General features: G+C 69.9%; 54 protein-coding genes and 7 pseudogenes (2 of these 61 only partly in view). 38 read left to right on the top strand and 23 right to left on the bottom strand.

Going from position 1 to position 55,189, the window contains the following annotated elements:
- On the top strand, positions 1-2,108 hold the 3' portion of the coding sequence (locus ACHMXE_RS03410) for a DNA polymerase II (protein ID WP_395346851.1). Its footprint begins 274 nt before the window's first position; 2,108 of the gene's 2,382 nt are visible here — the last part of the coding sequence; the start codon falls outside the window, past its left edge; the stop codon is at positions 2,106-2,108.
- Here the strand turns inward: ACHMXE_RS03410 and ACHMXE_RS03415 are convergent, their stop codons facing one another.
- Positions 2,109-2,924 (bottom strand): crotonase/enoyl-CoA hydratase family protein, encoded by an 816-nt coding sequence (locus ACHMXE_RS03415; RefSeq protein ID WP_395346852.1) that lies wholly within the window; start codon positions 2,922-2,924, stop codon positions 2,109-2,111.
- A gap of 69 nt (positions 2,925-2,993) precedes the next feature.
- On the opposite strand from ACHMXE_RS03415, the gene ACHMXE_RS03420 reads away from it, so the two are divergent.
- Positions 2,994-3,701, top strand: a complete 708-nt coding sequence (locus ACHMXE_RS03420; protein WP_395346853.1) for a Crp/Fnr family transcriptional regulator — start codon at positions 2,994-2,996, stop codon at positions 3,699-3,701.
- A 24-nt stretch (positions 3,702-3,725) separates the two neighbouring features.
- Here ACHMXE_RS03420 and ACHMXE_RS03425 read toward each other — a convergent pair whose 3' ends face one another.
- The 4 genes from ACHMXE_RS03425 to ACHMXE_RS03440 all read right to left on the bottom strand — a co-directional run bounded on the left by ACHMXE_RS03425 (position 3,726) and on the right by ACHMXE_RS03440 (position 8,167).
- Positions 3,726-4,814, bottom strand: coding sequence for a M14 family metallopeptidase (locus ACHMXE_RS03425; RefSeq protein WP_395346855.1), 1,089 nt, complete (start codon positions 4,812-4,814; stop codon positions 3,726-3,728).
- On the bottom strand, positions 4,811-6,118 hold the full coding sequence (locus tag ACHMXE_RS03430; RefSeq protein ID WP_395346856.1) for an MFS transporter: 1,308 nt from the start codon (positions 6,116-6,118) through the stop codon (positions 4,811-4,813). The genes ACHMXE_RS03425 and ACHMXE_RS03430 overlap by 4 nt, the downstream gene beginning before the upstream one ends.
- Positions 6,119-6,247: 129 nt before the next feature.
- A complete protein-coding gene (locus tag ACHMXE_RS03435) occupies positions 6,248-7,156 on the bottom strand; it encodes a LysR family transcriptional regulator (RefSeq protein WP_209540011.1) in 909 nt (302 codons plus the stop codon).
- Positions 7,157-7,213: 57 nt separating this feature from the next.
- Complete coding sequence (locus ACHMXE_RS03440) at positions 7,214-8,167, bottom strand: LysR family transcriptional regulator (RefSeq protein WP_203206741.1); 954 nt, start codon at positions 8,165-8,167, stop codon at positions 7,214-7,216.
- A 185-nt stretch (positions 8,168-8,352) separates the two neighbouring features.
- Between ACHMXE_RS03440 and ACHMXE_RS03445 the strand changes: the two genes are divergently transcribed.
- The 6 genes and pseudogenes from ACHMXE_RS03445 to ACHMXE_RS03470 all read left to right on the top strand — a co-directional run bounded on the left by ACHMXE_RS03445 (position 8,353) and on the right by ACHMXE_RS03470 (position 13,526).
- The gene (locus tag ACHMXE_RS03445) at positions 8,353-9,096 is read left to right on the top strand and encodes an enoyl-CoA hydratase-related protein (RefSeq protein ID WP_395347413.1); all 744 of its coding nucleotides are present in this window, start codon (positions 8,353-8,355) and stop codon (positions 9,094-9,096) included.
- 4 nt (positions 9,097-9,100) lie between these two features.
- The gene (locus tag ACHMXE_RS03450; protein WP_395346860.1) at positions 9,101-10,237 is read left to right on the top strand and encodes an acyl-CoA dehydrogenase family protein; all 1,137 of its coding nucleotides are present in this window, start codon (positions 9,101-9,103) and stop codon (positions 10,235-10,237) included.
- Entirely contained in the window at positions 10,234-11,274 is a 1,041-nt protein-coding gene (locus ACHMXE_RS03455) for an acyl-CoA dehydrogenase family protein (RefSeq protein ID WP_395346861.1), read from the top strand. The genes ACHMXE_RS03450 and ACHMXE_RS03455 overlap by 4 nt, the downstream gene beginning before the upstream one ends.
- 35 nt (positions 11,275-11,309) lie before the next feature.
- Positions 11,310-11,714: pseudogene (locus ACHMXE_RS03460) on the top strand (Bug family tripartite tricarboxylate transporter substrate binding protein); the annotation flags it as partial.
- Positions 11,715-11,796: 82 nt separating this feature from the next.
- Positions 11,797-12,306 (top strand): tripartite tricarboxylate transporter substrate-binding protein, encoded by a 510-nt coding sequence (locus ACHMXE_RS03465; RefSeq protein ID WP_395347415.1) that lies wholly within the window; start codon positions 11,797-11,799, stop codon positions 12,304-12,306.
- A complete protein-coding gene (locus ACHMXE_RS03470) occupies positions 12,303-13,526 on the top strand; it encodes a CaiB/BaiF CoA transferase family protein (protein ID WP_395347417.1) in 1,224 nt (407 codons plus the stop codon). The genes ACHMXE_RS03465 and ACHMXE_RS03470 overlap by 4 nt, the downstream gene beginning before the upstream one ends.
- A gap of 53 nt (positions 13,527-13,579) precedes the next feature.
- On the opposite strand, the gene ACHMXE_RS03475 is transcribed toward ACHMXE_RS03470, so the two are convergent.
- Both ACHMXE_RS03475 and ACHMXE_RS03480 read right to left on the bottom strand, forming a co-directional pair.
- The gene (locus ACHMXE_RS03475) at positions 13,580-14,380 is read right to left on the bottom strand and encodes an ATP-binding protein (RefSeq protein ID WP_395346863.1); all 801 of its coding nucleotides are present in this window, start codon (positions 14,378-14,380) and stop codon (positions 13,580-13,582) included.
- Positions 14,381-14,570: 190 nt separating this feature from the next.
- A pseudogene (locus tag ACHMXE_RS03480) lies at positions 14,571-15,587 on the bottom strand (GAF domain-containing protein); the annotation flags it as partial.
- A 225-nt stretch (positions 15,588-15,812) separates the two neighbouring features.
- Between ACHMXE_RS03480 and hisD the strand changes: the two are divergent.
- From hisD to ACHMXE_RS03545, 13 genes and pseudogenes are all read left to right on the top strand, one after another.
- Complete coding sequence (gene hisD, locus ACHMXE_RS03485; RefSeq protein WP_395346864.1) at positions 15,813-17,132, top strand: histidinol dehydrogenase; 1,320 nt, start codon at positions 15,813-15,815, stop codon at positions 17,130-17,132.
- Positions 17,129-17,899, top strand: a complete 771-nt coding sequence (locus ACHMXE_RS03490) for an SDR family NAD(P)-dependent oxidoreductase (protein ID WP_395346865.1) — start codon at positions 17,129-17,131, stop codon at positions 17,897-17,899. Before hisD ends, ACHMXE_RS03490 begins: the two co-directional genes overlap by 4 nt.
- Positions 17,896-17,976 (top strand): annotated as a pseudogene (locus ACHMXE_RS03495) (hypothetical protein); the annotation flags it as partial. The gene ACHMXE_RS03490 and the pseudogene ACHMXE_RS03495, both read left to right, overlap by 4 nt.
- A gap of 76 nt (positions 17,977-18,052) precedes the next feature.
- Entirely contained in the window at positions 18,053-18,946 is an 894-nt protein-coding gene (locus ACHMXE_RS03500) for a substrate-binding domain-containing protein (RefSeq protein ID WP_395346866.1), read from the top strand.
- A 43-nt stretch (positions 18,947-18,989) separates the two neighbouring features.
- The gene (locus tag ACHMXE_RS03505) at positions 18,990-19,967 is read left to right on the top strand and encodes a Bug family tripartite tricarboxylate transporter substrate binding protein (RefSeq protein WP_395346868.1); all 978 of its coding nucleotides are present in this window, start codon (positions 18,990-18,992) and stop codon (positions 19,965-19,967) included.
- Positions 19,968-19,977: 10 nt separating this feature from the next.
- Positions 19,978-20,994: a Bug family tripartite tricarboxylate transporter substrate binding protein gene (locus tag ACHMXE_RS03510; RefSeq protein ID WP_395346869.1), complete on the top strand. Its 1,017-nt coding sequence runs from the start codon at positions 19,978-19,980 to the stop codon at positions 20,992-20,994.
- The gene (locus tag ACHMXE_RS03515) at positions 20,991-21,701 is read left to right on the top strand and encodes an RraA family protein (protein WP_395346871.1); all 711 of its coding nucleotides are present in this window, start codon (positions 20,991-20,993) and stop codon (positions 21,699-21,701) included. Before ACHMXE_RS03510 ends, ACHMXE_RS03515 begins: the two co-directional genes overlap by 4 nt.
- 135 nt (positions 21,702-21,836) lie before the next feature.
- Positions 21,837-22,526: an HpcH/HpaI aldolase/citrate lyase family protein gene (locus tag ACHMXE_RS03520; RefSeq protein ID WP_395346872.1), complete on the top strand. Its 690-nt coding sequence runs from the start codon at positions 21,837-21,839 to the stop codon at positions 22,524-22,526.
- Positions 22,526-23,450, top strand: a pseudogene (locus ACHMXE_RS03525) (SMP-30/gluconolactonase/LRE family protein). Before ACHMXE_RS03520 ends, ACHMXE_RS03525 begins: the two are co-directional and overlap by 1 nt.
- Before the next feature lie 8 nt (positions 23,451-23,458).
- The gene (locus ACHMXE_RS03530) at positions 23,459-24,280 is read left to right on the top strand and encodes an N-acyl homoserine lactonase family protein (RefSeq protein ID WP_395346873.1); all 822 of its coding nucleotides are present in this window, start codon (positions 23,459-23,461) and stop codon (positions 24,278-24,280) included.
- A 119-nt stretch (positions 24,281-24,399) separates the two neighbouring features.
- Positions 24,400-25,377: a tripartite tricarboxylate transporter substrate binding protein gene (locus ACHMXE_RS03535; RefSeq protein WP_209540025.1), complete on the top strand. Its 978-nt coding sequence runs from the start codon at positions 24,400-24,402 to the stop codon at positions 25,375-25,377.
- Between the two features lie 67 nt (positions 25,378-25,444).
- On the top strand, positions 25,445-26,335 hold the full coding sequence (locus ACHMXE_RS03540) for a helix-turn-helix transcriptional regulator (RefSeq protein WP_395346874.1): 891 nt from the start codon (positions 25,445-25,447) through the stop codon (positions 26,333-26,335).
- Positions 26,336-26,364: 29 nt separating this feature from the next.
- The gene (locus ACHMXE_RS03545; protein ID WP_395346875.1) at positions 26,365-27,006 is read left to right on the top strand and encodes a glutathione S-transferase family protein; all 642 of its coding nucleotides are present in this window, start codon (positions 26,365-26,367) and stop codon (positions 27,004-27,006) included.
- A gap of 69 nt (positions 27,007-27,075) precedes the next feature.
- On the opposite strand, the gene ACHMXE_RS03550 is transcribed toward ACHMXE_RS03545, so the two are convergent.
- Positions 27,076-27,762 carry a protein kinase gene (locus tag ACHMXE_RS03550; protein ID WP_395346876.1) on the bottom strand — a complete coding sequence of 229 codons (687 nt, stop codon included), beginning with the start codon at positions 27,760-27,762 and terminating at the stop codon, positions 27,076-27,078.
- A gap of 21 nt (positions 27,763-27,783) precedes the next feature.
- Positions 27,784-28,344, bottom strand: a complete 561-nt coding sequence (locus tag ACHMXE_RS03555) for a hypothetical protein (protein WP_395346878.1) — start codon at positions 28,342-28,344, stop codon at positions 27,784-27,786.
- 247 nt (positions 28,345-28,591) lie between these two features.
- Here ACHMXE_RS03555 and ACHMXE_RS03560 point away from each other — a divergent pair, with 247 nt between their 5' ends.
- The 5 genes from ACHMXE_RS03560 to ACHMXE_RS03580 all read left to right on the top strand — a co-directional run bounded on the left by ACHMXE_RS03560 (position 28,592) and on the right by ACHMXE_RS03580 (position 32,516).
- Positions 28,592-28,993, top strand: coding sequence for a cupin domain-containing protein (locus ACHMXE_RS03560; RefSeq protein ID WP_203206721.1), 402 nt, complete (start codon positions 28,592-28,594; stop codon positions 28,991-28,993).
- Between the two features lie 16 nt (positions 28,994-29,009).
- The gene (locus tag ACHMXE_RS03565; RefSeq protein WP_203206720.1) at positions 29,010-29,333 is read left to right on the top strand and encodes a ferredoxin family protein; all 324 of its coding nucleotides are present in this window, start codon (positions 29,010-29,012) and stop codon (positions 29,331-29,333) included.
- A gap of 126 nt (positions 29,334-29,459) precedes the next feature.
- Positions 29,460-29,885 (top strand): CopG family transcriptional regulator, encoded by a 426-nt coding sequence (locus ACHMXE_RS03570; protein WP_395346879.1) that lies wholly within the window; start codon positions 29,460-29,462, stop codon positions 29,883-29,885.
- Between the two features lie 32 nt (positions 29,886-29,917).
- Positions 29,918-31,009: an alpha/beta hydrolase family esterase gene (locus ACHMXE_RS03575; protein WP_395346880.1), complete on the top strand. Its 1,092-nt coding sequence runs from the start codon at positions 29,918-29,920 to the stop codon at positions 31,007-31,009.
- Positions 31,010-31,301: 292 nt separating this feature from the next.
- Positions 31,302-32,516 (top strand): HAMP domain-containing sensor histidine kinase, encoded by a 1,215-nt coding sequence (locus tag ACHMXE_RS03580; protein ID WP_209540031.1) that lies wholly within the window; start codon positions 31,302-31,304, stop codon positions 32,514-32,516.
- On the opposite strand, the gene ACHMXE_RS03585 is transcribed toward ACHMXE_RS03580, so the two are convergent.
- Complete coding sequence (locus ACHMXE_RS03585) at positions 32,513-33,220, bottom strand: GntR family transcriptional regulator (protein ID WP_203206717.1); 708 nt, start codon at positions 33,218-33,220, stop codon at positions 32,513-32,515. The two genes, ACHMXE_RS03580 and ACHMXE_RS03585, sit on opposite strands and share 4 nt — an antisense overlap.
- Before the next feature lie 353 nt (positions 33,221-33,573).
- On the opposite strand from ACHMXE_RS03585, the pseudogene hydA reads away from it, so the two are divergent.
- From hydA to ACHMXE_RS03635, 10 genes and pseudogenes are all read left to right on the top strand, one after another.
- Positions 33,574-35,006: pseudogene (hydA, locus tag ACHMXE_RS03590) on the top strand (dihydropyrimidinase).
- Between the two features lie 61 nt (positions 35,007-35,067).
- Complete coding sequence (locus ACHMXE_RS03595; RefSeq protein WP_395346882.1) at positions 35,068-36,684, top strand: ABC transporter substrate-binding protein; 1,617 nt, start codon at positions 35,068-35,070, stop codon at positions 36,682-36,684.
- A 163-nt stretch (positions 36,685-36,847) separates the two neighbouring features.
- The gene (locus ACHMXE_RS03600) at positions 36,848-37,798 is read left to right on the top strand and encodes an ABC transporter permease (protein ID WP_395346883.1); all 951 of its coding nucleotides are present in this window, start codon (positions 36,848-36,850) and stop codon (positions 37,796-37,798) included.
- Entirely contained in the window at positions 37,795-38,640 is an 846-nt protein-coding gene (locus ACHMXE_RS03605; RefSeq protein ID WP_208510769.1) for an ABC transporter permease, read from the top strand. The genes ACHMXE_RS03600 and ACHMXE_RS03605 overlap by 4 nt, the downstream gene beginning before the upstream one ends.
- Positions 38,637-40,106, top strand: coding sequence for an ATP-binding cassette domain-containing protein (locus ACHMXE_RS03610; RefSeq protein WP_395346884.1), 1,470 nt, complete (start codon positions 38,637-38,639; stop codon positions 40,104-40,106). The genes ACHMXE_RS03605 and ACHMXE_RS03610 overlap by 4 nt, the downstream gene beginning before the upstream one ends.
- Positions 40,054-40,302 carry a hypothetical protein gene (locus ACHMXE_RS03615; RefSeq protein WP_395346885.1) on the top strand — a complete coding sequence of 83 codons (249 nt, stop codon included), beginning with the start codon at positions 40,054-40,056 and terminating at the stop codon, positions 40,300-40,302. Before ACHMXE_RS03610 ends, ACHMXE_RS03615 begins: the two co-directional genes overlap by 53 nt.
- Positions 40,303-40,328: 26 nt before the next feature.
- Positions 40,329-41,240: an NAD-dependent epimerase/dehydratase family protein gene (locus ACHMXE_RS03620; protein ID WP_395346886.1), complete on the top strand. Its 912-nt coding sequence runs from the start codon at positions 40,329-40,331 to the stop codon at positions 41,238-41,240.
- The gene (locus tag ACHMXE_RS03625) at positions 41,237-41,728 is read left to right on the top strand and encodes an ureidoglycolate lyase (RefSeq protein WP_395346887.1); all 492 of its coding nucleotides are present in this window, start codon (positions 41,237-41,239) and stop codon (positions 41,726-41,728) included. Before ACHMXE_RS03620 ends, ACHMXE_RS03625 begins: the two co-directional genes overlap by 4 nt.
- Before the next feature lie 2 nt (positions 41,729-41,730).
- Entirely contained in the window at positions 41,731-42,651 is a 921-nt protein-coding gene (locus ACHMXE_RS03630) for an allantoinase PuuE (RefSeq protein WP_395346888.1), read from the top strand.
- Positions 42,652-42,727: 76 nt separating this feature from the next.
- The gene (locus ACHMXE_RS03635) at positions 42,728-43,408 is read left to right on the top strand and encodes an SDR family NAD(P)-dependent oxidoreductase (protein WP_395347419.1); all 681 of its coding nucleotides are present in this window, start codon (positions 42,728-42,730) and stop codon (positions 43,406-43,408) included.
- Between the two features lie 16 nt (positions 43,409-43,424).
- Here ACHMXE_RS03635 and ACHMXE_RS03640 read toward each other — a convergent pair whose 3' ends face one another.
- The 3 genes and pseudogenes from ACHMXE_RS03640 to ACHMXE_RS03650 all read right to left on the bottom strand — a co-directional run bounded on the left by ACHMXE_RS03640 (position 43,425) and on the right by ACHMXE_RS03650 (position 44,902).
- Positions 43,425-43,730, bottom strand: coding sequence for a response regulator transcription factor (locus ACHMXE_RS03640; protein WP_395346889.1), 306 nt, complete (start codon positions 43,728-43,730; stop codon positions 43,425-43,427).
- Between the two features lie 82 nt (positions 43,731-43,812).
- Positions 43,813-44,154 (bottom strand): annotated as a pseudogene (locus ACHMXE_RS03645) (HD-GYP domain-containing protein); the annotation flags it as partial.
- Positions 44,075-44,902: a hypothetical protein gene (locus tag ACHMXE_RS03650; protein WP_395346891.1), complete on the bottom strand. Its 828-nt coding sequence runs from the start codon at positions 44,900-44,902 to the stop codon at positions 44,075-44,077. The gene ACHMXE_RS03650 and the pseudogene ACHMXE_RS03645, both read right to left, overlap by 80 nt.
- A 167-nt stretch (positions 44,903-45,069) precedes the next feature.
- Here ACHMXE_RS03650 and ACHMXE_RS03655 point away from each other — a divergent pair, with 167 nt between their 5' ends.
- Positions 45,070-45,585, top strand: a complete 516-nt coding sequence (locus ACHMXE_RS03655) for a DUF308 domain-containing protein (RefSeq protein ID WP_395346892.1) — start codon at positions 45,070-45,072, stop codon at positions 45,583-45,585.
- A 56-nt stretch (positions 45,586-45,641) separates the two neighbouring features.
- Here the strand turns inward: ACHMXE_RS03655 and ACHMXE_RS03660 are convergent, their stop codons facing one another.
- The 4 genes from ACHMXE_RS03660 to ACHMXE_RS03675 all read right to left on the bottom strand — a co-directional run bounded on the left by ACHMXE_RS03660 (position 45,642) and on the right by ACHMXE_RS03675 (position 48,859).
- Positions 45,642-45,959: a helix-turn-helix domain-containing protein gene (locus tag ACHMXE_RS03660; RefSeq protein WP_395346894.1), complete on the bottom strand. Its 318-nt coding sequence runs from the start codon at positions 45,957-45,959 to the stop codon at positions 45,642-45,644.
- Between the two features lie 100 nt (positions 45,960-46,059).
- A complete protein-coding gene (locus tag ACHMXE_RS03665; protein ID WP_395346896.1) occupies positions 46,060-46,596 on the bottom strand; it encodes a cupin domain-containing protein in 537 nt (178 codons plus the stop codon).
- Positions 46,593-47,336: an NAD-dependent epimerase/dehydratase family protein gene (locus tag ACHMXE_RS03670; RefSeq protein ID WP_395346898.1), complete on the bottom strand. Its 744-nt coding sequence runs from the start codon at positions 47,334-47,336 to the stop codon at positions 46,593-46,595. Before ACHMXE_RS03670 ends, ACHMXE_RS03665 begins: the two co-directional genes overlap by 4 nt.
- Positions 47,337-47,455: 119 nt before the next feature.
- Positions 47,456-48,859 (bottom strand): PLP-dependent aminotransferase family protein, encoded by a 1,404-nt coding sequence (locus ACHMXE_RS03675; RefSeq protein ID WP_395346899.1) that lies wholly within the window; start codon positions 48,857-48,859, stop codon positions 47,456-47,458.
- A gap of 72 nt (positions 48,860-48,931) precedes the next feature.
- On the opposite strand from ACHMXE_RS03675, the gene norR reads away from it, so the two are divergent.
- Positions 48,932-50,500 carry a nitric oxide reductase transcriptional regulator NorR gene (norR, locus tag ACHMXE_RS03680; RefSeq protein WP_395346900.1) on the top strand — a complete coding sequence of 523 codons (1,569 nt, stop codon included), beginning with the start codon at positions 48,932-48,934 and terminating at the stop codon, positions 50,498-50,500.
- Positions 50,501-50,512: 12 nt separating this feature from the next.
- On the opposite strand, the pseudogene hmpA reads toward norR, so the two are convergent.
- From hmpA to ACHMXE_RS03710, 6 genes and pseudogenes are all read right to left on the bottom strand, one after another.
- Positions 50,513-51,701 (bottom strand): annotated as a pseudogene (gene hmpA, locus ACHMXE_RS03685) (NO-inducible flavohemoprotein).
- Positions 51,702-51,884: 183 nt separating this feature from the next.
- A complete protein-coding gene (locus ACHMXE_RS03690) occupies positions 51,885-52,700 on the bottom strand; it encodes a GntR family transcriptional regulator (RefSeq protein WP_395346901.1) in 816 nt (271 codons plus the stop codon).
- A gap of 40 nt (positions 52,701-52,740) precedes the next feature.
- Positions 52,741-53,280, bottom strand: coding sequence for a nucleoside deaminase (locus ACHMXE_RS03695; RefSeq protein ID WP_395346902.1), 540 nt, complete (start codon positions 53,278-53,280; stop codon positions 52,741-52,743).
- Positions 53,281-53,304: 24 nt separating this feature from the next.
- Positions 53,305-54,405: an ABC transporter ATP-binding protein gene (locus ACHMXE_RS03700; RefSeq protein ID WP_395346903.1), complete on the bottom strand. Its 1,101-nt coding sequence runs from the start codon at positions 54,403-54,405 to the stop codon at positions 53,305-53,307.
- Positions 54,406-54,412: 7 nt separating this feature from the next.
- On the bottom strand, positions 54,413-54,718 hold the full coding sequence (locus ACHMXE_RS03705; RefSeq protein WP_395346904.1) for an ABC transporter permease: 306 nt from the start codon (positions 54,716-54,718) through the stop codon (positions 54,413-54,415).
- A 12-nt stretch (positions 54,719-54,730) separates the two neighbouring features.
- Positions 54,731-55,189 carry the 3' portion of an ABC transporter permease gene (locus ACHMXE_RS03710; RefSeq protein ID WP_395346905.1) on the bottom strand. It continues 54 nt past the right edge of the window, so only the last 459 of its 513 coding nucleotides appear in the window; the start codon falls outside the window, past its right edge; the stop codon is at positions 54,731-54,733.

Genomic DNA, 55,189 nt, shown 5'->3' on the forward strand with positions numbered 1-55,189 from the left:
TCAAGCGGCTGGTGCGGCTGCTCGAGGCGAAGGGCATTCCAGTGCTCGAGGCCGACATCCGGCCGCACGACCGCTACCTGATGGAGCGCTTCATCACGGCGGGCACGCTGGTGGAAGGCGGCCGGCCCGACGGCGCTGCCATCGTCGATCCGCGGCTCAAGCCCGCGCCCGCCTACCGGCCACGGCTCAAGGTGGTGTCGCTCGACATCGAGACCAGCCAGCACGAGGAGCTCTACTCGATCGCGCTCGACGGCACCGGCGAGCGCGTGGTCTACATGCTGGGCGAGGCGCCCGCGCAGGCGGCGAGCGAGCCGCTGGGCTTCTCGCTCGTCTACTGCGCCAGCCGCAAGGCGATGATCGAGCGCCTCAACGACTGGTTCGAACACAACGATCCCGACGTCATCGTCGGCTGGAGCGTGATCCAGTTCGACCTGCGCGTGCTGCAGAAGACGGCCGACACCGCCGGCGTGCCGCTGCTGCCGGGCCGCGAACGCCGGCCCTTCGAATGGCGCACGCATCCGGGCAGGCAGGGCTACCTGTTCGCGACCACCGCGGGCCGCGTGATCATCGACGGCATCGAGGCGCTGCGCTCCGGGATGTGGAGCTTTCCGTCCTTCAGCCTCGAGTCGGTGTCGCAGGCCTTGCTCGGCGAAGGCAAGGCCATCGGCGACGAGTACGACAAGATGGCCGAGATCGAGCGCCGCTACCAGCAGGACAAGCCGGCGCTCGCCACCTACAACATCCGCGACTGCGAGCTGGTGCTGCGCATCTTCGAGAAGACGAAGCTGCTGAGCTTCGTGCTGGAGCGCGCCCAGACCACGGGCCTGCAGGCCGACCACTTCGGCGGCTCCATCGCCGCGTTCAGCCACCACTACCTGCCGCGCATGCACCGGCTGGGCTACGTGGCGCCCAACGTCGGCGAGATCCTCAGCAAGGCCTATCCGGGCGGCTACGTGATGGACTCCAAGCCCGGCTTCTACGACTCGGTGGTGGTGCTCGACTACAAGAGCCTCTATCCATCGATCATCCGCACCTTCCTCGTCGACCCCGTGGGGCTGGTGGAAGGCACGCGCGCGCAAGACCCTGCCGCGGGCGTGAAGGGCCCGAACGGCACGCTGTTCTCGCGCGAGAAGCACTGCCTGCCCGAGATCGTCAGCACCTTCTGGCATGCGCGCGACGAGGCCAAGCGCGCGAAGAACGAACCGCTGTCGCAGGCGCTGAAGCTGCTCATGAACTCCTTCGCGGGCGTGCTGGGCGCGTCCGACTGCCGCTTCTTCAATCCCGACCTGGTGTCCGCCATCACGTTGCGCGGCCACGAGATGATGCGGCTCACGCGCGACTTCGTGGAGGAACGCGGCTACGAGGTCATCTACGGCGACACCGACTCGATCTTCATCTGGCTCAAGCGCGCGCATTCCAGCGAGGACGCGCATGCCATCGCCGCGGCGCTCACCACCGAGATCAACGCCTGGTGGACCCGCACCCTGCACGACGGGCAGGGACTGCGCAACTTCCTCGAGATCGAGTTCGACACCCACTACAAGAAGTTCTTCATGCCCACCATCCGCGGCTCGGAGATCGGCAGCAAGAAGCGCTATGCGGGCCTGAGCGTCGATGCCGGGGGCAAGGAGGAGATGGTCTATCGCGGCCTCGAGATGGCGCGCAGCGACTGGACGCCGCTGGCGCGCCAGTTCCAGGAAGGACTGCTGTCGCGCATCTTCCACGACGAGCCCTACCGCGACTTCGTCACCGACTACGCGCGCTCGATGCTGGCGGGCGCCAAGGACGAGCTGCTGATCTACCGCAAGCGCCTGCGCCATCGGCTCGACGACTACCAGGTCAACGTGCCGCCGCAGGTGCGCGCGGCGCGCATCGCCGACGCATTCAACGACCGGGCCCAGCGGCCGCGCCAATACCAGAACGGCGGCTGGATCCAGTACGTGATGACGCGCAACGGGCCCGAGCCGCTGGAAGCGCGGCAGTCGCGGATCGACTACGAGCACTACCTCGCGAAGCAGCTGCGGCCGATCGCGGACGCGATCCTGCAGCCGATGGGCGAGAGCTTCTCGGCGCTGACCTCGTCGCAGTCGCGCCTGTTCGAGGAATGATCAGATGCGGCCGAAGTCGCCGCCGCGCCCCAGTCCCGATGCAAAGCGGCCCGCGCCATCGGCGCCTTCCTGGTGATGCGCCTCCACGCCGTTGGCCCACTCCACGCGCATCGCATCGCGCAGCGGCAGCCCATGGCTTTCGTGGACCGTGCGGCGATCGGCCCGCACGGCGGCCTGCGGGAAGCGCGCGATCTCCCTGGCCATCGCCTCGGCCGCCTGCCGCGCCTCGCCATGCGGCACCAGCTGCTCGCACATGCCGATGCGCAGCGCCTCCTCGGCCGGCACCTTGCGGCCGGTGAGGATGATCTCCATCGCGCGGCCCTGCCCCACCAGCCGCGGCAGGCGCACCGCGCCGCCATCGAGCAGCGGGATGCCCCAGCGGCGGCAGTAGACGCCGAAGTAGGCGCTGTCGGCCATCACGCGGATGTCGCACCACAGCGCGAGTTCCATGCCGCCCGCCACCGCGGGGCCTTCCACCGCCGCGATCACGGGCTTCGACAGCTCCAGCCGCGTCGGCCCCAGCGGTCCCCGCGGTGCCGCGTTGGCGCCCATCGGAAACGCCAGGCCGCGCACGATGTCCTGGTCGAAGCGCTCGCGGTCCGCCAGCGTGCTCGCGTACTTGAGGTCCCAACCGGCGCAGAAGGCACCGCCCTCGCCCCACAGCACCGCGACGCGCGCCTGCGGATCGCGGTCGAAGGCCTGCAGCTGCTCGACCAGCGCGTCGGCGCTGTCGGGGTCCATCGCGTTGCGCGCTTCGTCGAAGCGGCTGTGGATCACGGTCCACACCGCACCATCCTTCTCGGTTCTCACGGTCATTGGCGTCTCCTGTTGAAGTGCTTACTATCGTGAAGACACGCGCATCGCGCTGTCGTTGCAACGACATCCATGAAGCCCGCCCCACCGACCACCTCCCTGCTCGACCGCACCGCCTGGTTCGCCACGCTGGAACCTGCGCAGCAGGCGCTGGTACGCGCCACCCTGGTCGAGAAGGATGCCGCGATCGGCGAATGCGTGGCCCGGGTGGGCGAGACCGCCGCGCACTGGATCGGCGTGGACAGCGGCTTCCTGCAGATGTCCGTGACCGCCGCCGATGGCAGCGAGACCACGCTGCATTTCCTGCGCGAGGGCGAATGGGGTGGCGAAGGCTCGATGCTCAAGCGCGAGCAGCGGCGCTACGACGTGATCGCGGTGCGCGCGAGCCGCGTCTGCCTGCTGCCCGCACCGACCTTCGAGCTGCTGCTCGCGCAGAGCGTGCCGTTCAACAACTTCCTGCTCAACAACCTCAACCAGCGCATGGGCACGGTCACGGCCCTGCTCGAAGCCTCGCGCATGCTGGCGCCCGACATGCGCGTCGCGCGCTGCCTGTCGCTGCTGGCCCAGGGCGACGATGGCGACACGCTGGCCCTGCCGCAGCACCAGCTCGCCAACCTGTGCGGGCTGTCGCGCCAGCGGACCAACATGGCGCTGCGCGCGCTGAGGGCCGACGGGCTGGTGCAGCTCGACGGACCCCGGATCAGGATCGTGGACTTCGCCGGGTTGGCGAGCCATGGCGCGAAGGCCGGCGGCCGCAGGAAAAGCGGGCGCGCCGCATAGCCATCCGCCGCGCCGCGCACGCGGTCACGCCGAAGCGCCGAGCCCGCACAAGGCCTGCACGACCGCCGTGCGCGCCTGGCCGAAGACCATGCCCTGCCAGTCGGCATCGTCGACGTAGAAGCAGGCCTTCAGTTCCTGCCCGGCCTCGGCCTGGAGCCGCGCCGCGACGGGCGGCTCGGCCCGCCAGCAGAAGTGGTCGGCGCGCAGCGCATCGATCATCCGCAGCAGCGGCACGGTGCCGAACTCGAGCGCGATCGTGGTGCCCAGTGCGTTGGGGCATTCCTCCGCGAGGATCGTCACCATCGGGCCGCTGATCTCGTACATCACCGAATCGTCGCGCTCGGTCGAGATGACATCCGCGCCCCACCAGGTCCGGGCCCGGTCGATCTCGCCGCGCCTGCCGATGAACACCTTCTCGCAGTGGCCGCGCGGGCCGAGCCCGGTGTGCAGATCGATCCAGCCCACCTGCTTCGCCGCGGCGCCCTCGTGCCGAAGAACCCGCCGGATCGTCCGGTTGCTCCAGGTCGCGCGGCTGCCGCCGTAGAACATGCCCGTGGGCGAGTCGTACTGGCCCTGAAACACCGACTGCCCGTAGGCCTCGACGCCATGCGCGCCGATCCAGGCATCGAGCCGCGCGGCCTCTTCGGGACCCGGAGGCCATGCGGGCGGAAGCAGCAGGGGCTCGAGCTCGGCATAGCCGTGGTTCGGCGAACGCGCCTCGTCGAAGCGCACGAAGTTGCGGTTCACGTCCACGTTGTCTTCGTTGACGCGGCGCAGGTGCGAGAAACCGAAGGGATTGACCGCGTGCACGAACAGCAGGCCGACGCCCATGCGCTCGGCCGTGGCCAGCAGCGGCTCGTCCACGAGCATCGCCGACTGGCAACCCGAGCCGCAGAAGCCCTCGACGCCATGGATCGCGGAGGTCAGGACCAGCAGCTTGTCGGCCTGCGGATCGCCGACCCGCACGACGTCCATCGCGAGTTCCTCGCCCTGCGCGCCGCGCACGCCGTCGATCGCATGCGAGGCGACCGCGAGCCCCGCCGCGTCCGCGCTCGCGAGAAAGCGCTCGCGTGCCGCGGCATAGGTCGCCGCGAAATGGCTCGTGGGTTTCACTTGAAGCTCCCCACCGGCATCGCGCCGCGAACACGGGGCGGCGCTTCCTTCGGGCTCTCCGCATCGAGGTCCTCGCCGGTGCGGTCCACGAGCCAGGGCATGACGAGGGTCGAGACCACGGTCACGGCCACCAGGTACCAGGCCGGCGCCAGCTTGTCGCCGGTCTCGTGCACCAGCCAGGTCAGCACGAAGGGCGAAAAACCGCTGAAGACCGCGACCACCACGCTGTAGACGGTCGAGAGCCCGCTGGCGCGCACATGCTTCGGGAAGATCTCGGTGAGCATCACCAGCAGCGCGGGGAACTGCGAGGTCAGGCACACGCTGAGCAGCCCGACGACCACGTACAGGCGCCCCGGCGAAGGCGCGGCGAGCAGCCAGTGGAAGCACGGGAACACCAGCAGCAGCAATACCACGCGCGACCAGAAGATCACCGGCTTGCGCCGCAGCCAGTCGGCCAGCAGGCCCGACAGCGGCGCGACGAGCAGGTTCACGATGCCGAACACCACGCCGGCCCAGATGCCGACCTGCACCGGCAGCCCGAGCTCCCGGGCCGCGTACGTCGGCATGTAGAACGCGACCACGTAGATGCCGACCGTGCACGAAAGGAACAGCAGGCTGGCCTGGATCAGTTGCTTCCAGTGGTGGCGCAGCAGCAGGCCGATCTTGCCGCCCGATTCGCTGGAGGTCGATGGCTTCGGCGCGTCGACATGGGTCTCGTGCAGGCGCGTGCGGATGTACATGCCCACCGGCGCGATCAGGATGCCGAGCACGAAGGGCAGCCGCCAGCCCCAGCTCTCGAGATCGGCCGGCGCCAGCACCGAGATCACGGTGCTCGAGACGAGCGCGCCGAACATCACGCCCATGCCCTGGCTCGCGACCTGCCAGCTGGCCATGAAGGCGCGTTCGTTGCGGCCCGCGTACTCGACCAGCATGGCCGTCGACGCACCGACCTCGCCGCCCGCCGAGAAGCCCTGGATCAGCCGTGCCAGCACGATGATCGCCGGCGCCGCCAGGCCGATCTGCGCGGGCGTGGGTGCCGCCGCGATCATGGCGCAGCCCAGCGCCATGAGGCCGATGGTCAGCCCCATCGCTTTCTTGCGGCCATGGCGGTCGGCATAGGCGCCGATCACCACGCCACCGAGCGGCCGCGCGAGGAAGCCGACGCCGAAGCTGGCCACCGCCAGCAGCAGCTGCGCGTAGGGACTCAGGGAGGGGAAGAAGATCCGCCCGATGATGCTCGTCATGAAGCCGTAGACGGTGAAGTCGTAGAACTCCAGCGCGTTGCCGACCGTGATCGCCGTCACCGCCTTCCGCTTCGATAGCGGTGGCGCGACGCCACTTGTCTGGGTACCCATTGCTGTCTCCTGGCCATGCCTTTTGTTGCGATGGCGGATGCTAGGAGCAGCGATCCGCGGCCGGAAGACAAGCACTCTTCAGGGGTGATAGGCGTTGCCTTTCATCGCCGCTTCATGGCGCAGGCAATCGAGGAAGTTCTGCGCCGCCGGGCTCAGCACCGAGCCGGGCCGCGAGATCACGCTGACGTCGAGCGCCGCGAGCGGGTCGCACAGGGGCACCTTCACCAGGCCGTAGTGCGGAAACTCCTCGCGGTTCATCGTGTCGACGAACACCCCGACCAGGTCGCTCTCGCCCACGAGCTTCAGGCCGATCGCCGTCGAGGTGCAGCGCACCACCTGCGTCGGCGGCGCGATGCGCTTCGGCGCGAACAGCTGGCGCACCAGCGCGGGCGCGCTCTCGTCGTCGTAGGGCAGCAGCCATTCCCACTCGGCGAATCGATCGGTGTCCGCCGCGTCCAGGATCGGATGGCCCTCGCGCGCCACCGCCACCATGGCGGTGCGGAACAGGCGCTTGACCTCCCAGTCGGCCAGCGAGCCGGGCAGCATGTGCGCGACCATGAAGTCCACCGTTCCGTCGAGGATGCGCGGCAGCGTGTGCGGGATCGAGGCTTCGTTGAAGCGGACCTCGACGTGCGGGAAGCGCGCACGGAACGCAGCGAAGGCCTTCGGCAGGATCTCGAAGGCGACGGCGGTGGAGATCGCGATCGAGATCAGGCCCGAGCTGCCGTCGCGGATCTCCTCGATCTCCGCCACCGCGCGCTCCATCTCGCGCTGGATCACGCTGGCGCGGCGCACCAGCGAGCGGCCATACACCGTGAGCTCGACACCGGCCGTGCCGCGCTGCAGCAGCGGTGCATCGACCGACAGCTCCAGCTCGCGCATGGCCTGGGTCACGGCCGGCTGCGACATGCCGAGCGCGCGCGCCGCGGCCCGGATGCTCCCATGCTCGGCGACGCTGAGGAACGAGCGGAGTTGACTCAGTTTCATGGCGGTCGGGCTGGGATGAAATCGAGGGGTACGCAGTGTACGGGGGCGTTGCGCGTGCTAGCGGCGCTTCGCGGGCGGCGGCGCGGACTGCACGGGCGTCAGCTCGAACAGGCGATCGCGCAGCCAGACAGCGAAGGCATCGGTGTGGGTGATGTTGTGCCAGTACAGGCGCAGGTCGAACTCGGGCGAGGGGAAACGCAGGCCGATCTCGCGCACCCGCTCGCCGAAGCTGGCCAGGCCGAGCAGCCGCCGCGGCACCATGGAAACGGCGTTCGTGCCCTGCAGCAGGTCCGGCAAGGCCATGTAGCTCGATGCGGTCATGACCACGTTCCTCTTCTGCCCGGCGTTCAGGGCCTGGCGCTCGAAGATGGCCGGCAGCAGGCCCAGGCCCGAGGGCGACACGTCGATGTGCGCGCAGCCGCAAAGCTGGGCCAGCGACAGCTGCCTGGGCGCCGCGGCGTTCTCGCGATGGGTGATGCAGGCGAGCTGCTCGCGCGCCAGCGGCTGCACGCGCAGGCCGCGCGCCTCGAGGTTCTCGGTGCCGATGCACAGGTCGAGCGCGCCTTCGGCCAGCAGCTGCGGGATGCCCTTGGCGATCGGGCGCATCACGAGCTGCACGCCGGGCGCGTGCTGCCGCAGCAGGCGCGCCAGCCGGACACCCAGCGTGGACTGGATGTAGTCGTTGGCGCCCAGCACCAGCACGCGCTCGACCTGCGCGAGTTCGAACGCGTCCTCGTCGAACAGCTGCCGGCACTGGGCGATGGCGCGGTCCACGGCGGGCCGCAACTGCCGGGCCCGGTCCGTGAGGAACATCTTGTTGGAGGAACGCACCAGGAGCTGGTCGCCGAGCTCCTCGCGCAGCGCCTGCAGCAGCTTGCTGACGGCCGAGGCGCTCGTTCCCAGCTGCTCGGCGGCCTGGCTCACGCTGCAGGTCTGCAGCAGCACGTGCAGCGGCACCAGCAGGTTGAGGTTGCGGGCGCGGAGCCGGTCGAGTGGATTGGCGGCGGCCATGACGGGGACTCGCTGTGCGTTTTCGGATTTCCATTTTAGGCAATCCGGATGTTCCGAACGGAGCGTTGCCTCCATGGCGGCCCGTTCGCAGAATGCCGCATCCCTCCACCGCACAGCCCGCAAGAAGGACCCGCCACTTGTCATTCATCCGCTACGAACGCCGCGACGGCATCGTCACGTTGACGATGTCGTCGCCGCGCACACGCAATGCCCTCTGCGCGCCCGCCATCGCGGACCTCGTGGCCGCCTGCCAGCGTGCCGATCTCGACGAGGCGGCCAGGGTGGTCGTGCTGACCGGCGAAGGCCCCGCGTTCTGCGGCGGTGGCGACGTGAAGGAGATGCTGGCCTCGCTGGACGATGGATTGCCGCCGCCCGAGCAGATCCGCGCGAGCTTCGACACGGGGATCCAGCGGCTGGCACGCACGCTCCATGGCCTGCGGCTTCCGGTCATCGCGGCGGTGAACGGGCCCGCGATCGGCGCCGGCCTCGACCTGGCCTGCATGTGCGACCTGCGGATCGCCTCGCGCCGCGCGGTCTTCGCCGAGAGTTTCGTCAAGCTCGGCCTGGTGCCGGGGGACGGGGGTGCCTGGCTCCTGACCCGCCTGCTCGGGCCGGCGAAGGCAGGCTACCTGGCCTTCACGGGCGAGACCATCGACGCGGCGCGCGCGCTCGAGCTGGGCCTCGTGAGCGCCGTGGTCGACGACGACCAGCTCCAGTCCCACGCACTGGCGCTCGCCGCCCGGATCGCCGCCCATTCGCGAACGGCGCTGCGGCTCACCAAGCAGCTGCTGCGCGCCTCCGCGACGCAGAGCTTCGACGAGGTGCTGCACCTGTCGGCCGAGGCCCAGGCGCAGGCCATCCATTCACCCGAGCACCGCGAGGCGGTGCGCGCGCTGGCGGATGCGCTGTCCACCGGCAACACACGCTAGAACCATGCAGGCAATCCACATCAGTTCCGCGGGCGCGATGCCCGAACTCGAGCCGCTGCGCGCCGACGTGCGGGCCTTCTTCCACGGCACTCGCGCGCACAGCTCGGCCACCGACCGCGCGAAGAACTGGCTGGCCGGCAGCCGGTCGCTGGCGCGCGAGCTCGGCCGGCGCGGCTGGATCGGCATGTCCTGGCCGAAGGCGTACGGCGGCCAGGAGCGCGGCAATCACGAACGCTACGTGGTCTGGGAAGAGAGCCTCGCCGCCGGCGCGCACATCTGCAGCTGCATGCCGATGGACCGGCAGACCGGCCCGCTGCTGCTCGAGTACGCGTCGGATCGCGTGAAGCGCGAACTGCTGCCGCGCATGGCGCGCGGCGAGATCAGCATCTGCGTGGGCATGAGCGAGCCCGACGCCGGCTCGGACCTCGCGAGCGTGCGCAGCGCGGCGCGCCGCACGGAAGACGGCTGGGTGCTCAATGGGCGCAAGGTCTGGACCTCGATGGCGCACGAGGCCGACTACATGATCGGGCTGTTTCGCAGCGGCAGCGGATCGAGCCGGCAGGAAGGCCTGTCGCAGTTCGTGATCGACATGCGCTCGCCGGGCATCGCCGTGCGGCCGATCCCCCACATGCAGGGCGAGAGCCACTTCAACGAATGCACCTTCGACGACGTGAAGCTGCCGGCCGATGCGCTCATCGGCCGCGAAGGGGAAGGCTGGAAGCAGGTAAACCGCGAACTGGCCTACGAGCGAAGCGGACCCGAGCGTTTCCTCAGCTCGTTCGAATTGCTGCGGCAGATGGTGGGAGCGGCCGACGCATGCAATCCGCAGCATGCGACCGAGCTCGGCCACCTGGTTGGCGAACTCGCGGCGCTGCGCGAGATGTCGCTGGGCATCTCGGCGATGCTCGCGCGCGGCGAATCGCCCGCGCTCGCGGCCGCCATCGTCAAGGACCGCGGCACGAGCTTCGAGCAGAAGGTGACCGAGGCCGCGCACCAGCTCTTCGACATCGACCTCTCGGACCCGCACAGCGAACTCGCGGCGGCCGCCGCATTCACGACGCAGGCGGCGCCGCAGTTCTCCATCCGCGGCGGCGCGCGCGAGATCCTGCGCGGCATCATCGCCAAGGGAGTGGGGCTGTGAGCGCGGGACTGGAGACGCTCATCGTCGACAGCTATGCGCGGCTGTGCGCGGCGCGCCTCGATCCACGCGCGCATGAGCAGGCCAGGCAAGACATGCAGGCGTTCTGGAACGAGGTCGAGGCCCTCGGATTGCCCGGCCTGCTGACCGACTACGACGGCGAGCTCGAACGGCCCGAGCCGACGGCGCTCGCGATCGCGCAGGCCACCGGCTACCACTGCGTTCCGCTGCCCGTGGTCGAGAACATGCTGGCCCGCGCGCTGCTGCGCAAGGCAGGGCTCGAGGCGCCCGCCGGCATGCTGGCGCTGGGGATCGTGCGCGATGCGGAACTCGTCGAGGCCACGGGTCAGGCGCCACTGCTGCAAGGGCATGCCACGGTGCCATGGGCCCGCCACGCGAGCCATCTGGTGCTGGCCGTCCAGGCCCGGCAGGGCGAGCATGTGCTGCTGCTCGCCGCGAACGCGCCAGGCCTGGCCATCGAGCACGGACACAACCTCGCGCACGAGCCGCGCGACCGGCTCCGGTTCGAGCGTGTGCAATGCCTGGCGCAGGCTGCGCTCGCGGACTGTGTCGAGGCGACGTCGCTCGAGACGGCGCGCTACCGCGCGGCACTCATGACCGGCGCGGCCGAGAGCGCGCTCGACATGACGGTCGCCTATGTCAACGCCCGCTCGCAGTTCGGCAAGCCGCTGGGCAAGTTCCAGGCCGTGCAGCAGAGCCTCGCGGTGTTCGCGGGCGAGGTGACGAGCGCGCTGTCGGCCTGCTCGCTCGCATTCGCGACCAGCGCTCCCGACTGGCGCACCATCGCCATCGCGAAGATGCGGGCCGACGTCGCGGCGTCGGTCGGATGCAATGCCGCCCACCAGGCCCACGGCGCGATCGGCGTCACCGCCGAGTACCCGTTGCACCTGCGGACCCGGCGCCTGTGGTCCTGGCGCACGGAGGATGGCTCGGGCGCCTCGTGGGCGCGCCGGCTGGGACGGGATTTCATCGCACGCGGCGCGGACGCGCTCTGGCCGGCGGTGACGGGCCTGCGCTGAATGGACCGAAGAACACGATGACAACGGAGACACGCATGACGATTCGATCGACCGCGGGCACGACACGCCGCACCTTCGCCGCGAGGGGCGCGGCGCTGGCCACGCTTGCATTCGCCGGCCGCGCCCTGGCGCAGGCGCCCTTTCCCTCCAAGCCCATCGAGCTGGTGGTGCCGTTCCCGCCGGGCAGCGGCTCCGACATCGGTGCCCGCTATTTCGCGGAGCAGCTGGGCCGGCTCAGCGGCCAGCCGGCCACGGTGCGCAACATCGCGGGCGGCAACGGGTTCATCGCGATCTCGAACGTGCTGCGCGCCGACCCTGGCGGGCACACCATCTTCATCGGCGCCAACTCGGCCTTCGTGGTGAATGCCGTGCAGTTCAGGAAACTGCCCTACGACCCGATCGGCGATTTCACGATGCTCGGCATGCTCAACCGCGCGCCCGCGCTGCTCGCGGTGCGCGGCGATTCGCCGGCCAGGGACCTGAAGTCCTTCGTCGACGCGCGCGCGCCTCGCGCCCGGCGAGGTGAACTCGGGCCACGGCGCCACCTCGTACCTGATGTTCGCGTCCCAGTTCTACAACCTGGCGGGCATCAAGGTGAACCACGTGCCGTACAAGGGCGCGAGCGACCTGGCGGCGGCCCTGGCATCGAACGTGGTCGACGCCGGCTTCATCGATCCCGGCTCGGGCCTGGCGCTCGCGCAGGCCGGCCGCATCCATGTGCTGGCGGTGGCGGGCGAGAAGCGCCTGCCCCAGCTGCCCGGCGTGCCCACCTTCCAGGAGGCGGGCTACCCCGACTTCACCGCCTACAACTGGGCCGCCGCCGCGGTCAGCGCGAAGACGCCCGCGCCCGTCGTGGCCCGCCTCGAAGCCTGGTTCTCCGCGATCGCCAGGGCCGACGCCACGCGGTCCTTCTTCGCGGCCACCGGCAACGAGGCCGTGCAGACCACGGGAGCCGAGCTGCGCCGCTTCCAGCTCGCGGAGATCCAGCGCTGGACCGACACCGCCAGGCTCGTGAACCTGGTGCAGGAATGAACCATACCGACCCAACGCCCCGGCAGGCGCGGCCACCGCTCGCCGGCATCCGCGTCCTCGACCTGACGACGGTGCTGCTCGGCCCCTATGCGGCCCAGATGCTGGGCGACCAGGGCGCGGACGTGATCAAGATCGAGGCCCCCGAGGGCGACGGCACGCGCACCACGGGGCCGGCGCGCGAGCCCGGCATGGCGTCCGCGTTCATCGGCGCCAACCGGAACAAGCGCAGCGTCGTCCTCGATCTGAAGCAGGGCGCGGCGCGCGAGGCCTTCCTGCACCTGGTCGACGGGGCCGATGTGCTGATCTGCAGCATCCGGGCCGCCAAGCTCGCCGCGCTCGGGCTGGATCCGGCGCGGCTGCGGGAGCGAAACCCGAGGCTGATCGTCGTGACGATCCAGGGGTTCGGCACGGACGGTCCGTACGCGGGGCGGCCTGCCTACGACGACATCGTCCAGGGCCTGTGCGGACTGGCCTCGCTCGGCGGCGGCGCGGACGGGGCGCCGCGCTATCTGCCGACGGTGATCGCCGACAAGACCTGCGCGCTGTTCGCGACGCAGGCGGTGCTGGCCGCGCTCGTCGCGCGCGCCACGAACGGTGCCGGCTCGCACGTCGACGTGCCGATGCTCGAGTGCATGGTCAGCTTCACGCTCGTGGAACACCTGTATGGCGCGCAGTTCAGCCCGCCGCTGGGCGAGCCCGGCTACAGCCGCCTGCTCACGAAGTGGCGCAAGCCCTACGCCACGCTGGACGGCCATGTCTGCGTGGTGCCGTACAACGACCTGCACTGGCGACGCTTCTTCGAGGAGACCGGCCGCCACGACCTGCTGCGCGACCCGCGCTTCGCCGACATGGCCGCGCGCACGCGCAACATCGATGCGCTGTACGCCGAGCTCGCGGCCTGCATCGCGCTGCGCACAAGCGGCGCGTGGCTCGAGGTCTGCGAACGCCTGGACATACCGGCCGCGCCCTTGCGCGGCCTCGCCGATCTCCAGTCCGACCCGCATCTGGTCGCCACCGGCTTCTTTCGCACGGTGGAGGACGCGCGGATGGGAGAGCTGGTGATGACGGCGCCGCCGCTGCGCTTCGCCGATGCGCCTTCGCCCGCCGTGCGCGTTCCGCCGCGGCTCGGGCAGCACACGCGGCAGGTACTGCGCGAGGCCGGACTCGACGCGTCGGCGGTGGATCGGTTGATCGGTCTCGGCGCGGCGGTCCAGGCCTGAGCGGTGCGGGCGCCGATCGCGGCGGGCCGCACGATCGTCGAGCAGGCCCGGGGTCAGCCAGCGCGCCTGCGCCGCACCTGCGCGAGCACCTCGTGCACGGTCCGCGCCAGCACGGCGGGCTCCACCGGCTTGACCAGGTGCTCGTCGAAGCCCGCCGCGCGCGTGCGCATCCGGTCGTGCGCCGCGCCCCAGCCCGTCAGGGCGACGATGCCGAGCTCCGCGCCGGCGAAGCGCTCGCGCAGCTTTCCCGCGACCTCGTAGCCATCGATGCCCGGCAGCCCCAGGTCGAGCAGCACGAGCTCGGGGTCGAGGCGCGCCGCCATGGCCAGGGCCTCGTGGCCGTCGCGCGCATCCTCCACCCGGTGGCCCATGCCGCGCAGCAGCTCGATGAGGGTCTGCCGCCCGTCGTCGTTGTCCTCGACGACGAGAATCCGCCTGCCGCCCTCGGCGTCGGCGGGAACCGGCGCAACCGGCTCGGGCGCCGGCAAGTCGGTGCGGACCGCGGAGGGCTCGCGCACGGGCAGCTCCACGGTGAAGGTGCTGCCCTCCCCGAGCCCGGGGCTGTCGACCTCGACGGTCCCGCCATGCAGCTCCACGAGCTTGCGGACCAGCGCGAGCCCCAGTCCCAGGCCGCCCTGCGCGTGGCGCCGGGTGTGCGGCAGTTGCGTGAACATCGCGAAGACCCGGCCATGGTCGGCGCTGGCCATGCCCAGGCCGTCGTCGCGCACGGCGAGGATGGCGCGTCCGTCTTCGATGCGGCCCGTGACCTCGATGTGGCCGCCCGGCGGCGTGTACTTCGCGGCGTTCGTCAGCAGGTTGCCGATCACCTGGACCAGGCGCGCGGGGATCGACATGCACCGGGATGCCCGCCGGCACGGCCACGGTCAGGCGATGCCGCTGGCTGTCGAGCAGCGCCTGGGTTCCCTCCACGGCGCGCACCACCAGTTCGTCCAGTTGCGCATCCTCGCGCCGCAGCTCGATCAGCCCGCGATTGATGCGCGACACGTCCAGCAGGTCGTCGATCAGCCGGGCCATCAGGCTGACCTGGCGGTCGATCACCGCGAACTTGCCGGCGATCACCTCGGGCAGGGGATGGCGCGCCGCGATCGCGACCGCGTACTTGATGGGGGCCAGCGGATTCCTCAGTTCGTGCGCCAGCGTGGCGATGAACTCGTCCTTGCGCACGTCCTGCTCCTTGAGCATCGCGGCGTCGCGCGCACGCTCGATGTGCGCCCAGCAGCGGTCGACCACCTCGGACACGAGCAGCAGCTCGTCCTTCGTCCAGCGCCGCGGCGCGGCCTGGTGCACGGCCATCATCGCCACCAGCCGCCCGTCCTTGACCAGGCCGGCGCAGATGATCGCCTGGATGCCGATCGCGTTGAACATCCGGCCCCCGCCTTCGTCGCCGAGCTCGGCGTCCACGTCGTGCACCACCAGGTGCCGGCCCTGGCGGAGGTTGGAGGTGGCCTGGGGACCGAAGAGATCGAGCGAATAGACGCCGGCACTGCTGGCGACGCCCTCGCGCGCCCAGTCGCTGCGGATCGTGAAGCGATCGCTGTCGCTGTCCACGTCGGCGTAGGCGCAGCGGGTCGCGCCCATCGCCTCGCCGAGCAGCCGGGCCGTGATCGCCATGATGCTGTCGGCCTCCTGCACGTGGCGCGTGGCCTGGCCGATCTGGTCGAGGATCTCCAGCCGCGTCTCGCCGCCGGTGGCGTGGTCCGGCTGGAGAAGTGGCTCCATCGCCGACGCGAACACCATCCATTGCCCGGGCACGGCTGCGTCGGCAAGAGGAGCCGCCTGGAGCAGGACTTGGCGCCACGCGCCATCCCGCGCGGCAAGCCGGCAGGAAAAGGCCACCGGCCTGCCCGAAGCGACGGCATCGCCCCACAGGCGCTTCGCCTCGGCGCGATCCTCGGCATGCACCGCGTCGAACCAGTGCCCTCCCGCCAGGGCTTGCGCCTCCTGGCCCGTGAACTCGCGCCACCGTGGATCGGGGCGCGTGACCGCGCCATCCGCCGCTGCGTACCAGACCAGGCTGTCGCCGATCGTTTTGACTGTCATGAACCGTCCGTCTTCCGAAATGATCTCGTCCCGTTGCGTTCGCGCACCCGAGGCTCCCAGGACCCTATTGGCAAACGGGCGGAATGCGCGTGGGACGGCGCCTTGACCGCCGGCCGCGCCGACCGACGGGCTCGCCCGCCAACCTAGGGTAAACGCCTATTTGCATACGAATGCAAGCTTCTGACATTGCATACGTATGCAAGACGTTCACCCTGGAGCAATGGAATGATCAGATATCTCAAGCGCGGCAAGGACGTGCAGGTCCGAGCCGACGACGACGCGAAGGTCCGAGCGACCGTCGAGGGCATCGTGAAGGCGATCGAGGCCCGCGGCGACGAGGCCGTCCACGAATACAGCCGCCAGTTCGACAACTGGGACCCGGAGGACTTCCGCCTCGGCGCGGATGCCATCGAGAAGGCGCGCCGCAGCCTGTCGGCGCGCGAGATCGAGGACATCGCCTTCGCGCAGAAACAGGTGCGCAACTTCGCGCAGATCCAGCGCGATTCGATGAAGGACGTGGAGGTCGAGACCTATCCCGGCGTGATCCTCGGCCACCGCAACATCCCGATGGATGCCGTGGGCTGCTACATCCCCGGCGGCAAGTACCCGCTGCTCGCCTCCGCCCACATGAGCGTGCTCACCGCGAAGGTGGCTGGCGTCAAGCGCGTGGTCGCGACGGCGCCGCCCTACCAGGGCGCGCCGCATCCGGCCATCGTCACCGCGATGTCCATGGCCGGGGCCGACGAGATCCTGGTGCTCGGCGGCGTGCAGGCGGTGGTCGCGATGGCCGTGGGAACGCCGCGCATCGCGCCGGTCGACATGCTGGTGGGCCCGGGCAACATGTACGTGGCCGAGGCCAAGCGCCAGCTCTACGGCCGCGTGGGCATCGACCTGTTCGCCGGCCCCACCGAGACGCTGGTGATCGCCGACGATTCGGCCGACGGCGAGATGTGCGCGGTCGACCTGCTGGGCCAGGCCGAGCACGGCCCGACCTCGCCGGCGATCCTGCTGACGACCAGCGAACAACTGGCGCGCGACACGATGGCCGAGATCGAACGCCAGCTGACGATCCTGCCGACGGCCGCCATCGCCTCGGTGGCATGGGCCGGCTACGGCGAGGTGATCGTCTGCGACACGCAGGAGGAGATGCTCGCCAAGGCCAACGAACTGGCCTTCGAGCACGTGCAGGTGCTCACGCGCGACCCCGACTACTTCCTCGAGCACATGACGAACTACGGCGCGCTCTTCCTCGGCCCGCGCACCAACGTGAGCTTCGGCGACAAGGTCATCGGCACCAACCACACGCTGCCGACCAACCGCAACGCGCGCTACACGGGCGGCCTGTGGGTGGGCAAGTTCCTCAAGACCTGCACCTACCAGAAGGTGCTAACCGACGAGGCCAGCGCGGCCATGGGCGAGTACTGCTCGCGCCTGTGCCACATGGAGAACTTCGCCGGCCACGGCGAGCAGGCCAACCTGCGCGTGCGCCGCTACGGCACGCGCGCCGAGGTGCCCTGGTACCAGCCGGTGCCGGCGCTGGCATGACGGGCACGCTGCCGCCCTCGCCGGGCTTTCGCGTCGACGGCCAGCGCGCGCTGGTGACCGGCGCGGGCCGCGGCATCGGCCTGGCCGCGGCGGCCGCGCTGGCGCGCGCCGGCGCGCACGTCACGCTCGCGGCCCGCTCCGAGGCCCAGCTGATCGAAGCCCGCGACCTGATCCGCGCCGAAGGCGGGGCCTGCGATCACCTCGTGCTCGACGTCACCGACTCGGCCGCGGTCACGCGTTCGCTCGGCGCGCTCGCGCCGTTCCAGATCCTCGTGAACAACGCCGGGCTGAACCGCCCCAGGCCGCTGGTGGAGGTGGAGGACGAGGACATCGACGCGGTGCTCGACCTCAACGTCAAGGCCACGCTCTACGTCACGCGCGCGGTGGCGCGCGGGCTGGTCGAGGCCGGGCTGCCGGGCTCGATCATCACGGTCTCCTCGCAGATGGGCGTGGTCGGCAGCCCGCGCCGCACGCTCTACTGCGCCAGCAAGCACGCGGTCGAGGGCATGACCAAGGCCCTGGCCTGGGAGCTCGGTGCGGCCGGCATCCGCGTCAACACGGTGTGCCCGACCTTCATCGAGACCGCGATGACCGCCGGCATGTTCGCCGACCCGGACTTCCGCGGCTGGGTGACGCAGCGCATCGCGCTCGGGCGGCTCGGCCGCACCGAGGAGATCATGGGCGCCATCGTCTTCCTGGCCAGCGAGGCCTCGAGCCTGGTGACGGGCAGCGCGCTGATGCTCGACGGCGGCTGGAGCGCCGCATGAGGTCGACCGCCACCGCGCAGGACGTCGCGAAGCTCGCGAACGTGTCGCAGTCGGCGGTCAGCCGCACCTTCACGCCCGGCGCCAGCGTGTCGGAGGACACGCGCAACCGGGTCATGATCGCGGCCAAGAACGCTGGGCTACCGTCCCAACGCGATGGCGCGCAGCCTGATCACGCGCCGCAGCCGCATCATCGCGCTGGTGATGGGCTACCTCGAGAACCAGTTCTATCCGCTGGTGATCCAGGAGCTGTCGCAGAAGCTGCAGAAGCAGGGCTACCACGTGCTGATGTTCATCAGCGACGGCGACGAGACCGACGGCGTGCTCGACGAGATCCTGCAGTACCAGATCGACGGCATCGTCATCGCCTCGGCCATGCTCTCGCCCGCGCTGGCGCGCCAGTGCGCGGACTCGGGCGTGCCGGTGGTGCTGTTCAACCGCGTGCCCGACACCAGCGCCTTCGCGCGCCACACCACCTGCTCGGTCACCTCGGACAACTTCGAGGGCGGCCGGATGGCGGCGCGGTTGCTGCTGGACCGGGGCCACAAGCGCATCGCCTTCCTCGCCGGCCTCGAGAAGTCGTCGACCAACCACGAGCGCGAGCGCGGCTTTCGCGAAACGCTCGCGGCCGAGGGCCTCGGCGTGTTCCGCCGCGAGGTCGGCCACTACGACTTCGAGCGGGCCGCCGAGGCCGCGCGCGCCATGTTCGCGGGCCTGCCGGCCGCGCGGCGCCCCGACGCGGTGTTCGTCGCCAACGACCACATGGCGATCGCCGTGATGGACGTGCTGCGCCAGGAGCTCGGGCTGCGCGTGCCGGAAGACGTGAGCGTGGTCGGCTTCGACGACGTGCCGCAGGCCGCCTGGGGCGCCTACCGGCTCACGACCGTGGTGCAGGCGGTGGGACCGATGGTGGACGCCACCGTCGAACTGCTGCACGAGCAGATGCAGGACGACGCGCAGCCGCGCAACGTGGTGATTCCGTGCAGCGTGGTCGAGCGCGACTCGGTGCGCGCCACCGCGCCGCGGCGACGCAAGGCCGCGCAGGCCTGAGCGGACCCCTTTCTTCGACAACAACCAGCTTCCTGGAGACTCCATGCATTCCCGAATCCGCCCGCTGCTCATTGCGGCACTGGCGCTCAGCGCCTTCGCCGGCAGCGGCCACGCCCAGCCGGCCTGGCCGAGCAAGCCGATCAAGTACATCGTTCCCTTCGCGCCCGGCGGCGTCTCCGACGGCGTGGCGCGCCTCGTCGCGCAGCACCTGTCGGAACGCCTGGGCCAGCCCGTGATCGTGGACAACCGGCCGGGCGTCTCCGGCATTCTCGGCACGCAGGTCGCCGCGCGCTCGCCGGCCGACGGCTACACGCTGATGGGCGGCACCATCACGACCCACGCGGTCAACCCCTTCTTCACCAAGAGCCTGGGCTACGACCCGGTCGCCGACTTCGTGCCGGTCAACCTGGTCGGCATGGTGAGCAACGTGCTCGTCGTGCCTTCGGCGAGCCGCTTCAATTCGGTGGCGCAGGTCATCGCCGAACTCAAGGCGAAGCCCGAGAGCCTCACCTACGGCACCGCCGGCGCGGGCACCTCGCAGCACCTGTCGGGGCAGCTGTTCGAGAACATCACGCAGACGCGCATGCGCCAGATCATCTACAAGGGCGGATCGCAGGCGATGGTCGACCTCGTGGGCGGCCAGATCGACATGGTGTTCGAGACCGTGGCGGCCGCGCGCCCGATGATCGACGGCAAGCGCGTCAAGGTCCTGGGCATCACCTCCGCGAAGCGGCAGCCCGGCCTGCCCGATGTGCCGACCCTGGCCGAGGCGGGCGTGCCCAACTTCGAGATGCAGTCGTGGCAGGGCGTGTTCGCGCCGGCCGCCACGCCCAAGCCGATCGTCGACCGGCTGGGCCGCGAGATCGCGGCCGTGGTGGCCCTGCCCGATGTGCAGGCCAAACTGCGCGGACTCGGCGTCGAGCCCGACGGCCGCACCTCCGAGGCCTTCACCGCATTCCAGCGCGCCGAGATCGCGAAATGGGGCAAGGTGATCAAGGACGCCGGCATCCAGGCCGAATGAAGGATCGATGATGAAAAAACTCACCGGCGCCTTCCGGCGCGCCATCGCCCTCGCCACCCTGGGCACCGCCGCCATCGCGGCTTCGATCGGCAGCGCGCACGCACAGGCGCCGCAGGGCCCCGCGGGCTATCCATCCACCGGCCGCGTCGTGATCGTGGTGCCCTTCGCTCCCGGCGGCGCGACCGACATCGTGGCCCGACTGGTGGCCGACGAACTCGGCAAGCGCTGGGGCACGGCCGTGGTGGTCGACAACAAGGCCGGCGCGGGCGGCGGCATCGGCACCGAGTTCGTGGCGCGCGCCAAACCCGATGGCTACACGCTGCTGCTCGGCACCCAGACCGCCCTGTCGGTGAACCCGACGCTGCTCAAGAAGATCGCCTACAACGTCGAGCGGGACTTCGCCCCGGTCACCGGACTCGCGAGCACGCCGCTGGTGCTGCTGGCGGGCAACAAGTCGGGCGCCAAGGACGTGGCTGCGCTCGTCGCCGCGATCAAGGCCAGGCCCGATGCGATCTCGTACGGCTCGAGCGGGCCCGGCACCTCGCAGCACCTGACCACGCTGATGTTCCTCAACCGCATCGGCGGCAAGGCCGTGCACGTGCCGTACAAGGGCAGCAGCCAGTCGCTGGTCGACCTGGCCGGCAACCAGATCGACATGCAGTTCGACAACATGACGACCGCGCTGGCGTTCGCGAAGAACAACCAGGCGAAGGCGCTGGCGATCACGAGCGAGGCGCGCTCGCCGCTCGCTCCCGACCTGCCGACGCTCGCCGAATCGGGCGTGCCGGGCTTCGAGGCCTCGACCTGGCTGGGCCTGCTGGCGCCCGCGGCCACGCCGGCGCCGGTGCTGGCCTGGCTCAACGCGGAGGTGGTCTCGGTGCTCAAGTCGCCCGCGGTGGCGGCGCGGCTCGCGGCCCAGGGCTTCACGCCGAAGCCGATGTCGCGCGCGGAGTTCGGCAAGTTCATCCAGGACGAGACGCACAAGTTCGCCGACCTGATCAAGGCCAACCAGGTCACGGTGGAATGAGCCGGCCGACCCTGGACGAGCCACTGCTGCGCGCCCTGCGCGCGGTGGACACGCCGACGATCTGCAATGCGCTCGAGCTCGCCATGGGCAGCCGCAGTGCCAGCGGCTTCACCTACGGCACGCTGGTCGCGGCGCCCCATCCGATGACGCCGATGGTCGGCTTCGCCCGCACCGCGCGCATCCGCGCGGCGCAACCGTCATCGCGCACGCCCGAGGCCCTGCGCCAGACGCGGCTGGACTACTACCGCCACGTCGCCCCCGCCGCCGGGGCGCCCACGGTGGTGGTCATGCAGGACCTCGACGAGCGGCCCGGCATCGGCTCGTTCTGGGGCGAGGTCAACTCGGCGGTGCACGAGGGCCTGGGCGTATCGGGCGTGCTGACCAATGGATCGGTGCGCGACCTGGGCGACCTGTCGCCGAGCTTCCCGATCCTGGCCGCGAGCATCGGCCCTTCGCATGCCTTCGTCCACATCCACGACGTGGGCACGCCGGTCGAGGTGTTCGGCCTGCGCGTCGTGCACGACGACCTGATCCATGCCGACCGCCACGGCGCGGTGTGCATCCCGTCGCAGCTGCTGCGGGAGCTGCCGGCGTGCATCGAGCTCGTGCGTCGCAAGGAAGCGCCGCTGCTCGCCGCGGCGCGCGCCGGAGGCTTCGGCCTGGCGCAGATCGAGGCGGCGCTGCGCGCGGCGGACGACATCCACTGACAACCAACGACAAGACCCGAAAAGGACTCCTCCCATGGACCACCATCCGCTCGACAACCGCCTGCCCGGAATGCTGCGCAGCGGCAAGCGCCTGCGCGGCGTCTTCAACGCGCTACCCAGCCCCGCCATCGTCAGATGTGCGGCTACGCCGGCTTCGACTTCGTCATCCTCGACAACGAGCACGGCAGCGCCAACCTCGAGACCACCGAGCACATGCTGCGCGCCGCGCGGGCCAGCGGCATCGCCACGGCCGTGCGCTGCCTGCGCCACGACATCTCGCGCGTGCTCGACATGGGCGCGGGCGGCGTGCAGATTCCCATGGTCGGCAGCGCCGAGGAGGCGCGCGACCTGGTGCAGCAGGTGCGCTATCCGGGCGTGGGCCGGCGCGGCAGCGCCTTCAGCCCGCGCGCGGCCGGCTACGGGGCCTTCCCGGGCGCCGCGCACACCACGCGCAGCAACGAGGGCATCGCGCTGATCGTGATGGTCGAGACGCCCGAGGCCGTGGAGCAGGCCGCCGAGATCGCGGCCGTCGACGGCGTGGATGCCGTGTTCGTGGGCCCCAACGACCTGTCGCATGCCATGGGCTTCGGCAACGACTGGAAGGCGCCCGAGGTGGAAGCCAAGATCGAGCAGGCGCTGCGCGCCGTGAGCGGCACGGGCCAGTGCGCGGGCGTCATCGCCCTCACGCCCGAGGACGAGGACAAGTACGGCGCCTGGGGCGCGCGCTACTTCGCGAGCGTCACCACCAGCCTCATCACCCGCGCCTTCCAGCAGGCGTCGGCCGCGGGCGGCCGCCTGCCATCGCGGGCGGGGCTGGGCTACTGATGACGCATTCCATCGTTGCCAGGGGGCTGCTGTTTCCCGAAGGCCCCGTGGCCTTGCCGGACGGCGGCATCGCCGTGTGCGAGATCGCGCGCGGCACCGTCTCGCGGGTGGATGCCGACGGCACCGTGTCGGTGATCGCGCGCACGGGTGGCGGCCCCAACGGCATGGCCCTGGGCCCCGACGGGGCGCTCTACGTGTGCAACAACGGCGGCATGCGCTGGCCGCAGCACACGGACGGCGAGTGGCTGCGCCCGTTGCACGGCACGCCCGACGACTACGCCGGCGGCAGCATCCAGCGGGTCGACCCCGCCACGGGCGAGGTGCGCACGCTCTACACCCACTGCGGCGATGTGCGCCCTGTGCGGCCCGAACGACCTGGTGTTCGACCGCGCGGGAGGCTTCTACTTCACCGACTTCGGCAAGACGCGCGAGCGCGACCGCGACATCGGCTGCGTCTACTACGCGCATCCCGATGGCACGCGCATCGTCGAGGTGATCGAGCGGATCCTGAATCCGAACGGCATCGGCCTTTCGCCCGACCAACAGACCCTCTACGTCGCGGAGACCGAGACCTCCAGGCTCTGGTCCTTCGGCATCGACGCACCGGGCGTGCTGGCGCGCCACGAGGACTCGCCGGCACCGCATGGCGGGCGGCTCGTCGTCGGCCTGGCCGGCTACCAGCGCTTCGACAGCCTGGCCGTGGAGGCCGGCGGCAACATCTGCGTGGCCACGCTGGTCACGGGGCAGGTCACCGTGGTGTCGCCCGAGGGCGAGGTGCTGCGGCGGGTGCAGCTGCCCGACCCGCAGACCACCAACCTCTGCTTCGCCGGTCCCGAGCTGCGCACCGCGTGGATCACGCAGTCGTTCACCGGCACCCTGGTGCGCATGGACTGGCCCGCGCCCGGCCTGGCCCTCAACTTCTGAAGCCGAACGTGACGACCCCGAACCCATCCGATTCCGGCGACGACATCTACGAGGTGTTCGCGCTGCGCTACGCGGGCGTGCAGCGCCGGCGCATCGACAACTTCATCGGCATGGACGTGCACGACGGTCCCATGGCGATGGACTTCTACGTGTGGCTGCTGCGCTCGGCCACGCGCACGATCCTGGTCGACACCGGCTTCACGGCCGAGACCGCCCGCGCGCGCAAGCGCGTGCTCGACCGCTACCGCTGCCCGATCGACGCGCTGCGCACGCTGGACGTCGATCCCGACACCGTCACCGACGTCGTGCTCACGCACCTGCATTTCGACCATGCGGGCAACCTCGCCAAGCTCCCGGCCGCGCGGTTCCACCTGCAGGACGCGGAGATGAGCTACGCGACCGGACGCTGCATGTGCTTCGCGCCGATGCGCCATGCCTATTCCGTGGAGGATGTGGCCGAGCTGCTGCGCAAGGTGTACGCGGAGCGCGTGGTGTTCCACGATGGCGACGACGTGCTGGCGCCGGGCGTCGAGCTCATGCTGATCGGCGGCCACACGCGCGGCCTGCAGTCGGTGCGCGTGCGCACGGCGCGCGGCTGGGTCGTGCTGGCATCGGACGCGAGCCACTACTACGAGAACCACGAGGACGGACGGCCGTTCCCCATCGTGCAGGACATGGAGCAGATGCTCGCGGGCCAGCAGCGCCTGCTGGCGAAGGCCGATTCGCCGCGCCACGTGGTGCCGGGCCATGACCCCGAAGTGCTGCGGCGCTATCCCGCGATGAACGCGGACCCCGACACCGTCTGCCTGCACATGGCGCCGATCGACTGACGCGCCGGCGCCCGCCGGGCGCCCTGCCACCGTTTCGCTCCCACACGCGCCGCCCGCCGGCGGCGCGCGGGGACGCCTGTTCCTTTTTTCTTTCGTTCGAACCACAAGGAGACCTACCCATGAACCTCGTCCAACTGGCACGCGCCACCCTCGCGGCATTCGGCTTCGCCGCGATCGCGGCCTCGGCCGGCGCGCAGGGCTTTCCGGACAAACCGATCCGCATCGTCGTGCCCTATCCGCCGGGCGGATCCGCCGACTCGATCGCGCGCCAGCTGGGCGTGCAGCTGACGAACTCGCTCAAGCAGCAGGTCATCGTCGACAACAAGCCCGGCGGCAACAGCGTGATCGCGGCGCAGAGCGTGGCGAACGCGCCCGGCGACGGCTACACGCTGCTGATCAGCGACCCCACCGCGCTCGCGATCAACCCGAGCCTGTTCCGCAAGCTGCCCTACGACCCGGTGAAGGACTTCGAGCCCGTGGGCCTGGTCGCGCGCTTCACCTTCGTGCTGCTGGTCAATTCGGCCTCGCCGATCCGCAGCGTGAAGGACTTCGTCGAGGCCGCGCGCGCCCGGCCCGGCAAGATGAACTACGGCTCGGCCGGCACGGGCACGCCGGTGCAGCTGGCCACCGAGATCTTCAAGGACCTGACGCACGTGGACCTCACCCACGTGCCCTACAAGGGCGCCGCGCCGGCCGTCAACGACCTGATGGCCAACCAGATCGACGCCATGTTCACCGACCTCGCGAGCGGCTTCCCGTTCATCCAGTCGGGCAAGGTGCGCGCGCTCGTGATCACCAACGCGCAGCGCGTGCCGGCCCTGCCCGACGTGCCCACGCTGGCGGAGTCGGGCTACCCGGGCTTCAAGCTCGGGGGCTGGTACGGCATCTCGGCGCCGAAGAAGACGCCCGCCGCGGTGATCGCGACCTTGAACACCGCGATCCGCAACGCGGTGGCGAGCCAGCCACTCAACGGCTGGATCAGCGGGCAGAACTTCGAGCCCGCGGCGACCACGCCCGCGGAGTTCGCGGAGATCGTCCGCCGCGATGGGCAGCAATGGGGCGACACCGTGCGCCGGCTCGACATCAAGATCGACTGATCGGATCGGCACCGAAGTCGAGCGCCGCGGCACCGACCGGCCGCGCGCGCGGGCCTAGACTGCCTGCATGCCAGCAGCTCCTCGCGCTTCGGTCCCCACGCTTCCACCCGCCGCCGATGGCGCGCCGCTGGCCCGGGCGCTGCATGCGCGCGCGGGCATCGGCATCGCGGCACAGGTGGTGCAGGGGCGCGGGCTCGCGGTCCTGCGCATGCGCGTCGAGCAGCCCGCGCTCGTGTTCGTGGCCCGCGGCATCAAGACCGTGCACGCGGCGCAGGCGAAGGCCGTGCGCGCGCTGCCGGGCCAGGCGCTCGTGCTCGCGGGGCAGCAGACGGTCGACTTCCACAACGAGATCACCGAGGGCGCGCACTACGAGGCACGCTGGCTGGTGTTCGACAACGCGCTGCTGGAAGACGCCGGCTATCGCGCCCGTGCCGCCGAGCACGAGGCGCGCGGCGTGGCGCCGGCCGCAGCACGGCTGCTGGCGCAGCCCTCGCGCGAACTGGAAGACGCGTTCGAATCCGCGCGGCTCGGCCTGTGCGCCGGCGCGGTGCCCGATGCCATCGCGCGGCTGCGGCTGCTGGAAACCATGCACTGGCTGCTCGAGCACGGCGTGGTGCTGCGCAGCCCGGCCGTGCGCCCCGATGTCTCGACCCGCGTACGCACGCTGATCGCCGGAAGCCTGGCCGATGCATGGCCGGCCGACCGCGTGGCGCGCGAACTGGCGCAATCGCAGGCCAGCCTGCGCCGGCGCCTCGCGGCCGAGGGCACATCGCTCACGCAGCTGCTGACCGACGCCCGGATGGCGACCGCGCTCACCCTGCTGCAGGCCACGAACCGGCCCGTCACCCAGGTCGCGCTCGCGGTCGGCTATGAATCTCCCTCGCGTTTCGCGGTGCGCTTCCGCCACCGCTTCGGCTTCGCGCCCACCGCGGTGCGTGGCCACGAACGCAGCCCCTGACTGAAAGCTCCCCCACCAAGGCCACATCCATGATCAAGATCCACCATCTCGGGCATTCGCAATCGGAACGCATCCTCTGGCTCTGCGAAGAGCTCGACCTGCCCTATCGACTGCAGCACCACACGCGCGACCCGGTGACGCGCCTGTCGCCGCCCGAACTGATCGCCCTGCATCCGCTGGGTGCCGCGCCCCTGTTGGAAGACGGCGACCTGCTGCTGGCCGAATCCGCCGCAATCGTGGAGTACCTGATCGGCCGGCATGGCGCGGGGCGCCTCAAGCCCGGCCCCGAGCACCCCGGCTACGCGGCCTTCCTCTACTGGTTCCACTTCGCCAACGGCAATCTGCAGCCCACGATGCTGCGGCTCATGGCGGTCGGCCGGGCCGTCGCGAATGCGGAGCATCCGGTGCTGCACGCCACGCGCGATCGCTTCGCGCGCCTGATGGGGCTGATGGAGGCCCGGCTCGCCGACGCGCCCTGGCTCGCGGGCCAGGACTTCAGCGCCGCGGACATCATGAACGTGTTCTCGCTGACGACGATGCGCCTGTTCATGCCGGTCGACCTGGCGCCGTATCCGAACATTCGCGCCTACCTGCAGCGCGTGGGCGAGCGGCCGGCCTATCGACGGGCGATGGCGAAAGGGGATCCCGATCTCGTGCCGCTGTTGTCCTGACGTGGCTTCAGAGCGCCGGGCGGCCATCGATCTCGTAGACGATCCTTCGCAATGCGTTCTTGAAGGCGTTCACTCTCTTTCGATCGTCGCTGCCCGCCCGCCCATATCCGAAGCCGAGCCTGAAGGCATCGAAGGCCCCGCACGCGCCGCTCGACGGGCTGTCGGCTTCGCAGTTCCCCTCGAGGCGTCGAATGTCGATGCAGCCCCCGGTTCGTCCCCGCATGCCCGTGGACGCCCAGCAATCCAGCTCGAAGTAGTCGGCCGTGCCGCGAAACTCGATCCGGTCCAATACCGACCGACACGATCACCCTGGACTCCTGCGCGCAAGGGCTGCCCGGCAGGCCCGTATCCGCCCTCGGCGATGTCCTTGCCGTGCAGATAGGCGAGCCCGTGCAGCACCTCCGCGAGCAGGACCTCGAGTTGCGCCGACCCCGGGTTGGCGCGCGCGAACTGCTTGAGGTCGCCGGCATTGGCGTACTCCATGACGCCGATCTGCAACTGCTCCTTCTCGCCGAGCGCGTTCGATTGCTCGAGCAGGATCACGTCGAAGTAGCGCATCAGGTTCGGATGCGCGAGCTGGATGACCTTGCGGATCTCGTTGAGCACGGTGTAGTCGTGCGAGCCCGTGAGGTTGAAGACCTTCAGCGCGACGTCCCGCTGCAGCAGCTCGTCGCGGGCGCGGAAGACGCGCGCGAATCCTCCGCTGCCCAGGAGGTCCGACTCGGGGTCGTACGCGTAGCGGGACTGGATCTTCATCAGGGCGCCAGCCATGGCCCATCAAGCGGTGCGCGCCTGACTCTGCAACTGGCCGAGGATCTCCGCTCTTCGAACGCCGAATTCCACCAGCTGGCGATTCGCCTCCTCGATCTTTCTTTCGAGGCTGACGAGGTGCCCCGCGATCTCGCGGTTGCCCGACTCGACGAGCCGGATGGCCTGCCATGCGGCCAGCGAATCTTCCGACAGCCCCACGAGGATGTTGACGCCGGGAATGAATTCCGTCAGGGCCTTGCGCTCGAGCTCCTCGACGATCGCCTGCTTGAGCAGCGAGAGCACGGGCTTCCATGAACCGTCGAGGCGGGAACCGCTCCTGGCGAGCTTTCCATACAGCTGCTGCACGAGCACCTGGTACATCGTGGTCGCGCTCTTCAGCTCGAAGGCATTGAGAATGACATTCAACGGAATCAGCGTGACGTTGGACAGCACCGCCACCGTTCCCCATGCCTCGGCCGCCGACCGCGCACGGGCCAGGTCGCCGCGTACCTGCGCGAGCAACTGGATGCCGTCCTGGATCGCGAGCTGCTTTCTTCCGAGGGTCTCGAATTGAAGGGCCAAGTTCACGATGGAGCTCCTGCTGCTGCGGCGAAGGCGCAAGAGCGCATCTTGTCGAGGCGCCGTCCTCCAGTCATCTCTCCAACAGGGTATGACGGAAGGTGTACGAAGGTGTTTCCCACAGGACAACCAAAGAGTTTCCCCGTGCAGTACGAATTCCTACCAGGGCTCCGCGCAGCTCAACCCGAAAAAGTTGTCTATTGGGAAACTACTGGGTATCATCGACCGCGTGTCCAACCCCACCCAGGAGCCTCCCATGTCCGCAGTCTTCAAGGAACGCCTCTCCGGCAAGCTTCAGCCCACCATCGGCGGCTCGGTCTACGTCGACCCTGCCCAGCTCGAATGGCAGCCTTCCCAGTTCCCCAAGATCCAGATGAAGGTGCTCTACCGCAACGACGAGATCGGCGAGATGACCGTGCTGCTCAAGTGGGAGCCCGGTGCAGTCCTGCCCTTCCACAAGCACCCCGAGATCGAGCAGAGCTATGTGCTCGAAGGTTCGTTCTCCGACCACGACGGCATCTGCCGCGCCGGTCAGTTCGTCTGGCGCCAGCCCCTGTCGCTGCACGAGACGCGCTCCGACGAAGGCTGCACGATCCTGGCCATCTATCGCAAGCCCAACATCTTCTTCAACGCGGCCGGCTTCGAAGCGGGCAAGTAGGCCGGGGAGCCGCCCGATGAGCTTCGTCGTCACGGAGCCTTGCATCGCTTGCCGCTTCGGGGAATGCGTCGGCGTGTGCCCGGTCGATGCCTTCCACGCAGGCCCCAACTTCATGGTGATCGACCCGCGGACCTGCATCAACTGCGGGATCTGCGAGCTCGCATGTCCGGTCGAAGCGATTCGCGCCGACCATGCGCTGACGAGCGAGCAGCGCACGTATGCCGACCTCAATGCGAGGCTCGCCGAGGCATGGCCCGTGACCACGGCGACAACGCCGCTGCCGCGGGCCGAGGACTTCGCGGCCGAGAAGAACAAGCGGCATCTGCTCGTGTTGCCCTGATCGAGCGCGGCTGGCCATCGACGCCGGCGGATGACCTGCGAGACGGCGTGTCGGACCGCCCCGGCTGAATCTCCCCAGCCATGAAACATCCAAGCACCATCCATATGGATGGTGTTAGGATGGCCCATGCCGACCAAAACCAGCCCCGCCCCCATCGTCGCCCGCGCCCCCGAGTCCGAGAAGATCACCATCAACATGGGCTTCGTCGACCTCGGGCAGGTCGATCTGCTGGTGGCCGAGGGCTTCTATTCGAACCGCACGGATTTCATCCGCACCGCCATCCGCACGCACCTCGCGACGCATGCGGACGCGCTGCGCCAGGCGGTGTCGCGCAACATGCTGGTGCTGGGCCTGCAGCGCTTCTCCACGGCCGACCTCGAGGCCGTTCGCGCAGCCGGCGAGACGCTGCAGATCCGCGTGCTCGGCCTGGCCGTCATCGCCCCCGACGTGAGCCCCGCGCTCGCCAAGGCCACCATCGATTCGCTCACCGTGCTCGGTGCCCTCCACGCGTCGCCGGCCGTCAAGGCCGCGCTGGCCGACCGCATTCGCTGACCTTCCGGTCGGCATCCAAGGGACTTTCATCCATGAACACACTTTTATCGGGCCTGATGCGCGACGCTGCCCAACTCACGCGCGACGGCCGCCTCGTGGATGCCACGCAGCTCATCCAGCGCGCCCTGCGGGGCGAAACCTCGCCCACCGAGGCGCCCCCCACGGCCGCTCGACCGATGGTGGAGGACGATGTGATCGAAGCGCAGGTGCGCGTGGTCGACGTGCAGCCGACGCCCGAGCCACGCGCAGCCGAAGCGGCCGACGCCTGGACCCAGGGCAGCTTCACGCACCAGGGCCGCACCGTCGACTACATGCTCTTCGTGCCCGCCTCGGCCTCGGCGCAGCCGGCGGCCGCCAGGCCCCTGGTGCTGATGCTTCACGGCTGCACGCAAGGCGCGGCGGATTTCGCGGCGGGCACGCGCATGAACGAGCGCGCGCGCGAGAGCGGCTGCATCGTGCTCTACCCCGAGCAGGCGAAGCGCGCCCATGGCCAGAAGTGCTGGAACTGGTTCAAGACCCAGCACCAGGCGCGCGGGCGCGGCGAACCGGCCCTGCTCGCCGCGCTGACCGAGCACATCGTCGCGCAGCAGCGGGCGGACCGTTCGCGCGTCTACGTGGCGGGCCTGTCGGCCGGCGGCGCCATGGCCGATGTGCTGGGCCATTGCTATCCCGAGCTGTACGCCGCGGTCGGCGTGCATTCGGGGCTGCCGCATGGCGCGGCGCACGACATGATGAGCGCACTGAATGCGATGCGCACCGGCTCGCCCACGGCGCGCGGCGCCACGACGCAGGGATCGCCGCCGACCATCGTCTTCCACGGCGACGCGGACCCGACGGTGCATCCGGGCAACGGTCGCGCGATCGTCGCGGGCGCGATGCCCGGCACGGTCAGCGAGGGCCTGTCCGCGGCGGGCCGGCGCTACACCCGCACCGTGCATCCCGCGTCGCCAGGCCGTGGCGATGCCGAGCACTGGGTGCTGCATGGCGCGGGCCACGCATGGTCGGGCGGCAGTGCCGCGGGCAGCTACACGCAACCCGATGGCGTCGATGCCAGCCGCGAGATGCTGCGCTTCTTCCTGGCCCATCGATCGACGCTCGCCGACGCGCAGCAGCGGGCGTCTTGACTGGGCTCGCGGCGCGCTTTCATGCTGGGTGCTGCGTCGGCACTGGCCTGCGGCATCGGCATGCCGGCGGCCGCGGCGAACGGGATGAAGGCGAGCCCCGGGACGCGGCCACCCGGAGCACCGCGCGCCGGGCGCTCGCACGGGAGCGCGCCGCCATGTCTTTTGCCATAGGCGCATCCCGGCTGTTGCCCGACAATGGCCGCGGAGCCAGCCTGCTGCCTGACATACGGCTGCGTTGATCATCGAACAACCGATCGGATGCGTCCGGTCCCCCGAGTCAGGACAACATCGAATGGACACCCTGGAACTGGCCGAACACATCCGGCGCGACGTCGAAGCCATCGGCCGGATCAGCGCGGTGCCCTCCATGCTGCGGTTGATCTGCGAACAGACGGGCATGGGCTTCGCCGCCGTCGCGCGCGTCGACGGCGACAGCTGGACCGCCTGCGCGGTGCTCGACCGGATCAACTTCGGCCTCAAGCCCGGCGGCCAGCTCGAGGTCCACACCACCCTGTGCGTGGAATCGCGCGCGGCGCGCCAGCCCATCGCCTTCGACCACGCCAGCACGCACCCGGTCTTTCGCACGCACCACACGCCGCGCATCTACGGCATCGAGAGCTACATCTCGGTGCCGATCGTCAAGGGCGACGGCAGCTACTTCGGCAACCTCTGCGCGATCGATCCCACGCCGCACGACGTCGACAACGCCCGCACGATCGCGATGTTCCAGGGCTTCGCGGACCTGATCGGCCACACGCTGGAACTCGAGGACCGGCAGAGCGCGACCGAGGTCGCCCTGTTCGACGCCGAGGCGACCGCCGAGCTGCGCGACCAGTTCATCGCCGTGCTCGGCCACGACCTGCGCAATCCGCTGGCCTCGCTCAGCGCCATCGGCGAACTGCTGGCCCGGCGCGCGGCCGACCCCGACAGCACGCGCGCGGGCCTGCGCATCCGCGCCACCACGAAGCGCATGGCCTCGCTGATCGAGGACGTGATGGACTTCGCGCGCGGGCGCATGGGCAGCGGGCTCGACGTCGCTCGCGAGCAGATCCCCGACCTGGGCCTCGCGCTCGACGACGTGGTGGCCGAGATGCGCGCCGCGCATCCCGCGCGCGCCATCGCCGCCGACATCCAGGTGACGGACATCGTGCACGGCAGCCGCGGTCGCCTGCAGCAGGTGCTGTCGAACCTGCTGGGCAATGCCGTCTCGCACGGCGCGCCCGACAGCCCCATCGACGTGGCGGCCTGGACGCGCGACGGCTGGTTCGTGCTGAGCGTGAAGAACCAGGGCGAGCCCATTTCGCCCGGCAACCTGCAGAAGATCTTCCAGCCCTACTGGCGGCCCGCCGAGAGCCGCGGCCACGGCGGACTGGGCCTCGGGCTGCACATCTGCTCGCTGATCGTGAAGTCGCACGGCGGCACGCTGCAGGTGACCTCGACGGCGGAGCACGGCACGAGCTTCGTGGCGCGCATTCCGGTGCGGCCGGGGGTCGCGGCCGTCGCCTAGCTGGCCCCGAAGATGTCCTCGAGGTTGACCTCTTCAGGCTCCTGATTGAGGTTCACGCTCTTCTCGATGTGGTCGAGGTGATGCAGCATCAGCTGCGCGGCGCGCTCCGCGTCCTTCGACTTGATCGCCTCCACGATCAATGAATGCTCGTCGGCCCGGCAGCTCTCCGCCGGCGGCGCGTCGTACACCAGGATGATCAGGCAGGTCAGCGTGGACAGCTCGCGCTGCGTGCGCGCGAGCGTCGTGTTGCCGGCCAGGTCGGCGCACAGGTTGTGGAACTCCCCCGACAGGCGGATGACGGCCCGCTTGTCGCCCCGCGTGCGCGCGCCCATCTCCTGGTCCACGTGCGTGAGCAGGGCGTCGACCACGTCGGGCGTGGCCCGTTGCGCCAGCCGCCGCATGATCGCCGGCTCGATGACGCGGCGGGCCTCGAACACGTCGCGCGCCTGCTCGATCGTCGGCCTGGCGACGAACGCTCCCTTGTTCGGGATGAGCTCGACGATCTGCTCGTAGGCAAACCGGGTCAGCACTTCCCGTATGCGCGGCCGGCTCACCTTGAAGATTTCGGCCAGGCGCTCTTCGGCCAGCTTGGTCCCCGGCAGCAGCCGGTGCTCCTGGATCGCGACGTAGATCTTTTCGTAGATCTCTTCGCTGCTGTCGCGCTCACGGCGCGGCGCGGGGATGGCGGTGGAAGGCGTAGACATGTTTCCAGGCATTGGTTCTTCAGGTGCCAACAATTTTTTGGAAGATTGTAGAAAGTCTAACACTGTGTAGTGCGCCCGACGGGCGCCTTGCCGGGCTCACGATCGACCTCGTCTCCTCTGAGAAGTCGCCTACTCGGCATGGCCGCACAGCCAGCAGGGCCCTTCCAGCGCCATGTTCCGCATGCGCTGGGTGCGAGGGTTTGCCCTCCCTTCTTCGTCGCCCGACAAGCGGCTAAAGTTATGTCAACAATATTGCAGACGATCTGGCATATGTTTTGCAAACACAAATCGCCAGACGTTCTTAGGCAAAGAAATCCCATTTTGTTGAACATTTTTGGTGCGAGAGAACCCAAGTGAGTGCATCCCTTTTTGATCTAGTGATCCGCAATGCCCGCGCGGCAACGGCGTCTGACGTGTTCGACACCGACATCGGCATCAAGGACGGCCGGATCGTCCAGCTGGGGCGAGACCTTCCACGAGGCAGCCGCGAGATCGACGCGAAGGGCCGCGTCGTCACCCCCGGCGGCGTCGACGCCCATTGCCACCTGGACCAGCCCTCGCCGCCGCCGGTCAGGATGGCCGACGACTTCGACACCGGGACCATCTCCGCCGTCTGCGGCGGCACCACCACCGTCATCCCGTTCGCTGCGCAGCAAAAAGGCGGCAGCCTGCGCGCCGCCGTCGAGGACTACCACCGGCGCGCGGACGGCATCGCCCATGTCGACTATGCGTTCCACCTCATCGTCAGCGACCCGACGCCCGAGGTGCTGAATGCCGAACTACCCGCGTTGATCCGCGAGGGCTACACCTCGTTCAAGGCCTACATGACCTACGACGACCTGAAGCTCGACGACGGACAGATCCTCGACGTGCTCGATGTCGCGAAGCGCCATGGCGCGATCGCGATGCTGCATGCCGAGAACTCGGACTGCATCGAATGGCTCACCCAGCGGCTCGAGGCCATGGGCCGCAGCGCGCCGCGCTTTCATGCGCACTCGCGCCCATGCTGGTGGAGCGCGAAGCGACGCACCGCGCCATTGCACTCGCCGAGCTCGTGGACGTGCCGATCCTCATCGTTCATGTCTCGGGCCGTGAAGCCATCGAGCAGATCCGCTGGGGCCGCGCCCATGGATTGAACATCTTCGCGGAGACCTGCCCGCAGTACCTGTTCCTGACCGCGGAAGACCTGGGCATCGACGACAGCTATCACGGCGCGAAGTGCGTCTGCAGCCCGCCACCGCGCGACAAGGCCAACCAGGAGGTCATCTGGAACGGCCTGCGAGACGGCCTCTTCACCGTGTTCTCGTCCGACCACGCGCCCTTCAAGTTCGATGGCCCTGGCGGCAAGCACCCGAACGGCGAAGAAGTGGCCTTCCGCCACATCCCCAACGGCATTCCCGGGCTCGAGACGCGCATGCCCCTGCTCTATTCCGAAGGCGTGCTCAAGGGCCGCATCAGCCTCGAGAAGTTCGTCGAACTCACCGCCACCGGCCCCGCGAAGACCTACGGGATCCATCCGCGCAAGGGCGCCATCTGCATCGGTGCCGATGCGGACCTGGTGATCTGGGACGAGCGCGAGCTCACCATCCGCAACAGCGCGCTGCACCACGCCGTCGACTACACCCCCTACGAGGGCATGCAGCTCGGCGCCTGGCCCGCCTTCACGCTGCTGCGCGGCGAAGTGCTGTGGGACGGCAGCGCCTGCGTCGGCCCGAGGAACCAGGGCCGCTTCATCGCCGCCGGTCGCCCCTCGATCCTGCCGCCCGCCCATCTCGCCGCGGCCTGAAGCCCGGCCTCCCCGTGCGCCCTTCTCATTTCAACCACCCCAGAAACTTGGAAAGCCAGCAATGAACATCAAGACCGACGTCGTGCAATCGCTCGCAGGGCCAGCGGCCCGGGCCCTCTTCGCGGCATCGCTGCTCGGCGCGGTGCTCGCGCCCGCCGCCTTCGCACAGGATGCGAAATCGATCCTCGTGGTGGCCGGTCCCCGGACGCCCGAGTCCCTCGACCAGGAGTACCCGCCGACCGAGGCGACGCATGAAGCGAAGCGCAACATCTACGAGCGCCTGCTGGCCTACGACACGAAGATGGTCGACGGCGTCAAGGTCGAGAACTTCGACAAGCTCGTCGGCGCGCTCGCCGAGCGATGGGAGGTCTCCGCGGACAAGACCTCCATCACCTTCTTCCTGCGCAAGGGCGTGAAGAGCGCGGCCGGCAACGAGCTGCGGGCGGACGACGTGATGTGGTCGTTCGAGCGCGGCTGGAACAAGAACGCCAACTTCCGCTGGTACATGAACCAGATCCTCGGTATCACGAAGTACGAGGACGCGTTCAAGAAGATCGACGACATGTCGGTCAAGGTGACGCTGCCGAAGACCTCTCCGCTCATCGAGCGCATCTGGGTCAACAACGACCTCGGCATCCTGGACGCAACCGCGGCGAAGAAGAACGCCACCGCCGACGACGCCTGGGCATCGCGCTGGCTGTCCACCCATTCGGCATCGTTCGCACCGTACCAGGTCACGAAGTTCCAGTCGGGCCAGGAGGTGGTCTACGAGGCCAACCCGAACTACTACCGCGGCGCGCCGCAGATCAAGAAAGTGATCTTCCGCGAGATGCCCACCTCCGCCAACCGGCTCGCGGCACTGCAGGCCGGTGCGGTCGACGTGGCCGAATGGCTCTCGCCGCGCGAGCTCGCCACGCTGGAGAAGAACCCCCAGCTGAAGGTGTGGCAGGTCTTCGGCAACTACATCCACCGCGCGGAGATGAACAACACCACGCCGCCGTTCGACAACCCCAAGGTCCGCCAGGCGCTGAACTACCTGGTGCCCCGCGAGGACATCCTGAAGGCCGTGTACTACGGCAAGGCCCGGCCGACCAAGAGTCCGATCTCCGAGATCTATCCGGCCTACACAGACCAGTACTTCAAGTACAGCCTCGACGTCGAGAAGGCCAAGGCCCTGCTCAAGGAAGCGGGGCAGCCGTCGGGCTTCAAGACGCAACTCGGTTACCGCACCGGCGACCAGATCGAGGAGGAGATCGCCGTCATCCTGAAGACCGCCTTCGCGCGTGCCGGCGTGGAGGCCGAGCTCGTCAAGCTGCCCGCGTCGACGCTGGTCGAGCGCTACTCCAAGGGCACCATCCCGATGTATTTCTTCCGCGACATGGCCATCGTGCCGGACGCCGCCTATGTCGCCAACCTGTGGCTCAACAGCGCATCGCTGATCAACTATCCCAAGTTCAAGAACGCGGAAGTCGACAAGCTGATCAACGAAGGGCTGTCGAGCACCGACGAAGCCAAGCGCGAAGCCGGCATGAAGCGCGTGCAGCAGATCGTGATGGACCAGGCACCGTGGGTGTTCCTCATGAACCCGGGCTACCAGCTCGCCACGCGGGCCAGCGTGACGGGCTACAGCTGGTACACGCCGAACAGCAACAACTGGTCCGACTTCTCGAAGAAGTGATCCCCGCCGTGCCGGGCGATCCGCGGCTCGCGCGGACGCCCTGGCACACGCGAGCCATCCAACAAGGAAAGACATGACGCTACGCACGTCGCTGCGATCGCTACCGCGACCGCTTCGAATCGTCCTGGCCAGGCTGAGCATTCTGATTCCGCAGATGTTCGGCGTGCTGCTTGCCACCTTCCTGCTCATCCGGCTGCTGCCGGGCGACCCGGCCCTGCTCATGCTCGGCAACATGGCGACGCCCGAGCAGATCGCCAACCTGCGCGAGAGGCTGGGCCTGAACGGCAGCCTGTGGTCGCAGTTCACGAGCTATCTCTCCACCGTGGTGCACGGCGACCTGGGCACCTCCATGTTCACCGCCAATCCCGTGGCGGTGGACCTGCTCGATCGCGTGCCCGCCACGCTCGAGCTGATCACCTACGCCATGCTGCTGACCATCGTCGTCAGCCTGTCGCTGGCGGTCGTCTCGGTCGTCAAGCCCCGGGGATTCGTGAGCCGCTTCAGCAAGGTCTATGGCCTGGCCGCGGGCGCCGTGCCGGACTTCTGGGTCGGCCTGCTGCTGATCTACTTTCTGTTCTACGTCGCCGGCATCGCACCCGCGCCGTTCGGACGCATCGACGCCATCATCTCGGCGCCGCCCGCGGTCACCGGCTTCCTGACGATCGACACCCTGCTGGCCGGCGACACGGCGGCCTTCGCGTCGGCCGTGGGGCGCCTGTGCCTGCCGGTGCTGACCCTCGCGATCGTGAATGCCGGGGCGCTGATGAAGATGACCCAGATCGTCTTCGCCGACAACTACCGCAGCGAATACATCCGCCATGCGCGCGCGAGCGGTCTTTCGGAGCGCCAGCTCATCAAGAGCGCGCTGCGCAACAGCCTGCCGCCGATCATCACGATGGTCGGTTTCCTGTTCGGCTTCCTGCTGGGCGCCGCCGTGCTGGTCGAGACCATCTTCGCGTGGGGCGGACTCGGCCAGTACGCCGTCTCCGCGGTCATGAACAGCGACTATCCGGCGCTCCAGGGCTTCGTGCTCGTCGCCGCCGCATTCATCCTGATCGTCTACACCGTGGTGGACGTTCTCTACGGCATCGCCGACCCGAGGATCGAAGTATGAAGATCATGGCTGCCGCCCATCGGCGTGGCGCGAAGCTGACCCTGGCCATCGGACTCTCGCTGCTGGCCATGCAGTTCCTCGCGATCGTGTTCGCCCCCTGGATCGCGCCGTATTCCCCGGTCGATGCGGACCCGATCAATGCCCTGAAGTCGCCGTCCTTCGCGCACCTGTTCGGCACCGACGTGTCCGGCATGGACATCTTCTCGCGCGTGATCTTCGCGACGCGCATCAACCTGCTCATCAGCGTGACCGCGGTGGCCATCGCCTTCGTCATCGGCGTGCCGATCGGGCTGGCCATCGGCTACTACAAGGGCTGGGCGAGTTCCTTCGCGATGCGCATCTTCGACTTCGTGCAGTCCTTTCCCGTCTTCGTGCTGGGCATGGTGCTGGTCTCGGTCATGGGCCAGGAGATATGGAACGTCGCCATCGTGCTGGCCGTGCTCTTCACGCCGGTGTTCGCGCGCCTGATCCGTGCCGAGGTTCTGTCGCTGCGCGACCGGCCCTTCATCGCCGCGGCGCGCTGCAGCGGTGCGACCGACGGCGCCATCATGTTCCAGCACATCCTGCCGAACGCCCTGACCCCGGCCATCGTCCAGATCTCCATCAGCATCGGGATGGCGATCCTGCTGACCGCCGGGCTGTCCTTCGTCGGCGCGGGCGTGCGGATGCCCACGCCCGAATGGGGGCTCATGGTGAGCAACGGCGCGCAGCAGATGATCCTCGGCGTGTGGTGGGTCGCGCTCTTCCCGGGCCTGGCCATCGTCTTTTCGGTGCTGACATTCGCTCTGCTGGGCGATGCCGCCAAGCAGATGTTCGATCCCCAGACGAGGAGCGCTCCATGAACCAGGTCGCAGACGCGTTGCTCGAGGTTCGCAACCTCAGCGTCGGTTTCTCCGATGCACAGGCCTCCCCCGCCCTGCGCGGCGTGAGCTTCAGCTTGCGGCCGGGAGAGATCCTCGGCATCGTCGGGGAAACCGGAGCGGGAAAGTCGCTTCTGGCGCGCGCCATCATCGACATGCTGCCCGGCGACGGCCGCATCCTCGATGGCGAGGTCCTCGTTCGCGGCCAGGCCGTCTCGAAGATGACGGAAACCCAGAAGCGCGGACTCCGCGGTGGCGAGGTCGCCCTGATCGGCACGAACGCGAAGTCCCTGCTCGACCCCGTCGTCAAGGTGGGAGAGCAGATCGCCCGCGTGCTTCGCGCCCACCGCGGCATCGACAAGGCGCAGGCCTGGCGCGAGGCCATCGCCCTGTTCGAGCAGGTCGGCATCGTCAATCCGGAGCGCCGCGCCCATGCCTACCCGCACGAGCTGTCCGGCGGCATGGCGCAGCGGGTCGTCATCGCGATGGCACTGATCGCGCAACCCAAGGTCCTGCTCGCGGACGACGCCACGCTGGGGCTCGATGCCACGATCCAGCTGCAGGTCCTCGACCTGCTGGTCCAGAAGGGCCGCGAGCTCGGTCTCGCCGTGGTGCTCATCACCCACGACCTGGGCATGGTCGCCGCGTACTGCGACCGCGTGGGCATCATGAAGTCCGGCGAGCTGCTCGAACTCGAGAGCGTGCACTCCTTCCTCACGCAGGGTCCGCGGCATCCCTACAGCCGCGAGCTGCTCGAAGCGGCCAAGGTGCGTCCGCTTCCGATGGTTCCCGACGCTTCCGCGAGCGCGGGCTCGGGCAGCGGGCAGCCCCTGCTCGAGGTCACGGACCTGGTCAAGACCTTCCATGTCGACGGCTCCTCCGACGTGGTGCGCGCCGTCGACCATGTGTCGCTGACCATCGCGCGCGGCGAGACCCTCGCCCTCGTGGGCGAGAGCGGTTCCGGCAAGACGACGATGGGCCAATGCCTCGTCAGGCTGCTCGCATCCGACGCCGGCTCGATCCGCTTCGACGGCCAGGAAACGCTAGCGCTCTCGGACAAGGCGTTCCGGACGGTGCGCCGGCGCATGCAGATGGTGTTCCAGGAGCCCTACGTCGCCTTGAACCCGCGATGGCGCGTGCGCGAGCTGGTGGCGGAGCCGCTGAAGCTCGGCGAGGCGCTGTCGCGAACCGAGCGCGACGCCCGCGTGATGGAGTTGCTCGAGCTGGTCGGCATCGCCAGCGCGAAGGCGAACGCCTATCCGCACGAACTGACGGCCGGCGAGCAGAAGCGCGTCGGCATCGCGCGCGCACTGGCCGTGCGGCCCGATTTCGTCATCTTCGACGAACCGACGACCGCGCTCGACATTCGCGTGCGCGCCCCAGATCATCGACCTGGTGCGCGACCTGCAAAAGCGCATGGGGCTGTCCGCGCTGTTCATCACGCATGACCTGAACTCCGTGCGCTCGCTGGCCCACTACGTCGCCGTGATGCGCCACGGAAAGATCGTCGAGCAAGGCCCGACCGAACAGATCTTTTCGCATCCCAAGGAGGCCTACACGCGCAAGCTGCTGGAGGCCGAGCTTCCCATCGAGGCGAAGGAACCGGTTGCGACCCCGACCCTGGAGACTGCCGAGGCCCCATGACATTCGATCGAACGAACACCAAGCCGGTGCTGGTCACCGGCGCCGCGGGCCTGGTCGGCCGCACGCTCGCGCGCCGGCTGGCCGAGCAGCAGCGCGCCTTCATCGCGCTGGACCGAAGCGCGTCGGTCACCGAGGACGGCATCGAGATCGTCGGCTGCGATCTGGGCGACGTGCACCGCATGTACGCGCTCACGCGGGAGGGGATCGATTCGGTCGTCCACTGCGGGGCGTTCTCCGGGCCCATGGTGGCCCGCGATACGCCGCACGCGATGGTGCAGGTGAACATCGTCGGCACCGCCAACATGCTCGAGCTGGCGCGCGTTCACGAGGCCCGGCGCTTCGTCTACTGCTCGTCGACCAGCGCCTATGGCGTCGTTCGATCGCCGGGCCCGGTCGCTGAGGATTGCCTGCTGCAACCCGCGAGCCTGTACGGCGCGAGCAAGGTCGCGTCCGAATACATCACGACCTCCTATGCGCAGCAGTACGGCCTGTCCGCGGCCAGCATCCGCCTGTCGTGGGTCTATGGACCTGGCAGGACGACGGACTGCGTGGTCCGCACCATGATCGAAGATGCGCTCGCCGCGCGCCCCACGCGCATGGCGTTCGGCTCGGACTTTCCCCGGCAGTTCATCCATGTCGACGACGCCGTGGACGGCCTGCTCCAGGCGCTCGATGCCGAATCCCTGCCCAGGACGACCTACAACGTCACGGGCAACACGCGCGTGACGCTGGGCGAGCTCGCGCAGCTGGTGCGCCGTGTCTTTCCGACAGCCGACATCGTGTTGCAGCCCGGGCCGGACCCGGTGGACGAGTTCCAGGAACAGTTCAGCATCGAGGCGGCACGGCGCGACCTCGGCTACGAGCCCCGGGTCTCGCTCGAACAGGGCATCCGCTCGTACGCCGAATGGATCGAGGCACGCCGGAGTGGGCGGCCATGATCGAGATCGAGCCGCGCCCTCTCTCGCAAGCCGAGTTCGCGCCCTTCGGACGCGTCATCGAGGCGCCTGCCCTGCCGCGGCGGGACTACTTCGACGCGGAACTGGCCTCGCGTCGATCGCACGCGAGCGCTTCGCTGTCCCTGGTCACGAACGATCCGGTGCGCGAAAGCAGGCTCGCGTTCGGCAGCCTCGAATGCCATCCGCACTCGTCCCAGTCGTTCATTCCCATGAACGCCGGCCGCTGGCTGGTGGTCGTGGCGCCCGACGCGCTCGGCCGCCCCGACATGCGGCAGGCGCTCGCCTTCATCGCCGGCCCGTCGCAGGGCACCACCTTCCGTCCCGGCGTCTGGCACCTCGGCCTGCATGTGCTCGACAGGCGATCGACGCATGCCATCTTCATGTGGCGCGACGGGACCGAAGGCGACGAGACCTTCGTCGACGTCGAGCCGACGACCATCGATTTGTCCAAGATCCAGAAAGCAGCTTGATCGTGAACCACCTTCAAAGAGACTTCGTCGGCTATGGCCGCAATCCTCCCGATCCGAAGTGGCCAGGCGGCGCGCGGCTCGCCCTCAACTTCGTCCTCAATTACGAGGAGGGGTCCGAGCCTTCCGTCCACGACGGAGAGGGCCTCACCGAGACCTGGTTCACCGAAAGCCACGGCCTGGCCAACCTCGAGGGACGAGACCTCGCAGCCGAGGGGCTCTTCGAGTATGGGAGCCGGGTGGGTTTCTGGCGGGTCATGCGGCTGCTGCAGGAGCGTTCGCTGCCCGCCACGATCTTCGGTTGCGCTCTGGCGCTCAAACGCAACCCCGAGGCTTGCGATGCCATCAAGGCGTCGGGCTTCGACGTGTGCTCGCATGGATGGCGCTGGATCCAGCACTATCGGTTGTCGCAGGACGAGGAGCGCGAGCACATCCGTCGCGCCGTCGAGTCCCTGACCCATTCGATCGGCGAGCGCCCGCAGGGCTGGTACTGCCGCTACGCACCGAGCGTCCATACGCGCCAGCTTCTGGTCGAGGAAGGCGGCTTTCTCTACGACTCGGACTACTACGGCGACGAGCTGCCGTTCTGGACGCGGGTCGACGGCCAACCGCACCTGGTGGTCCCCTACTCGCTGACCAACAACGACGGCCAGTTCGCCGCGGGCGTCAGCACCGGCAACGACTGGTACGGCTTCCTCAAGGATGCCTTCGACATGCTCTACAAGGAAGGCCGGACCCAGCCCAAGATGATGTCCGTCGGCCTGCACATGAGGCTCGTGGGCCATCCCGCGCGCGCCGCTGCGCTGGAGCGCTTCCTCGACTACATCCGCCAGTTCCCCGACGTCTGGGTGACGCGGCGCATCGACATCGCCCGGCACTGGCGGCACGTGCATCCGGCGCCCGCAACCCAAGGAGCCGAATCATGAAGAGCCCGTTCGATCTTCCGGCCGCAAGGCCGTCGTCACCGGAGGCAGCCGCGGCATCGGCGGCGCCATCGCCGAGCTGTTCCTCGAACATGGTGCCGAGGTCGCCATCTGCCATCTGGGCGACGAGGCCAATGCCAGCGCGCTGCGCGAGCGGATGGCCGCCAGGGGGCACGCGCTCCATTGCACCGAATGCGATGTCTCCAGCCCCGCAGCCGTCGACCGGTTCGCCGAATGGGCCACGCAGCGGCTCGGCCAGGTCGACATCGTCGTCAATTCCGCGGGCGTCGGCGGCGGCGACCGGCCCTTCGAATCGACCGACGAGCGCGACTGGGATTTGACCGTCGGCGTGAACCTGCGCGGCACGATGCTGGTGACGCGGGCCTTCTTCGCGAGCATGACCTCGCGCCAATGGGGACGCGTGATCAACGTCGCCTCGCAGCTCGCCTACAAGGGCGCGCCCGGCCTCGCCCACTACTGCGCGGCCAAGGCCGGCGTCGTCGGATTCACGCGTGCGCTGGCCTATGAGGGCGCCGCGCGCGGCGTGCTGGTCAATGCCATCGCGCCGGGACCCGTGGACACCGATCTGTTGCGCAATCACAGCGAGCAGTGGCTGGCGTTCGAGAAGAGCCAGCTGCCGGTCGGCCGGTTCGGCGAGGTGGGCGAGATCGCACCGACCGCGCTGCTGCTGGCGTCGGAAGCGGGTGCGTTCTACGTGGGGCAGACCCTGTCGCCGAACGGGGACGACGTCATGCTCTGAGGCTGCGTAGACAGCCCTAGATCAGCCCCCGCGTCGCCGCCTTCAGCGTCGCGGCCGCGCGCGTCGTGCATCCGAGCTTCTGGAACACGCGCTCCACGTGCGTGCGCACCGTGCTGGGACTGATGCCCAGCGCGCGCGCCACCTCCTTCGTGTTGACGCCCTGGCTGATGCAGCGCAGCACCTCGAGCTCGCGCTGGGACAGCGATGCATCGTCCTGCGCCGGCGCCGCGGGCTTCGGCGGCACCGCGCCCGGCAGCGTGCTGGCGCACAGCGCCTCGACCACGGCCACATCGAAGCGGCCAGCCGCGGCGTCCTCGTTCATGCGCTCGGCTGCCTCTTCCCCGCGTCAGCGCCTCGCGCCACGGACGGCGCGTGCAATGCGACCACCACTGTTCGGCCGCGGCGACGACCTGCCCTTCCAGCGGCATGGCCGCACCCGAGCGGCCACGGAAATGGCCCGAGCCATCGCGCCGCTCGAAAGCGAAGGACGCGATCTCCGCTTCGGCCGCGAGGCCGTCGATCTGCCCGGCGGCGCGCGAGGTCCAGTAGGGCACCAGCCGCACGCGCTCCAGCGCCGAGGCCTGCAGCGGCCCGGGCGTGTTCCAGATCGCATTGGGCACCGAGGCGCGTCCGATGCCATGGATCAGCCCCGCCTTGTAGGCGCGGCTACAGCCGGCCTCGTCCAGCCCCATGCGCGCGCCGCAGTCGCGCGCCAGGCTGGCCACGCGGCGTGAGTAGCCGGTCATCCACGGCAGCTTGAGGTCGATCACGTCGCCGACCAGTTCCAGCCCCATGGGCCGGCGCATCGAGTCCCGGCTGTTCCGCCGCCTCCGCCCATGGCGCGGCGGGTGCATCGAGCGCCTGCATCCAGGCCGCGAGATCGGCCGCGCTGGCGTCGAGCAACGCGGCCGGGTAGAGGCTGTCCGCGCGGCCGCGCACCAGCGCGAGCGCCTGCTCGATGCCGTAGAGGCGGCCGAAGATCTCGAGGTCGCTGGCCAGCGCCACCACATAGGTCGAGAACGGCACCGCCTCGCCGCGCAGCAGGCCCGGCACGCCGCTGCCGTCGTAGGCCTCGAACACCGCGCGCAGCGTGGCTTCGGTGTCGTGGCTCAGCCCCAGCGTGTGGGCGATGTCGCCGGCGATCTCGCAATGGATCTCGGCCATGGCGAGCACCGCACCGGGCACCGGCGCGCTGTCGTGGGGCTGGCGCATGCGCGGTGCCGACGAGGCGAGCAGGGCCCGGCGACCCTCGACGTCGTCGTCGAGGAAATCGGCGAACTCCTGCGCATTGGCCGTGCAGCCCGACCAGCGCAGCAGCGCGGCATGGCGTGCCGCCTCGATCTGCGGCGCGGTGCAGCCGGCCCGCGCCGCGATCTTGCCCGCGAGCCAGGCCGTGCGCAGCGAATGGTCGATCGGCTGGCCCATGCTCAGGTCGCCGATGAAGGCCAGCGCGCGGACGGCGTCGAAAACGGGGATGGTCGTGTCGTCGGACATGGCCGATTTTGCGCGCGTCGGTCATTCGACCGATACCGGCCGCGGGGGCAGCCGGAAGAATCGTGGCATCCACCGCTCGACGGGCGGCCCCCTCCTCTCTCGCGGCTTCCACCGCCTCTTCCTCATGTCCGACATCCTGCAGAAACCCATCCCCGCGCGCCGCCTGGTTGCGCAAGCTCTATTTCACCCGCGCCGCCTTCTCCTTCGCCTGGGTCGCGCTGGCCTTCACCGTCGCCAAGCAGTCGCCCGCGCTGGCCACCGTGCTGCTGATCGCCTACCCCGCCTGGGACGCCTTCGCCAACCTGTGGGACGCCCGGATGAGCGGCGGCGCGCAGGCCAACCCCACGCAGATGCTCAACCTCTGGATGAGCACCCTGGTCACGCTCGCGGTCGCGGCCTCGCTCGTGGCCGGATGGCAGGTCGTGCTGCTGATCTTCGGCGTCTGGGCCATCGTGTCGGGCCTGCTGCAGCTGGCCACGGCCCTCCGCCGCCGCAAGGCCGAACGCGGCCAGTGGGTGATGATGCTCAGCGGCGCGCAGTCCGCGCTGGCGGGCGGGCTCTTCATCTCACGGCAGGGCACCGATGCGCCGATTCCGCAGACGCTGGCGGGGTATGCGGCGGTGGGGGCGGTGTATTTCCTGATCTCGGGGGTGGTGATTCTGGTGCGGGAGCGCAGGCGCTGAAACGTCGGTGCGCCACCACTTGGCGCACACGGCAACGGGTCCGACGACTCCCCGCGTTATGCAGCCTTGCGACGGCGAGCTTGCGCCAAGCCCTTCGGTCTGGACAGCTTCACCACCGGCGCCATGCCGGCGGTGGCGGCCATGTCAATCAGCGTGTCCAGGGAGAACAGGTTGATCCTTCCCCGGACCAGGTCGGAGATGCGCGGCTGCGTCACGCCGAAGAGCTGCGCCGCCTCGGTTTGCGTCATGCCTTGCTGCCGAATGACTTCGGCCAGGCTGATCATCAGATCGGCACGAGCGCGCATGCTGGCCGCTTCCTGGGGCGTGCCTGCAATGGCGTCGAAGGCGCTGTCGAAGCGGCGGGTTCCGGTCATGATGCGAACTCCTCCAGGGCAATTTATACAAGTTTTTGTATTGCCCCCTTGGAGTCCCGCACGCGCTGACGACGATTTCGTTTCTCGAACGGGTGTTCGCTCAAGGCGGCAACACCAACGGCCCGCAATCCGAATCCGCGATGAAGGTCGCAATCAGCGACGCCGGCTTCACCGGATCGGGGTTCTCCGCGAACAGGTGCAGCGCGCGCGGCGGCTCGAACCAGGTCTGGCCGGCCTGGTATTCGACCTGGGGGCCGCCCGCCATCTGCGAGCGCACGGTGCCGCTGACCACCACGGCCTGCACGGAGCCCGGGTGCCGGTGCGCGGGCGTGTAGGCCAGCGGCGGGAACTCGACCAAGGCGGTGGTGATGGACTTGCCCGCCACGTTCGGCAGCGGCTCGCACGACAGCGGCCGCACGGACGTCTGCGGGCGCGCGGCGCTGCCCTCGGGCGCGGGTGTCGAGGCGAACATCGGGCGCGTCACGCTGCTGCAGAGGTCGTCGAGCCATGCGACGGTGGCCTGCTTGCCCGTATGCGGCACCAGGGCCCACGCGGCCGCGCCGAGGGCGAGCGCCGCGAGCGACAGCGCGACCGCATGCCGCGGCGCGCGCGGCCAGGGCCGGGCCGCGATGCTCACGACTTAGCCTCCGCGCCCAGGCGCATCGACGGGGTCCAGCCCAGCAGGCGGCGCGCTTTGCCGCTGTCGACCTCGGGGTTGTCCTCGGTGACGTTGAAGACACCACCGGCCGAATGGCGCCAGGCCAGCAGCGCGGCCCAGGCGGCCGCTTCGACATGCACGGGGCTCGCGCCCTTGGGCTCGTCGACGCCGGTGCCCGGGCCGTAGAGCTGGCCGTAGCGCAGCACGGTGCCGGTGATGCCGTGCGCGTGAAGCACGGCCTGCTCGAGCGCCACCACGCCGCCCACGCTGACGCGGCGCGCGCCTTCGGCCTCGGTGTCGAGCGGCTGCGCTTCCGCATACGGCTTGGGACCCGGCGCGTAGGCCCACGCGATGCTCTGGGCCACCATGCGCACCGCGCCCGCGGCGCGCGCGGCCTCGACGAGGTTGCGCGTGCCCTCGGTGCGCACGCGGGCATTGCGCGCCGTGGCCTCGGCCATGCGCACGCGATCGAGGCCGCGCGGCAGGTCGGTGAGCTGGTGGATCACGCCGTGCGGCGCGATGCGCACCAGCGCGGCCTTCAGCGCCGCTGCATCGAACACGTCGACCAGCACCGGCTTCACGCCCTGGGCCTCGAGCGCCGCGGCGCGCTCGGGCTGGCGGGTGCTGCCGTGGACTTCGTAGCCGGCCTCGCACAGCAGCGGGATCAGGGCCGAGCCGATGGCGCCGGTGGCGCCGGCCAGGAAAATTCTTTCGCTCATGGCGTTCTTTCTCGGATGCGGATGCTTTGGAGCCTCCAGCTTAGGCAGCCGATGGTCCGGCGCACAGTGCCAAGAATCGGTGGATCGGATGGACCATCGCGGCCCACCACGAGGCGCACTCAGCCTTGCCGCACCAGCGCCAGCAGCCGCGCGCAGGTCTCGGCCGCGATCTCCACGCGCAGGTCCGCCACGCCGAGCAGCAGCCCGGTGTTCTCGGGCCCGGGCCGCGCGTACCACGGCGACAGCGGCACCGGCGTCAGGCCGTGCGCCGCGAGCGACTGCGCCAGCGCCAGGTCCGACACGCCCGGCGCGAGGCGCAGCAGCACGGTCAGGCCCGCGGCGATGTAGGTGGCCGATGCGGCATCGAGGCAGGCGACCAACGCCGCGCGCCGCTGCGCATAGACCTGCCGGGTGCGGCGCAGGTGGCGCAGGAAATGGCCGTCGCGCAGGAAGGCAGCCACCGCCAGCTGCACCAGCGGCGCCGGGGCCGGCGGCACCACCGCCGCATGGCGCGCGAAGCGCTCGACCTGGTCCGCCGGCACGACCAGGAAACCGAGCCGCAGCATCGGGCTGATGGTCTTGCTGAAGGTGCCCACGTGCAGCACGCGCGCGCCGTCGCCCGCGGCCACGAGCGAGGGCGCGGCGCGGGCGCCGAGCTGCAGCTCGCCCAGATAGTCGTCCTCCACCACCCAGGCCCGCGCGCGCTCGGCCCAGGCGAGGATCGCCTGCCGCCGCCGCGCCGACAGCGCCACGCCGAGCGGCGCCTGCTGCCCCGCGGTGACGACGGCCAGCGCCGTATCGGGCGCGCGTGCCACGCCCTCGTCGACCACCAGGCCTTCGGCATCGACCGGCACCGGCACCGGCTCGACGCCGAGCGCCTGCAGACAGCGGCGCGTGGTGGGATAGCCGGGATCCTCGGTCCAGGCCGAGGTGCCGCGCAGCCCGAGCGCCTGCACCGCGAGCGAGAGCGAACCCGCGTAGCCGGTGGTGACGAAGACCTGCGCGGCCGTGCACGGCAGCCCGCGCGCGAGCGAGAGGTAGGCCGCGATCTCGCTGCGCAGCGCGAGCTCGCCGCGCGGGTCGGGATTGATCTGCCGCGCATGCGAGGTGGCGCGCACCGCGCCGGTCATGATCCGCGACCAGACCTTGGCGGGGAACAGGTCCTGCGCCGGATTCGCCATCTGGAAGATGCCCGAGCGGCCAGGGAAGCTCGGGATGGTGCCGCCGGGCGCCGATGGAATCGCCACCGCGTCCCGCGGGCGCGACGGCGGCGGCAGGTGCTCGGCGACGAAGGTGCCGGCCGCGCCCAGCGAGACGATCAGTTGCGCATCGAGCAGCCGCTCGTAGGCCGCGCTCACCGTGCCGCGCGCCACGCCGAGCTGCGAGGCCAGGTCGCGCCACGACGGCAGGCGCGCGCGCGGCGCGAGCCGGCCCTCGCGGATGGCCGCGCGCAGGCCCGCGGCGATCTGTTCGCTGACCGGCTCGCGTGCCGCGCGGTCGATTCGTAGCTGGAGCTTCGACATGGGCGGATGTTAAGCAAGGAGGCCTTGCGGCCGCTGCGTGCATCGGCGCGCCGCGACAATGGCCGCCACCTCATGACGCCTCCCAGCCTGCTCACCGCCCTGCTGCCCCTGATGGCCGATCTGGCCCAGGACCTGCCCGAGGCCGAACGCCATCGCCGCCTGCTCCAGGCCCTGCGCGCCCTGCTGCCCTGCGACGCCACCGCGATGCTGCGGCTCGACGGCGAGTGGCTGGTGCCGCTGGCCGTCGACGGCCTCGGCCGCGACACGCTGGGCCGGCGCTTTCGCGCGAGCGAGCATCCGCGGTTCGCCCAGTTGCTCGAGGCGCCCGGCCCCGTGCGCTTCGCGGCCGACTGCGGCCTGCCCGATCCCTTCGACGGACTGGTCGAAGGCGTGCAGGGCCATCTGCCGGTGCACGACTGCATGGGCTGCGCGCTGCGCGTCGACGGCAGGCCCTGGGGCCTGCTCACGCTCGACGCGCTCGAGGTCGGCCGCTTCTCGCGCGTCGAACTCGATGTGCTCCAGGCCTTCGCGAGCCTCGCGGCCGCCACCGTGGTGGTGGCCGCACGCATGGACGGCCTGGCCGCGCGTGCCGAGGACGAGCGGCTGCGCGCCGACAGCTATGCGCGCGCGGGCGGCCAGGCACCGCGCCAACTGATCGGCCACGGCGCCGCGCACAAGCGGCTGCTCAGGGAGATCGCGCTCGCGGGCCCGAGCGAACTCTGCGTGCTGATCCAGGGCGAGACCGGCGTGGGCAAGGAGCTGGTGGCGCAGGCGCTGCATGCGGCCTCGCCGCGCGCGAAGCGGCCGCTGGTCAGCATCAACTGCGCGGCCCTGCCCGACAACCTGGTCGAGAGCGAACTCTTCGGCCATGTGCGCGGCGCCTTCACCGGCGCGGTGACCGACCGCCGCGGCAAGTTCGAGCTCGCCGACGGGGGCACGCTGTTCCTCGACGAGGTGGCGGAATTGCCGCTGCCCGTGCAGGCCAAGCTGCTGCGCGCGCTGCAGGACGGCCAGATCCAGCGCCTGGGCTCCGACCGCGAGCATCGCGTGGACGTGCGCGTGATCGCCGCGAGCAACCGCAACCTGGCCGACGAGGTGCGCGCGGGCCGTCTGCGCGCCGACTTCTACCACCGGCTCAGCGTCTATCCGCTGCAGGTGCCGCCGCTGCGCGAGCGCGGGCGCGACGTGCTGCCGATCGGCGGCTTCTTCCTCGAGGAGGCGCGCGTGCGCATGGGCCTGGGCGGCGTTCGGCTCGACGCGGGCGCGCAGGCCGCGCTGCTGGCCTACGACTGGCCCGGCAACGTGCGCGAGCTCGAGCACCTGCTGGGCCGCAGCGTGCTCAAGGCGCTGGGCCGGCATGCGCAGCGTCCGCGCATCCTCACGCTGAGTGCCGAGGACCTGGGGCTCGCCAGCCCGCCCGTGGCCCCGCCGAACATCGAGCCCGCGGCAGCGAGCCCCGGCGGCGATGCGGCCAACGCGCAAGCTGGCCTGCGCGAGGCGATGGCGCAGTTCGAACGGACGATGGTGGAGCAGGCGCTCGAGCGCCACGGCTTCAGCTGGGCCGCCGCGGCGCGCGCCTTGCAGGTCGACCCGGCCAACCTCGCGCGCACCGCGAAGCGGCTGGGCGTCGCGCGTCGCTGACCGCGGGGCGATTCACTCGAGCGCCGAAGCCGGCCCGAAGAACTCGAAGCGCGACTGCGCATCGGGCACGCCCCATGCGCGCAACTCGCGCCGCACCTGCTGCATGAAGGGCTTGGGCCCGAGGAAGTAGGCATCGACGTCGCGCGTGTGCGCGGGCAGCCAGGCCGCGAGCTTCTCGCGGTCGAGCCGGCCGACCGCATGCGGACGCGCGGCATCGCTCGTGTCGCTCTCGTCGTAGCAATAGAAGCGGCTCAACCCCGGATGCCGTGACGCCATGCCGTCGATGTGCTCGCGGAACGCATGCACCGCGCCGTTGCGCGCGCAGTGGATGAACACCACCTCGCGCTGCGTGGCCAGTGCCTGCTCGAGCATCGCGAGCGTGGGCGTGATGCCCACGCCGCCGCTGATCAGCACCAGCGGCCGCGCGCTGTCGGCCAGCGTGAACTCGCCCGAGGGCGGCAGCAGCTGCAGCGTGTCGCCCTCGTGCACGTCGTCATGCAGGTGGTTCGAGGCCACGCCGCCGGGCTCGCGCTTCACGCTGATGCGGTAGCTGCGGCCGTTCGGCGCGGCCGACAGCGAATAGTTGCGGCGGATGTCCTTGCCGTCGACCCGCAGGCACAGGCCGATGTACTGGCCCGGCGCGAAGTCCATCAACGGCCCGCCATCGGCCGGTGCGAGATGAAACGAGATCGATCTCCGCGCTCTCGGCCTGCTTGCGCGCCACCGTGAACGCGCGCATGCCGCGCCAGCCGCCCGGCGCCGCGGCCTGCACGTCGTAGAGCTGCTTCTCGGCGCCGATGAGGATGTCGGCGAGCTGCCCGTAGGCGGCGGCCCAGGCATCGATCACCGCGTCGGTCGCGACCTCGGCGCCGAGCACGTCGCGGATGGCGCGCAGCAGGCAGCCGCCGACGATCGGGTAGTGCTCGGGCATCACCTGCAGCGCCACGTGCTTGTTGACGATCTGCGTCGCGAGCGGGCCCATGGCCTCGAGCCGGTCGATGTTCTTCGCGTACATCAGCACGCCGTTGGCCAGCGCGCGCGGCTGGTCGCCCTTGGCCTGGTGGGTCTCGTTGAAGAAGGGCCGCACCTCGGGATGCTCGGCCAGCAGCATCCGGTAGAAGTGGGTGGTGAGCGCCTCGCCGCCCTGCTCGAGCAGGGGCACGGTGGACGAAACGATGGCGCGCTGGGTGGCGGTGAGCATGGGACCTCGGGTTGGTGTTGAAAGACGGGGCTTTCAACGCAACCGGTGTGCCATGCGCAAGGGCCTTTCAAATCAACGGCTTAGCTGCCTTCATGTCGAATCGACTGCCCGATGGTTCGAGTCGATTCGACTGCTCCCGTCGAATCGACCGGGCTCTTCCGCTCGATGTGCGTCCCGCAGCGCCTATCCCTTTTTCCGCGGCCGCCCGCGCCCGCCGCCCTTCGCCTTGGGCGCCAGAACCGCCGCGGCCTCTGCGTCCGGGCCAGCGTCCACCGACGCCGACGCATAGCGCGCCAGCACGTCCCGGATGTCCACGCCCGCGCGAATCGGTGGCAGCGCGCGGTCGGCCACCGCTTCGAGGTGCCGCTGCATCACGTCGGCGGCCGTTGCGAAATCGCCTTTGGCCAGGGCGTCGACGATGTCCGCATGTTCGGTCACGGCGCATTCGCTGGAGTGCGGCCGGCCATAGGTCGCGAGGATCAGCGAGCAACGCGAGACCACCTCGCGCACATAGCGCTCGAGCAGCTGGTTGCCCGTCATCGCGGCGAGCTGCAGATGGAACTCGCCGGCCAGGCGCATCGAGCGCACGGCATCGCGCCCCGAGGCCTGCTGCTCCTTGACGACGTGCGAGCGCAGCGTGGACTCGTGCGCCGCCGAGAGCTTGCCCGACAGCGTCTGCACCACCGTGCGCTCGAGCCCGTTGCGCACCTGGAAGATCTCGCGGCCCTCCTCGAGGCTGGGGTTGGCCACGAAGGCGCCGCGGTTGGGCTTGAGCTCGACCAGGCCTTCGACCGCGAGCCGGCCCAGCGCCTCGCGCGCGATGGTGCGGCTGGCGCCGAAGCTCTCGCCGATCGCGTCCTCGGGCAGGCGCGCGCCGGGCTGGAGGCTCTGCTCGATGATGGCCAGCCGCAGGGCCTCGTGCACGGTCTCGGTCCGCGTGCGGCCGAGCTTGTCGTCGGGAACAGTGGCGGGGCTCGGCGGGCGTCTGGAGGGTGGCACGGGGCTGGGTGTCGCGTGGCGAAAGGATCGGGAAGCGCGATTATTGCGCCCGCGGCCGTGCCGGTGCCCCGCTCAACGGGAGGGTTCGCGGCAGCTTGCGCGGGGCCGCCCAAGCCTCGAGGATCTCTATCGCATCCCACGGCAGGTGCTGCTCGGCGGGCGTCAGGCCCTCGGCGAGCGTGGCACCGGCCACGCGGCGCAGCTCGTCCACGTCGATGGGATGGCGTGCCGCCACGGGCAGCCCCTCGAAGGCCGCGCCCGATTGCACGAGCGTCGCGGCATGGAACAGCCGACGGATGCCCGCCACGCGCATCGCGGCCACGCACATCGCGCATGGCTCGCACGACGAATACAGCTCGCAGTCCGACAGGTCGACGCGGCGCAGCCGCCGGCAGGCATCGCGGATGGCCTCGACCTCGCCATGCGAGGTCGGGTCGAAGTGCGCGACCGAATGGTTGAAGCCCTCGCCGACCACCTGGCCGTCCTTCACGATCACCGCGCCGAAGGGTTCGGTGCCGGGTTTGGCGAGTGCCTGCGCGGACAAGGCCAGCGCCTGCCGCATGAATCTCTCTTCGTACATGTGTGCTCCAGTTTCGAAGGGGCGTCAGGCGTTGCGCGGCAACAGCCACGCATGTTTGGGGTCCCAATGCAGGCTCACGCGCCGGCCCGGCGCGAGCTCGAGCGACTCGATCTCGTGCTGCTGCTTCTGGACCCGGAACTCGTGCCCGCCCGGCAGTTCGATGAAGACCGTCTGCGTGGAGCCGACGAACTCCAGGCCCAGCACGGCGCCCTCGAGGCGCGAAGCCCCCGCGGGTGCCTCGGCCTCCGAGGGCCTGAGCGACACGCGGTCGGCCGCCACCACGAAGCTCACGTCGGCGCCGCGGTCCAGCGCGCGCCGCGCCGGCACCGCGAAGCTGCCGAGCGTGCCATCGACGCGCGCCCAACCTTCGGCATCGAGCGCACCCACCGTGCCGGTCAGCAGGTTGTTGGTGCCGATGAAGTCGGCCACGAAGGGGTTCACCGGCGCGCGGTAGACGTCCTGCGGCGCGCCCACCTGCTGGATGCGGCCCTCGTTCATGATCACGATCCGGTCGGCCAGCGCGAAAGCCTCCGACTGCGCATGCGTCACGTAGACGAAGGTGATGCGCAGCTCGCGGTGCAGCCGCGCGAGCTCGGTCTGCATGCGCACGCGCAGGTGCGCGTCGAGGGCGCTCAGCGGCTCGTCGAGCAGCAGGATCGAGGGCTCGGTGACCAGCGCCCGCGCGATGGCCACGCGCTGGCGCTGGCCGCCCGAGAGCTGCGCGATCTGCCGGTCGCCCATGCCCGCGAGCCCCATGCGGCCGAGCCAGTCGAGCGCGCGCTTGCGCCGCGCCTCGGCGCCCAGCCCCTTCATGCGCAGCGGAAACACCACGTTCTGGGCCACCGTGAGGAAGGGGAACAGCGCCAGGCTCTGCCACACCATCGGCGTGTCGCGCTGGTAGGCCGGCACGTCGCGCATGCTGCGTCCGCCGATCAGGATGTCGCCGGAGCTGGGCTGGTCCAGCCCGGCCAGCAGCCGCAGGGTGGTGGACTTGCCGCAGCCCGAGGGCCCCATGATGGCGACGAACTCGCCGGCCGCGATGTCCAGGTCGATGCCGCGCACGGCGTGGTGGCCCGCGAAGCGCTTGTCGAGCGCGCGCAGCGAAACATAGGCGTCGTTGTTCATCCAGTCCTCACTCGGTTGCGGTGCGCGCGGCCGGTCGTCCGGCCCGCACGCCCATGAAGCGCTGCGCGAGCAGCACCAGCGCCACGCTGACCGCCAGCACCACGGTGCCGATGGCATTGATCTTCGGACTCACCTGGCCCTGCAGCAGGTTGAGGATGCGCACCGGCAAGGTCTCGTGCACGCCGCCGACGAACCAGGCGATCATGAATTCGTCGAACGAGACCGCCGCCGCGAGGAAGAAGGAAGCGATCAGCGACGAACGGCAGAACGGGATCACGACGCGCACCAGGCCCGTGGCGGGTGACGCGCCCATGTTCCAGGCCGCCTACTCCATGTCGGGCCCCAGTTCGCCGAGGCGCAGGCGGATGATCGCCATCGAGAACGAGGTCGCGATCGCCACGTGGCAGGCGACGATGGCCTCGAGCCGGCCGAACAGCCCGATGCGCGACAGGAAGGCCAGCATCGCCATGCCGAGGATGGTGGCCGGCACGGCCGGCGGAATGGCCACCAGCATTGCGAAGGCCGACTTGCCGCGGTAGCGATAGCGGTGGTCGAGGTAGGCGGCCGCGAAGCCGAGCACGGTGGAGAGCACCGCGGTGCCGAGCGCGACCACCAGCGTGTTGACGAAGGCGTCGCGCACCATCTCGTCGTCGAGGATCGCGCGCTGCCACTGCAGGCTGAAGCCGCCCCACGGGATCGTGGGATAGCGGTTCGCGTCGAACGAGAACACGACGATGACCAGCATCGGCGCCGCGATGAAGGCGAACAGCAGGGCCAGCCAGGC

Source organism: Variovorax sp. UC122_21 (assembly GCF_044056785.1).
Classification (GTDB): domain Bacteria; phylum Pseudomonadota; class Gammaproteobacteria; order Burkholderiales; family Burkholderiaceae_C; genus Variovorax.

What these genes read in the sequence shown, in the direction of transcription:
- ACHMXE_RS03650 (WP_395346891.1), bottom strand. Translation starts at nt 44,902, where the DNA reads ATGTCCGACGACACGACCATCCCCGTTTTCGACGCCGTCCGCGCGCTG.
- ACHMXE_RS03580 (WP_209540031.1), top strand. Translation starts at nt 31,302, where the DNA reads ATGGACACCCTGGAACTGGCCGAACACATCCGGCGCGACGTCGAAGCC.
- ACHMXE_RS03570 (WP_395346879.1), top strand. Translation starts at nt 29,460, where the DNA reads ATGCCGACCAAAACCAGCCCCGCCCCCATCGTCGCCCGCGCCCCCGAG.
- ACHMXE_RS03450 (WP_395346860.1), top strand. Translation starts at nt 9,101, where the DNA reads ATGCAGGCAATCCACATCAGTTCCGCGGGCGCGATGCCCGAACTCGAG.
- ACHMXE_RS03605 (WP_208510769.1), top strand. Translation starts at nt 37,795, where the DNA reads ATGAAGATCATGGCTGCCGCCCATCGGCGTGGCGCGAAGCTGACCCTG.
- ACHMXE_RS03595 (WP_395346882.1), top strand. Translation starts at nt 35,068, where the DNA reads ATGAACATCAAGACCGACGTCGTGCAATCGCTCGCAGGGCCAGCGGCC.
- ACHMXE_RS03585 (WP_203206717.1), bottom strand. Translation starts at nt 33,220, where the DNA reads ATGTCTACGCCTTCCACCGCCATCCCCGCGCCGCGCCGTGAGCGCGAC.
- ACHMXE_RS03500 (WP_395346866.1), top strand. Translation starts at nt 18,053, where the DNA reads ATGGCGCGCAGCCTGATCACGCGCCGCAGCCGCATCATCGCGCTGGTG.
- ACHMXE_RS03705 (WP_395346904.1), bottom strand. Translation starts at nt 54,718, where the DNA reads ATGGGCGCGTCACCCGCCACGGGCCTGGTGCGCGTCGTGATCCCGTTC.
- ACHMXE_RS03640 (WP_395346889.1), bottom strand. Translation starts at nt 43,730, where the DNA reads ATGAACGAGGACGCCGCGGCTGGCCGCTTCGATGTGGCCGTGGTCGAG.
- ACHMXE_RS03515 (WP_395346871.1), top strand. Translation starts at nt 20,991, where the DNA reads ATGAGCCGGCCGACCCTGGACGAGCCACTGCTGCGCGCCCTGCGCGCG.
- ACHMXE_RS03545 (WP_395346875.1), top strand. Translation starts at nt 26,365, where the DNA reads ATGATCAAGATCCACCATCTCGGGCATTCGCAATCGGAACGCATCCTC.
- norR (WP_395346900.1), top strand. Translation starts at nt 48,932, where the DNA reads ATGACGCCTCCCAGCCTGCTCACCGCCCTGCTGCCCCTGATGGCCGAT.
- ACHMXE_RS03470 (WP_395347417.1), top strand. Translation starts at nt 12,303, where the DNA reads ATGAACCATACCGACCCAACGCCCCGGCAGGCGCGGCCACCGCTCGCC.
- ACHMXE_RS03505 (WP_395346868.1), top strand. Translation starts at nt 18,990, where the DNA reads ATGCATTCCCGAATCCGCCCGCTGCTCATTGCGGCACTGGCGCTCAGC.
- ACHMXE_RS03510 (WP_395346869.1), top strand. Translation starts at nt 19,978, where the DNA reads ATGAAAAAACTCACCGGCGCCTTCCGGCGCGCCATCGCCCTCGCCACC.
- ACHMXE_RS03535 (WP_209540025.1), top strand. Translation starts at nt 24,400, where the DNA reads ATGAACCTCGTCCAACTGGCACGCGCCACCCTCGCGGCATTCGGCTTC.
- ACHMXE_RS03660 (WP_395346894.1), bottom strand. Translation starts at nt 45,959, where the DNA reads ATGACCGGAACCCGCCGCTTCGACAGCGCCTTCGACGCCATTGCAGGC.
- ACHMXE_RS03560 (WP_203206721.1), top strand. Translation starts at nt 28,592, where the DNA reads ATGTCCGCAGTCTTCAAGGAACGCCTCTCCGGCAAGCTTCAGCCCACC.
- ACHMXE_RS03575 (WP_395346880.1), top strand. Translation starts at nt 29,918, where the DNA reads ATGAACACACTTTTATCGGGCCTGATGCGCGACGCTGCCCAACTCACG.
- ACHMXE_RS03445 (WP_395347413.1), top strand. Translation starts at nt 8,353, where the DNA reads ATGTCGTCGCCGCGCACACGCAATGCCCTCTGCGCGCCCGCCATCGCG.
- ACHMXE_RS03695 (WP_395346902.1), bottom strand. Translation starts at nt 53,280, where the DNA reads ATGTACGAAGAGAGATTCATGCGGCAGGCGCTGGCCTTGTCCGCGCAG.
- ACHMXE_RS03540 (WP_395346874.1), top strand. Translation starts at nt 25,445, where the DNA reads ATGCCAGCAGCTCCTCGCGCTTCGGTCCCCACGCTTCCACCCGCCGCC.
- ACHMXE_RS03550 (WP_395346876.1), bottom strand. Translation starts at nt 27,762, where the DNA reads ATGAAGATCCAGTCCCGCTACGCGTACGACCCCGAGTCGGACCTCCTG.
- ACHMXE_RS03490 (WP_395346865.1), top strand. Translation starts at nt 17,129, where the DNA reads ATGACGGGCACGCTGCCGCCCTCGCCGGGCTTTCGCGTCGACGGCCAG.
- ACHMXE_RS03565 (WP_203206720.1), top strand. Translation starts at nt 29,010, where the DNA reads ATGAGCTTCGTCGTCACGGAGCCTTGCATCGCTTGCCGCTTCGGGGAA.
- ACHMXE_RS03610 (WP_395346884.1), top strand. Translation starts at nt 38,637, where the DNA reads ATGAACCAGGTCGCAGACGCGTTGCTCGAGGTTCGCAACCTCAGCGTC.
- ACHMXE_RS03670 (WP_395346898.1), bottom strand. Translation starts at nt 47,336, where the DNA reads ATGAGCGAAAGAATTTTCCTGGCCGGCGCCACCGGCGCCATCGGCTCG.
- ACHMXE_RS03520 (WP_395346872.1), top strand. Translation starts at nt 21,837, where the DNA reads ATGTGCGGCTACGCCGGCTTCGACTTCGTCATCCTCGACAACGAGCAC.
- ACHMXE_RS03700 (WP_395346903.1), bottom strand. Translation starts at nt 54,405, where the DNA reads ATGAACAACGACGCCTATGTTTCGCTGCGCGCGCTCGACAAGCGCTTC.
- hisD (WP_395346864.1), top strand. Translation starts at nt 15,813, where the DNA reads ATGATCAGATATCTCAAGCGCGGCAAGGACGTGCAGGTCCGAGCCGAC.
- ACHMXE_RS03415 (WP_395346852.1), bottom strand. Translation starts at nt 2,924, where the DNA reads ATGACCGTGAGAACCGAGAAGGATGGTGCGGTGTGGACCGTGATCCAC.
- ACHMXE_RS03625 (WP_395346887.1), top strand. Translation starts at nt 41,237, where the DNA reads ATGATCGAGATCGAGCCGCGCCCTCTCTCGCAAGCCGAGTTCGCGCCC.
- ACHMXE_RS03440 (WP_203206741.1), bottom strand. Translation starts at nt 8,167, where the DNA reads ATGGCCGCCGCCAATCCACTCGACCGGCTCCGCGCCCGCAACCTCAAC.
- ACHMXE_RS03435 (WP_209540011.1), bottom strand. Translation starts at nt 7,156, where the DNA reads ATGAAACTGAGTCAACTCCGCTCGTTCCTCAGCGTCGCCGAGCATGGG.
- ACHMXE_RS03420 (WP_395346853.1), top strand. Translation starts at nt 2,994, where the DNA reads ATGAAGCCCGCCCCACCGACCACCTCCCTGCTCGACCGCACCGCCTGG.
- ACHMXE_RS03475 (WP_395346863.1), bottom strand. Translation starts at nt 14,380, where the DNA reads ATGTCGATCCCCGCGCGCCTGGTCCAGGTGATCGGCAACCTGCTGACG.
- ACHMXE_RS03675 (WP_395346899.1), bottom strand. Translation starts at nt 48,859, where the DNA reads ATGTCGAAGCTCCAGCTACGAATCGACCGCGCGGCACGCGAGCCGGTC.